Source organism: Neisseria weaveri (assembly GCF_900638685.1).
In the GTDB taxonomy this organism is placed as follows: domain Bacteria; phylum Pseudomonadota; class Gammaproteobacteria; order Burkholderiales; family Neisseriaceae; genus Neisseria; species Neisseria weaveri.
Map to the genome: position 1 here is coordinate 1326447 of NZ_LR134533.1, position 55651 is coordinate 1382097.

At 44.8% G+C, this 55651-nt stretch carries 64 protein-coding genes, 4 tRNA genes and 3 pseudogenes (2 of these 71 only partly in view); 60 read left to right on the forward strand and 11 right to left on the reverse strand.

The window, feature by feature from the left end; genetic code table 11:
- From rsmB to def, 3 genes are all read right to left on the reverse strand, one after another.
- Window positions 1-1219, reverse strand: the 5' portion of a protein-coding gene (gene rsmB / locus EL309_RS06390) for a 16S rRNA (cytosine(967)-C(5))-methyltransferase RsmB (protein ID WP_004285120.1). It extends 41 nt beyond the left edge of the window; 1219 of the gene's 1260 nt are visible here — the first part of the coding sequence; it begins with the start codon at window positions 1217-1219; its stop codon lies off the left edge, out of view.
- Complete coding sequence (gene fmt, locus EL309_RS06395) at window positions 1216-2139, reverse strand: methionyl-tRNA formyltransferase (protein WP_004285119.1); 924 nt, start codon at window positions 2137-2139, stop codon at window positions 1216-1218. Before fmt ends, rsmB begins: the two co-directional genes overlap by 4 nt.
- 177 nt (window positions 2140-2316) lie before the next feature.
- Complete coding sequence (gene def, locus EL309_RS06400) at window positions 2317-2817, reverse strand: peptide deformylase (protein ID WP_004285118.1); 501 nt, start codon at window positions 2815-2817, stop codon at window positions 2317-2319.
- Window positions 2818-2981: 164 nt separating this feature from the next.
- Here def and EL309_RS06405 point away from each other — a divergent pair, with 164 nt between their 5' ends.
- From EL309_RS06405 to topA, 5 genes and pseudogenes are all read left to right on the forward strand, one after another.
- Entirely contained in the window at window positions 2982-4196 is a 1215-nt protein-coding gene (locus EL309_RS06405; protein ID WP_004285117.1) for a LysM peptidoglycan-binding domain-containing protein, read from the forward strand.
- Window positions 4197-4399: 203 nt separating this feature from the next.
- Window positions 4400-5317, forward strand: a pseudogene (gene dprA / locus EL309_RS06410) (DNA-processing protein DprA); the annotation flags it as partial.
- Between the two features lie 93 nt (window positions 5318-5410).
- Window positions 5411-5563: pseudogene (locus EL309_RS10850) on the forward strand (DprA-like winged helix domain-containing protein); the annotation flags it as partial.
- Window positions 5564-5577: 14 nt separating this feature from the next.
- On the forward strand, window positions 5578-6030 hold the full coding sequence (locus tag EL309_RS06415) for a DUF494 family protein (protein ID WP_004285115.1): 453 nt from the start codon (window positions 5578-5580) through the stop codon (window positions 6028-6030).
- A gap of 134 nt (window positions 6031-6164) precedes the next feature.
- Window positions 6165-8492, forward strand: coding sequence for a type I DNA topoisomerase (gene topA, locus EL309_RS06420; protein ID WP_004285114.1), 2328 nt, complete (start codon window positions 6165-6167; stop codon window positions 8490-8492).
- Between the two features lie 50 nt (window positions 8493-8542).
- On the opposite strand, the gene EL309_RS06425 is transcribed toward topA, so the two are convergent.
- From EL309_RS06425 to EL309_RS06445, 4 genes are all read right to left on the reverse strand, one after another.
- Entirely contained in the window at window positions 8543-9688 is a 1146-nt protein-coding gene (locus EL309_RS06425) for a hypothetical protein (RefSeq protein ID WP_004285113.1), read from the reverse strand.
- A gap of 70 nt (window positions 9689-9758) precedes the next feature.
- Entirely contained in the window at window positions 9759-11048 is a 1290-nt protein-coding gene (locus tag EL309_RS06435) for an ISL3-like element ISPpu12 family transposase (RefSeq protein ID WP_004283026.1), read from the reverse strand.
- Between the two features lie 21 nt (window positions 11049-11069).
- Window positions 11070-11582, reverse strand: a complete 513-nt coding sequence (lspA, locus tag EL309_RS06440; RefSeq protein ID WP_036494195.1) for a signal peptidase II — start codon at window positions 11580-11582, stop codon at window positions 11070-11072.
- A 3-nt stretch (window positions 11583-11585) separates the two neighbouring features.
- Complete coding sequence (locus EL309_RS06445; RefSeq protein ID WP_004283022.1) at window positions 11586-12482, reverse strand: cation transporter; 897 nt, start codon at window positions 12480-12482, stop codon at window positions 11586-11588.
- 95 nt (window positions 12483-12577) lie between these two features.
- Between EL309_RS06445 and cadR the strand changes: the two genes are divergently transcribed.
- A complete protein-coding gene (gene cadR / locus EL309_RS06450) occupies window positions 12578-12985 on the forward strand; it encodes a Cd(II)/Pb(II)-responsive transcriptional regulator (protein WP_004364961.1) in 408 nt (135 codons plus the stop codon).
- Window positions 12986-13066: 81 nt separating this feature from the next.
- Here the strand turns inward: cadR and EL309_RS06455 are convergent, their stop codons facing one another.
- Window positions 13067-13720 carry a hypothetical protein gene (locus tag EL309_RS06455; protein ID WP_040669954.1) on the reverse strand — a complete coding sequence of 218 codons (654 nt, stop codon included), beginning with the start codon at window positions 13718-13720 and terminating at the stop codon, window positions 13067-13069.
- A 137-nt stretch (window positions 13721-13857) separates the two neighbouring features.
- Between EL309_RS06455 and EL309_RS06460 the strand changes: the two genes are divergently transcribed.
- The 51 genes and pseudogenes from EL309_RS06460 to miaB all read left to right on the forward strand — a co-directional run bounded on the left by EL309_RS06460 (window position 13858) and on the right by miaB (window position 50065).
- Window positions 13858-14238, forward strand: a complete 381-nt coding sequence (locus EL309_RS06460; RefSeq protein WP_004284590.1) for a helix-turn-helix domain-containing protein — start codon at window positions 13858-13860, stop codon at window positions 14236-14238.
- A gap of 288 nt (window positions 14239-14526) precedes the next feature.
- The gene (rsmD, locus tag EL309_RS06465) at window positions 14527-15090 is read left to right on the forward strand and encodes a 16S rRNA (guanine(966)-N(2))-methyltransferase RsmD (RefSeq protein WP_036494566.1); all 564 of its coding nucleotides are present in this window, start codon (window positions 14527-14529) and stop codon (window positions 15088-15090) included.
- 113 nt (window positions 15091-15203) lie between these two features.
- Window positions 15204-15455 (forward strand): YfhL family 4Fe-4S dicluster ferredoxin, encoded by a 252-nt coding sequence (locus EL309_RS06470; protein WP_036494568.1) that lies wholly within the window; start codon window positions 15204-15206, stop codon window positions 15453-15455.
- A 96-nt stretch (window positions 15456-15551) separates the two neighbouring features.
- Window positions 15552-15635 (forward strand) — tRNA-Tyr (locus EL309_RS06475).
- 33 nt (window positions 15636-15668) lie between these two features.
- Window positions 15669-15742 (forward strand) — tRNA-Gly (locus tag EL309_RS06480).
- Window positions 15743-15747: 5 nt separating this feature from the next.
- Window positions 15748-15822 (forward strand) — tRNA-Thr (locus tag EL309_RS06485).
- A gap of 57 nt (window positions 15823-15879) precedes the next feature.
- The gene (gene tuf, locus EL309_RS06490) at window positions 15880-17064 is read left to right on the forward strand and encodes an elongation factor Tu (protein WP_004284587.1); all 1185 of its coding nucleotides are present in this window, start codon (window positions 15880-15882) and stop codon (window positions 17062-17064) included.
- Between the two features lie 6 nt (window positions 17065-17070).
- A tRNA-Trp gene (locus tag EL309_RS06495) sits at window positions 17071-17146 on the forward strand.
- 367 nt (window positions 17147-17513) lie between these two features.
- Window positions 17514-17708: pseudogene (gene secE / locus EL309_RS10790) on the forward strand (preprotein translocase subunit SecE); the annotation flags it as partial.
- A 2-nt stretch (window positions 17709-17710) separates the two neighbouring features.
- Entirely contained in the window at window positions 17711-18244 is a 534-nt protein-coding gene (nusG, locus tag EL309_RS06505; RefSeq protein WP_004284585.1) for a transcription termination/antitermination protein NusG, read from the forward strand.
- A 134-nt stretch (window positions 18245-18378) separates the two neighbouring features.
- Complete coding sequence (rplK, locus tag EL309_RS06510) at window positions 18379-18810, forward strand: 50S ribosomal protein L11 (RefSeq protein WP_004284584.1); 432 nt, start codon at window positions 18379-18381, stop codon at window positions 18808-18810.
- A complete protein-coding gene (gene rplA, locus EL309_RS06515; RefSeq protein ID WP_004284583.1) occupies window positions 18810-19505 on the forward strand; it encodes a 50S ribosomal protein L1 in 696 nt (231 codons plus the stop codon). The genes rplK and rplA overlap by 1 nt, the downstream gene beginning before the upstream one ends.
- A 246-nt stretch (window positions 19506-19751) precedes the next feature.
- Complete coding sequence (rplJ, locus tag EL309_RS06520; protein WP_004284581.1) at window positions 19752-20252, forward strand: 50S ribosomal protein L10; 501 nt, start codon at window positions 19752-19754, stop codon at window positions 20250-20252.
- Window positions 20253-20312: 60 nt separating this feature from the next.
- Window positions 20313-20681, forward strand: coding sequence for a 50S ribosomal protein L7/L12 (gene rplL, locus EL309_RS06525; RefSeq protein WP_004284580.1), 369 nt, complete (start codon window positions 20313-20315; stop codon window positions 20679-20681).
- Window positions 20682-20947: 266 nt separating this feature from the next.
- Window positions 20948-25126, forward strand: coding sequence for a DNA-directed RNA polymerase subunit beta (gene rpoB, locus EL309_RS06530; RefSeq protein WP_004284577.1), 4179 nt, complete (start codon window positions 20948-20950; stop codon window positions 25124-25126).
- 119 nt (window positions 25127-25245) lie between these two features.
- Window positions 25246-29424, forward strand: coding sequence for a DNA-directed RNA polymerase subunit beta' (gene rpoC / locus EL309_RS06535; protein ID WP_004284575.1), 4179 nt, complete (start codon window positions 25246-25248; stop codon window positions 29422-29424).
- Between the two features lie 227 nt (window positions 29425-29651).
- On the forward strand, window positions 29652-30023 hold the full coding sequence (rpsL, locus tag EL309_RS06540; protein ID WP_002218431.1) for a 30S ribosomal protein S12: 372 nt from the start codon (window positions 29652-29654) through the stop codon (window positions 30021-30023).
- A gap of 117 nt (window positions 30024-30140) precedes the next feature.
- On the forward strand, window positions 30141-30611 hold the full coding sequence (gene rpsG / locus EL309_RS06545) for a 30S ribosomal protein S7 (protein ID WP_036494573.1): 471 nt from the start codon (window positions 30141-30143) through the stop codon (window positions 30609-30611).
- An 18-nt stretch (window positions 30612-30629) separates the two neighbouring features.
- Complete coding sequence (fusA, locus tag EL309_RS06550) at window positions 30630-32735, forward strand: elongation factor G (RefSeq protein ID WP_004284552.1); 2106 nt, start codon at window positions 30630-30632, stop codon at window positions 32733-32735.
- A 104-nt stretch (window positions 32736-32839) separates the two neighbouring features.
- Complete coding sequence (tuf, locus tag EL309_RS06555; RefSeq protein WP_064130938.1) at window positions 32840-34024, forward strand: elongation factor Tu; 1185 nt, start codon at window positions 32840-32842, stop codon at window positions 34022-34024.
- 19 nt (window positions 34025-34043) lie between these two features.
- Entirely contained in the window at window positions 34044-34355 is a 312-nt protein-coding gene (gene rpsJ, locus EL309_RS06560; RefSeq protein ID WP_002642322.1) for a 30S ribosomal protein S10, read from the forward strand.
- A 138-nt stretch (window positions 34356-34493) separates the two neighbouring features.
- Window positions 34494-35138 (forward strand): 50S ribosomal protein L3, encoded by a 645-nt coding sequence (gene rplC / locus EL309_RS06565; RefSeq protein WP_004282550.1) that lies wholly within the window; start codon window positions 34494-34496, stop codon window positions 35136-35138.
- Window positions 35138-35758, forward strand: coding sequence for a 50S ribosomal protein L4 (gene rplD, locus EL309_RS06570; protein ID WP_004282549.1), 621 nt, complete (start codon window positions 35138-35140; stop codon window positions 35756-35758). The genes rplC and rplD overlap by 1 nt, the downstream gene beginning before the upstream one ends.
- Complete coding sequence (rplW, locus tag EL309_RS06575) at window positions 35755-36069, forward strand: 50S ribosomal protein L23 (RefSeq protein ID WP_193777265.1); 315 nt, start codon at window positions 35755-35757, stop codon at window positions 36067-36069. Before rplD ends, rplW begins: the two co-directional genes overlap by 4 nt.
- Window positions 36070-36074: 5 nt before the next feature.
- Entirely contained in the window at window positions 36075-36908 is an 834-nt protein-coding gene (gene rplB, locus EL309_RS06580) for a 50S ribosomal protein L2 (RefSeq protein WP_004282545.1), read from the forward strand.
- Between the two features lie 5 nt (window positions 36909-36913).
- Entirely contained in the window at window positions 36914-37192 is a 279-nt protein-coding gene (rpsS, locus tag EL309_RS06585; protein WP_002215422.1) for a 30S ribosomal protein S19, read from the forward strand.
- Between the two features lie 8 nt (window positions 37193-37200).
- A complete protein-coding gene (rplV, locus tag EL309_RS06590) occupies window positions 37201-37530 on the forward strand; it encodes a 50S ribosomal protein L22 (RefSeq protein WP_004282477.1) in 330 nt (109 codons plus the stop codon).
- 10 nt (window positions 37531-37540) lie between these two features.
- On the forward strand, window positions 37541-38239 hold the full coding sequence (rpsC, locus tag EL309_RS06595; RefSeq protein WP_004282476.1) for a 30S ribosomal protein S3: 699 nt from the start codon (window positions 37541-37543) through the stop codon (window positions 38237-38239).
- On the forward strand, window positions 38223-38639 hold the full coding sequence (gene rplP / locus EL309_RS06600; protein WP_004282475.1) for a 50S ribosomal protein L16: 417 nt from the start codon (window positions 38223-38225) through the stop codon (window positions 38637-38639). Before rpsC ends, rplP begins: the two co-directional genes overlap by 17 nt.
- Window positions 38639-38830, forward strand: a complete 192-nt coding sequence (gene rpmC / locus EL309_RS06605; RefSeq protein WP_004282474.1) for a 50S ribosomal protein L29 — start codon at window positions 38639-38641, stop codon at window positions 38828-38830. The genes rplP and rpmC overlap by 1 nt, the downstream gene beginning before the upstream one ends.
- On the forward strand, window positions 38830-39093 hold the full coding sequence (rpsQ, locus tag EL309_RS06610) for a 30S ribosomal protein S17 (RefSeq protein ID WP_004282472.1): 264 nt from the start codon (window positions 38830-38832) through the stop codon (window positions 39091-39093). The genes rpmC and rpsQ overlap by 1 nt, the downstream gene beginning before the upstream one ends.
- A 228-nt stretch (window positions 39094-39321) precedes the next feature.
- Complete coding sequence (gene rplN, locus EL309_RS06615; RefSeq protein WP_004282471.1) at window positions 39322-39690, forward strand: 50S ribosomal protein L14; 369 nt, start codon at window positions 39322-39324, stop codon at window positions 39688-39690.
- Between the two features lie 10 nt (window positions 39691-39700).
- Window positions 39701-40024, forward strand: coding sequence for a 50S ribosomal protein L24 (gene rplX / locus EL309_RS06620; RefSeq protein WP_004282469.1), 324 nt, complete (start codon window positions 39701-39703; stop codon window positions 40022-40024).
- Between the two features lie 9 nt (window positions 40025-40033).
- On the forward strand, window positions 40034-40573 hold the full coding sequence (gene rplE, locus EL309_RS06625; protein ID WP_004282467.1) for a 50S ribosomal protein L5: 540 nt from the start codon (window positions 40034-40036) through the stop codon (window positions 40571-40573).
- 2 nt (window positions 40574-40575) lie between these two features.
- Complete coding sequence (gene rpsN / locus EL309_RS06630; RefSeq protein WP_004282466.1) at window positions 40576-40881, forward strand: 30S ribosomal protein S14; 306 nt, start codon at window positions 40576-40578, stop codon at window positions 40879-40881.
- Window positions 40882-40895: 14 nt separating this feature from the next.
- A complete protein-coding gene (rpsH, locus tag EL309_RS06635; protein ID WP_004282465.1) occupies window positions 40896-41288 on the forward strand; it encodes a 30S ribosomal protein S8 in 393 nt (130 codons plus the stop codon).
- A gap of 16 nt (window positions 41289-41304) precedes the next feature.
- Window positions 41305-41838: a 50S ribosomal protein L6 gene (gene rplF, locus EL309_RS06640; protein ID WP_004282463.1), complete on the forward strand. Its 534-nt coding sequence runs from the start codon at window positions 41305-41307 to the stop codon at window positions 41836-41838.
- A 13-nt stretch (window positions 41839-41851) separates the two neighbouring features.
- On the forward strand, window positions 41852-42205 hold the full coding sequence (rplR, locus tag EL309_RS06645) for a 50S ribosomal protein L18 (RefSeq protein ID WP_004282462.1): 354 nt from the start codon (window positions 41852-41854) through the stop codon (window positions 42203-42205).
- 23 nt (window positions 42206-42228) lie between these two features.
- Window positions 42229-42747 carry a 30S ribosomal protein S5 gene (gene rpsE / locus EL309_RS06650; RefSeq protein WP_004282460.1) on the forward strand — a complete coding sequence of 173 codons (519 nt, stop codon included), beginning with the start codon at window positions 42229-42231 and terminating at the stop codon, window positions 42745-42747.
- Complete coding sequence (gene rpmD / locus EL309_RS06655) at window positions 42740-42925, forward strand: 50S ribosomal protein L30 (RefSeq protein ID WP_004282459.1); 186 nt, start codon at window positions 42740-42742, stop codon at window positions 42923-42925. The genes rpsE and rpmD overlap by 8 nt, the downstream gene beginning before the upstream one ends.
- 1 nt (window position 42926) lies before the next feature.
- Window positions 42927-43361 (forward strand): 50S ribosomal protein L15, encoded by a 435-nt coding sequence (gene rplO, locus EL309_RS06660; protein WP_004282457.1) that lies wholly within the window; start codon window positions 42927-42929, stop codon window positions 43359-43361.
- A 12-nt stretch (window positions 43362-43373) separates the two neighbouring features.
- Window positions 43374-44687 carry a preprotein translocase subunit SecY gene (secY, locus tag EL309_RS06665; protein ID WP_004282455.1) on the forward strand — a complete coding sequence of 438 codons (1314 nt, stop codon included), beginning with the start codon at window positions 43374-43376 and terminating at the stop codon, window positions 44685-44687.
- 5 nt (window positions 44688-44692) lie between these two features.
- On the forward strand, window positions 44693-44911 hold the full coding sequence (gene infA, locus EL309_RS06670; RefSeq protein ID WP_003684714.1) for a translation initiation factor IF-1: 219 nt from the start codon (window positions 44693-44695) through the stop codon (window positions 44909-44911).
- 17 nt (window positions 44912-44928) lie between these two features.
- Entirely contained in the window at window positions 44929-45042 is a 114-nt protein-coding gene (gene rpmJ / locus EL309_RS06675) for a 50S ribosomal protein L36 (protein WP_003697674.1), read from the forward strand.
- Between the two features lie 59 nt (window positions 45043-45101).
- Window positions 45102-45464 carry a 30S ribosomal protein S13 gene (gene rpsM, locus EL309_RS06680; protein WP_004282445.1) on the forward strand — a complete coding sequence of 121 codons (363 nt, stop codon included), beginning with the start codon at window positions 45102-45104 and terminating at the stop codon, window positions 45462-45464.
- Between the two features lie 19 nt (window positions 45465-45483).
- Window positions 45484-45879 carry a 30S ribosomal protein S11 gene (rpsK, locus tag EL309_RS06685; protein WP_004282444.1) on the forward strand — a complete coding sequence of 132 codons (396 nt, stop codon included), beginning with the start codon at window positions 45484-45486 and terminating at the stop codon, window positions 45877-45879.
- An 18-nt stretch (window positions 45880-45897) separates the two neighbouring features.
- The gene (gene rpsD / locus EL309_RS06690) at window positions 45898-46518 is read left to right on the forward strand and encodes a 30S ribosomal protein S4 (RefSeq protein ID WP_004282443.1); all 621 of its coding nucleotides are present in this window, start codon (window positions 45898-45900) and stop codon (window positions 46516-46518) included.
- Window positions 46519-46543: 25 nt separating this feature from the next.
- Window positions 46544-47530 carry a DNA-directed RNA polymerase subunit alpha gene (locus EL309_RS06695; RefSeq protein ID WP_004282441.1) on the forward strand — a complete coding sequence of 329 codons (987 nt, stop codon included), beginning with the start codon at window positions 46544-46546 and terminating at the stop codon, window positions 47528-47530.
- Window positions 47531-47554: 24 nt separating this feature from the next.
- Window positions 47555-47932, forward strand: coding sequence for a 50S ribosomal protein L17 (gene rplQ, locus EL309_RS06700; protein ID WP_004282439.1), 378 nt, complete (start codon window positions 47555-47557; stop codon window positions 47930-47932).
- A gap of 414 nt (window positions 47933-48346) precedes the next feature.
- Window positions 48347-48715, forward strand: a complete 369-nt coding sequence (locus tag EL309_RS06705) for a hypothetical protein (RefSeq protein ID WP_004282438.1) — start codon at window positions 48347-48349, stop codon at window positions 48713-48715.
- 30 nt (window positions 48716-48745) lie between these two features.
- Window positions 48746-50065, forward strand: a complete 1320-nt coding sequence (gene miaB / locus EL309_RS06710; protein ID WP_040669417.1) for a tRNA (N6-isopentenyl adenosine(37)-C2)-methylthiotransferase MiaB — start codon at window positions 48746-48748, stop codon at window positions 50063-50065.
- A gap of 198 nt (window positions 50066-50263) precedes the next feature.
- On the opposite strand, the gene proC is transcribed toward miaB, so the two are convergent.
- Both proC and EL309_RS06720 read right to left on the reverse strand, forming a co-directional pair.
- Window positions 50264-51064: a pyrroline-5-carboxylate reductase gene (gene proC, locus EL309_RS06715; protein WP_004282436.1), complete on the reverse strand. Its 801-nt coding sequence runs from the start codon at window positions 51062-51064 to the stop codon at window positions 50264-50266.
- Window positions 51065-51153: 89 nt separating this feature from the next.
- Window positions 51154-51855, reverse strand: a complete 702-nt coding sequence (locus EL309_RS06720; RefSeq protein WP_004282435.1) for a YggS family pyridoxal phosphate-dependent enzyme — start codon at window positions 51853-51855, stop codon at window positions 51154-51156.
- A gap of 277 nt (window positions 51856-52132) precedes the next feature.
- On the opposite strand from EL309_RS06720, the gene EL309_RS06725 reads away from it, so the two are divergent.
- From EL309_RS06725 to rarD, 3 genes are all read left to right on the forward strand, one after another.
- Window positions 52133-53173 (forward strand): type IV pilus twitching motility protein PilT, encoded by a 1041-nt coding sequence (locus tag EL309_RS06725; protein ID WP_036494432.1) that lies wholly within the window; start codon window positions 52133-52135, stop codon window positions 53171-53173.
- Between the two features lie 40 nt (window positions 53174-53213).
- Window positions 53214-54440, forward strand: coding sequence for a PilT/PilU family type 4a pilus ATPase (locus EL309_RS06730; RefSeq protein WP_004282432.1), 1227 nt, complete (start codon window positions 53214-53216; stop codon window positions 54438-54440).
- Between the two features lie 67 nt (window positions 54441-54507).
- Complete coding sequence (rarD, locus tag EL309_RS06735; protein WP_004282431.1) at window positions 54508-55476, forward strand: EamA family transporter RarD; 969 nt, start codon at window positions 54508-54510, stop codon at window positions 55474-55476.
- A gap of 124 nt (window positions 55477-55600) precedes the next feature.
- On the opposite strand, the gene ruvC is transcribed toward rarD, so the two are convergent.
- Window positions 55601-55651, reverse strand: the final stretch of a protein-coding gene (gene ruvC, locus EL309_RS06740; RefSeq protein ID WP_004282430.1) for a crossover junction endodeoxyribonuclease RuvC. The gene runs 492 nt beyond the window's last position; the window shows 51 of its 543 coding nt (coding positions 493-543); its start codon lies off the right edge, out of view; its stop codon occupies window positions 55601-55603.

Consider the following 55651-nt stretch of genomic DNA (forward strand, 5'->3'; position numbering starts at 1 on the left):
GTTTGTTGGGTAATAAGACATGTGATGAGATCAGCTCGGCATCATCATGTCGGTTTAAAAATTTTTGTAATTGCTGTTCGTTTTCTTCAACAAAAATGGAACAGGTCGCCAACAGCATTTTGCCGTTTTCCGTCAGGGTTTGCCAAAGCGTGTCGAGCAGGGCTTCCTGCTGACGGGCGGTTTTGGCGGCATCTCCCGGACGCCGCAGCCATTTGATGTCGGGATTGCGGCGGACGACGCCGGAGGCGGTGCAGGGTACGTCGGCCAGAATGACATCGAAATTTTGCTTATCATACCATGCGTTTAAGTCTTGTGCGTCTGCGCACTTGAGTGAGGCTGTCTGAAATTTCAAGCGTTCCAGATTGCTTTGTACGCGTTGCAGTCGGACGGGGTCGATATCCAGCGCGGTCACGTGGCAGTCGGCAAGCTCCAGCAAATGCCCGGTTTTTCCACCGGGTGCGGCGCAGGCATCAAGAATGCGGTCGCCGTTTTGGGGATTGATGAGATAGCCGGCTTGTTGTGCGCCGAAATCTTGTACGGATACGAGGCCGTCTGAAAAACCGGGCAGTTGGCCGACAGGTACGGCTTCTTCAAGCATGACTGCATAATCGTCCAAAGCTTTGGCGTTGATGCCGTGCTCTGCGAGTATGCTTAAATATTGCTCGGCATTGCTGCGGCGGCGGTTGACGCGTAATGTCATCGGCGGGCGGTCTTGCAGTGCGGCGGCAATATTGTGCCAATGTTTGGGGTAGTGGTTTTTCAGATAGTCGATCCACCACTCCGGCAGATTGTATTTGGCAACATTATTGTGTTTGCAGGCGGTGTTGAGTTTGTCTTTTTCGCGCAGAAACCGGCGCAGAATCGCATTGGCGAAGGAGCGGTATTGTCCTTTGCCGATTTTCCCGATGGCTTCGACGGCTTCGTTGACGACGGCGTGCGGTGCATTGCGGGTATGGTTCAGCTGGTAGAGTGCCGCCAACAGCAGGCTTTCCAACTGGGGATTGTCGATGGGTTTGTTTAACATTTTGCCGAGCATGAAGCGCAGGCTGCCGCCGTGGCGTTGGCAGCCGTAGGCAATGTCTTGCAAGGCGCCGCTTTCTTGGGGAGTCAAATCAGGGTGTTTGCTGCGGATGTCGGTTAAAACGTCTTGCAGGTTTTGGCCGGCAGCAACGGCGGCGATGCTTTGTGCAGCCAGTTTTTGGGCAAGTGCCATACTCATAACAATGTGCCTTTTTCAATGGTTCGGCCTGCCGCAAAGGCTTCGATGGACATGCGTTTGCTGCCGGCGGGTTGCAGTTCGGTAATATTTAGTGCTTTTTCGCCACAGGCAACGGTGAGGCCGTCTGAAGAACAGGATAAAACGGTTCCGGGTTTGCCGCTTTGGTCAATGACTGCGGCACGCCAGATTTTCATGGGTTTGCCTTGATATTCTACCCAAGCGGCCGGAACAGGATTGAAAGCCCGGATTTTTCTTTCGATGGTTTCGGCATTTTCCTGCCAGTTGATTCGGGCTTCTTCTTTGTTCAGTTTTTGGGCGTAGGTCACGCCGTTTTCGGGTTGGGGTGTGCGGTTCAGACGGCCTGTTGTTTGCAGTTGTTGTAAATCGGCAACAATGGCTTGTGCGCCAAGTTGTGCCAAGGCATCGTGAACTTCGTTTGCGGTATCGCTGCTTTTGATGGCGTAGCGGTGTTCGCTGACCACATCTCCGGTATCGAGCCCGACATCCATTTGCATAATGCATACGCCGGTTTCTTTGTCGCCCGCTTCAATGGCCCGCTGTATCGGCGCGGCACCGCGCCAGCGCGGTAAAAGCGAGGCGTGGATATTCAGGCAGCCGTGGGCGGGAATGTTTAAGACGGCCTCGGGAAGAATCAGGCCGTAGGCGGCAACGACCATAACGTCGGCATTTTGTGCGCTCAGCAGGTTTTGCGCTTCTTCGTTGCGCAGACTTTGCGGTTGGGCAACAGTCAGCCCTAATTCGAGTGCAGCCTGTTTGACCGGGCTGGCTTGCAGCTGCATACCGCGTCCTTTGGGACGGTCGGGTTGGGTTAACACGAGAGGGATGTCGAAGCCGGCAGCGGCAATGGCTTTCAGTGCCAGGGCGGCAAAGTCGGGAGTTCCTGCAAAGATGACTTTCATGTTCGGGTCTTTCGTGGCTGTGTTTTTTCAGACGGCCTTAGGTTGTTTTGCCGGGAAAGTTTCAGCCTGCACGCGGCAGGCTGGGAAAGGAAATCTGTCGGGCCTGGGTTGTTTTGAGTATGAGGCCGTCTGAAAAATGGTTGTGAGAGAAAGCGGCGTGCCGTATATCCGGCAGAATCAGAGCTGCTTCGCCCGTTTTTTCAATTTGGTTTTGATGCGGTTTTGTTTAAGCTGTGAAAGGTGTTCGACAAATACTTTACCCATTAAATGATCCAATTCGTGTTGGATACAGATGGCTAACAGGCCGTCTGCTTCCAAAGTGAATTTTTGTCCTTTTTCATCAAGTGCTTCCACGATGACGTGCTCGGCACGGGTAACGGTGTCGTAAATACCCGGCACGGACAGGCAGCCTTCTTCATAGGTAGTTTCACCGTCTTTGTGGGTGATAATCGGATTGATGAATACGCGCGGTTCGTTGCGCTCTTCGCTCAAGTCCATCACGACAACGCGCTCGTGGACGTCAACCTGCGTTGCGGCCAGGCCGATACCGTTGGCCTCGTACATGGTTTCAAACATATCGGCCACCAAAGTGCGGATGCGGTCGTCGATTTCGGCCACCGGTTTGGCAACAATATGCAGACGTTCGTCCGGATATTTCAGAATATTTAATAAAGCCATAATTTTAGGGATGATTCCAATAAGTAACAGTGTATTTTTGCGCTATGATATCAGTAATATTCAGTGATAAAATAACGGATGTTCGAATTTTAGTACATACGGGGCGTTTCGGCCTATTGTTATTATTAATTGATGATAAAGTAAATTGATTTCAAGGGGAGTGCATGAAAAAACGTATTATAACTTTGCTTGTGGGTATGGGCTTGGCGGTTTCTGCCCATGTGTCGGCGGAAAATCTGCAGCTCAGACATGACGCGCCTGTCCGCTACCAAGTAAAACGGGGCGATACGCTGTGGGGGATTTCCGGCAAGTTTTTGAAAAACCCTTGGCAGTGGAGCAAGCTTTGGGGAGCTAACCGCGATGCGGTACGCAATCCGCATTTGATTTATCCCGGTCAAACGTTGGTGCTGAGCTATGTAAACGGCCAACCGCGTTTGGGGTTCGATACCGGTTCGGTTACCGGCGACGGTATTCCTGTGGAGCGTTTGAGTCCGAGAATTCATGAAATGTCCGGCGGCTACGGTATCAAAACCATTAATGTGAATCTGTACCGGATGTTTATGCAGCACCCTCAGGTCATTCCGCAGGAGGAAAGCCGGGTGGCACCGCGCTTGGTTTCCGGTCCGGACAACCGTTTGCTGTATAGCCGTGGCGAGCGTGTATATGCGTACGGTGTGAAAGAGCCGGGACGCTATTTGGTTTACCGTATCCGTAAAGATATTACAGACCCGCAAACACATAAATTTTTAGGTCAGGAAGTGGTATTCAGCGGTATCGTCAGCACGCTGCCTTATCAAGACAGCGCGCTGGAATCTCGCAGCGAACAAGACGCAGGCTATTTGAAAGACGGCCAATATTACACCCGCCTGCATCCGTTGTTGAAAGTGCCGACAGAATCGGCGCAGCCTATGATGGTGGAAGAGGCTGTATCTGAAATCCGCAAAGGGGACTTGCTGCTGAAAATGAGCGATGATATTCAGAATTTCCAAATTATGCCTCATGCTCCGGAGCAAGCGGTTGATGCGGCAGTGGTGTCGATTTTTGACGGTGTGAGCGAGTCTGGCCAGTTCCAAACGGTTACTTTGAATAAAGGCGAGGCTGACGGAGTGGATAAAGGTACGGTATTGAGCCTGTATAAACGCAGCCGCCAAACCAAAGTGGAATTGGAAAATCAAGGTAAAGGCCGCCGCAGTGTGGTGAAATATATTTCAATACCTGCTGAGGAAGTCGGCTTGGCAATGGTTTACCGAACCAATGAAAATCTCTCGTCTGCCATCATTTTGGAAAGCAAAACCAATATCAATATCGGAGATTTGGTTTCCAATCCCGGTCGTGATTTGGAAAATATGCAGAACGATTTACGTCATGTTAAAAATTAGCCGGTGAAACAACCTTAAACCAAGGTTTCGTCTCTTTATTGATGATCGGTATCGGTGTTATTGCCGGAAAAGACGCATTCATGTAAGAAGAATGCGTCTTTTTTTATTACATTTAATTAAATAGTCATTTAACTGACTAATACATATGTGATAAAGTTTGGCCATCTGAAAAATACGGGGCATTCCGTGATAAAAGGGGAAAAATGGACGAAGTGGAACGTTATGCCTGGATACAGCTGGCTTTAACACCTTATATCGGTGCGGAAAGCTTTTTGATGTTGTTGAAGCGTTATGGTACGGCAGTTCGAGCGTTAGCCGCACCTGCCGATGAGGTGCGCGAATTGATTTACCATAAGCAGGCAGCGGAATCTTGGCGGGGCAACGACACTAAGGCTAAGGAAGCGGCTGAAGCGGCTATGCTGTGGGAAAAACAGCCGGGATGCCGTTTGATGTTGTTGGGTGATGAGGATTACCCGATGATGTTGACGGAGGGGATTACGCCTCCGCCTCTATTGTTTGTACGGGGTCATGCTGCATTGCTGCAAAATCCTTCGGTTGCCGTGGTAGGTAGCCGGCATGCCACGCCGCAGGCTATGCGTATTGCCCGGGATTTCGGCAGGGCAATGGCGGAACAGGGGATTGCCGTTGTTTCCGGAATGGCTGCCGGTATCGATACGGCGGCTCATGAAGGTGCGTTGCAGGGCAAAGGCGGTACGGTAGCGGTTTGGGGCACCGGTATCGACAGGATTTATCCGCAGTCCAATAAGAATCTTGCGTATCAAATTGCCGAGCAGGGTGTCATCATTAGTGAGTTTCCATTGGGTACGCGCCCGTTGGCAGGGAATTTTCCCCGCCGTAACCGTTTGATTGCTGCTTTATCGAAGGCAACCTTGGTTGTGGAAGCGGCGGTTGAGTCCGGCTCTCTGATTACGGCCAAGCTGGCAGCCGAAATGGGCAGGGAAGTGATGGCAGTGCCGGGTTCGATTGATAACCCGCATAGTAAAGGTTGTCACAAACTGATTAAAGAAGGTGCGAAATTAGTAGAATGTTTGGAGGATATTGTGCAAGAGTGTCCTCAACTGTTGCAAAAATCCCCAATGCCGTCATATCCTATAAATAAGACGCATAAAATTGCCGGAGAAAGCGTCGACGGTAACAGCAAGGCTGAAAATTCGGCTGCAGAACTGTTTGAACAAACCCAGTCTAACCCTTTGTTGGCTGCAATGGGGTACAATCCCGTGCATCCCGACAATCTGGCCCAGCAGCTTGGAATGGCGGCGGCAGATGTGCACGCTCAGTTGCTGGAGTGGGAGTTGGATGGGGTGGTTGCCGCAATGCCCGGCGGCCGTTATCAGAGAATTCAGTAAGTTAAGGAAACAACATGGCAGAGGTTATCGCCTTTTTAATCGAACATTTCGGAGATTTTGATGCCTGCCCTTCACCCGGTGATTTAGGCTATCTGTTGGAAGAAATGGGATTCGGCGAGGTTGAAATCGGCAATGTATTGATGCTGATGGACGTGTTGTTCGGAAAAGAGTCGTTTTCGGCTAATGCGGAAACCGATTCATTACGTGTTTACAGTGCGGAAGAATTGGATGTATTGCCTCAGGAAGTATTGGGGCTGATCCATTTTCTGGAAAAGGCCGGTGCGGTTAACGGCAATCAGCGTGAATTGATTGTCCATGCTTTGCTGCATATGCCGCCTGAAGATATAAATGTAGATATGGCAAAGGTTTTGACTTTGCTGGTGTTGTGGGCGCAAAAATCAGAACTGCCCGTTTTGGTAGGCGACGAATTGATGATGGCACTTTATGGAAAAACCCAAATGCATTAAAACAAACTGAATAGAAATAACAACATTTCCGTAATGTTGAAAACAAGATAATAAATTTTCAGACGGCCTTTTGAAACAAGTGGCCGTCTGAAATTATAAACGTAACATTATTTCTTGATTAGGGAACCTTAATCATGGCGAAAAATTTATTAATTGTGGAGTCGCCCTCCAAAGCCAAAACCTTAAAAAAATATCTCGGAAGCGAGTTTGAAATCCTCGCTTCCTACGGTCATGTGCGCGATTTGGTGCCCAAAACCGGTGCGGTAGACCCCGACAATAACTTTGTCATGAAATACCAAATGGTCAGCCGCAATGCCAAGCACGTCGATGCCATTGTTGCCGCCGCCAAAGAAGCCGAAAACCTCTATCTGGCAACCGACCCGGATAGGGAAGGCGAAGCCATCTCTTGGCACTTGCAGGAAATCCTCAAATCCAAACGCGGCCTCAAAAACATCAAACCGCAGCGCGTCGTGTTTCACGAAATCACCAAAAACGCCGTGCTCGATGCCATTGCCCATCCGCGCGAAATCGAAATCGATCTGGTCGATGCCCAACAGGCACGCCGTGCGTTGGACTATCTGGTCGGCTTCAACCTTTCCCCCTTGCTGTGGAAAAAAATCCGCCGCGGCTTGAGCGCAGGCCGCGTACAAAGCCCCGCCTTGCGTCTGATTTGCGAACGCGAAAACGAAATCCGTGCATTTGAAGCACAAGAATACTGGTCGGTACATCTCGACAGCCACAAAGGCCGCAGCAAATTTACCGCCAAACTCGTGCAGTGGAACGGCGAAAAGCTGGAGCAATTCTCCCTGCCCAACGAAGCCGCACAACAGGCCGTCTTAACAGGCTTAGCCGAGCAAGAAGCCCAAGTTGCCGCCATCGAAAAGAAAAAACGCAGCCGCAATCCCGCCGCACCGTTCACCACCTCCACCATGCAGCAAGACGCCGTGCGCAAACTCGGCATGACCACCGACCGCACCATGCGCACCGCCCAGCAACTGTACGAAGGTATCGACGTAGGGCAAGGTGCCATCGGTTTGATTACCTATATGCGTACCGACAGCGTAACCCTCTCTGTCGAAGCGCTGACCGAAATCCGCCACTACATCGAAAACAAAATCGGCAAAGACTACCTGCCTTCCGCCGCCAAACACTACAAAACCAAGTCGAAAAACGCGCAGGAAGCCCACGAAGCCATCCGCCCGACTTCCGTGTACCGCACGCCCGAAAGCGTGAAGCCCTTCCTGACTGCCGACCAATTCAAGCTCTATCAAATGATCTGGCAGCGCACCGTAGCCTGCCAAATGAACCCTGCCAAATTCGACCAAACCACCGTCGATATCGCCGTGGGCAACGGCGTTTTCCGCGTAACCGGCCAAGTGCAAACCTTCGCAGGCTTCCTGAGCGTGTATGAAGAAGGCACCGACGACAACGACGAAGACGAAGACAACAAAAAACTGCCCGAAATGAAAGAAGGTGAAAAACTGCCCGTCGACAATATCTACGGCGAGCAGCACTTCACCACCCCGCCGCCGCGCTTCAACGAAGCAACACTGGTGAAAGCACTCGAAGAATTCGGCATCGGCCGTCCCTCCACCTACGCCAGCATCATTTCCACCCTGAAAGAGCGCGAATACGTAACGCTGGAGCAAAAACGCTTCATGCCCACCGACACCGGCGACATCGTCAACAAATTCCTGACCGAACATTTCGCCCAATACGTCGATTACCACTTCACCGCCAAACTGGAAGACCAGCTCGACGAAATCGCCACCGGCAAACGCCAGTGGATTCCCGTGATGGACAAATTCTGGAAAGGATTCCACAAACAGGTTGAAGAAAAAGAAGGCATCGAACGCGCCAAATTCACCACCGAAGAGCTGGACGAAATCTGCCCGAAATGCGGCAACCACAAACTGCAAATCAAATTCGGCAGAATGGGCCGCTTCGTCGCCTGCGCAGGCTACCCCGAATGCAGCTACACCCGCAACGTCAACGAAACCGCCGAGCAGGCCGCCGAGCGCATCGCCAAAGAAGCCGCCGAACAAGCCGAACTCGAAGGCCGCGAATGCCCCAAATGCGGCGGCGGACTGGTTTACAAATACAGCCGCACCGGCAGCAAATTCATCGGCTGCGCCAACTATCCGAAGTGCAAATACATCGAACCTTTGGAAAAACCCAAAGACACCGGCGTAGAATGCCCGCAATGTAAAAAAGGCCATCTGGTCGAGCGCAAATCACGCTACGGCAAACTGTTTTACAGTTGCAGCACCTACCCCGACTGCAACTACGCCACGTGGAACCCGCCGATCGCCGAAACCTGCCCGAAATGCCAATGGCCGGTGTTGACCATCAAAACCACCAAACGCTGGGGCGTAGAAAAAGTCTGCCCGCAGAAAGAATGCGGCTGGAAAGAACAAATAGAACCGCCTGCTCCTAAAGGTAGTAAAGAAGCGGAAGAGTAAACAAGAGGCCGTCTGAAAAATTTTCAGACGGCCTTTTAATATACAAAAATTTAATCAGTAGATTCTTCAGAGCTACTATTTAAATTTTCTTCTAAAATACTTTCAATTTCATCAGATAACTGGCTGTTCGAAGGCAAATCTTGTATAGAAATTCTGGGACGTTTCCTTACTTCATTTTCAATAATAGGTTCAATTAATGAAGTAGCAAATTTTTCTCGAGAGTCTGCTGCAAACATATCTCTCAAAATATCTATTGATAATTTTTCTTGCAACGAATTTAAAACATTATCTGCTTCTTTTTGATTCAGTAGGTAGTCTTTGGCGAGTTGTACGAAAACTTTACCCAATACTTCTTGCATTTTCTTGGCATCGTCTTCTACAAATTTATCTAACAGCATGGATGATGCTTTATTAGCTGCCACACCTCCCCCTAATGAACCTAAAACACCTCCAATAATACCGCCTGCAGCTGTTCCTATAATAGGGATAGCACTACCCAATGCTGCTCCGGCTGCAGCACCCCCCATCCATCCTGCCGTTCCTCCTGCAACTCCAGTAGCAGTGTTGGTTACATTTTTTAAAACCTGTGCACCTGAAACTCGTCCTTGAAACATACGGTAAAAATCTACTGATGATAATACGCCAACGGTAATGGTACCTGTAACGATATTTCCTCTTAACAATTTACTTGCACTATTTAGTGCTGCTGCTCCATAAATAGGCTTGCTACCTATGAGTAGCGTATTTGCAAGTGCGGCAGCTGTTTTAGAACCCATTTGCTTAACAACCCAGTCAGTAGCTGGGCGTAAAGATTGCATAATCCCCGTTCTACCTATTTGTGCGGAGGCAATACTGCTTACCCAAGCAAGACCACCCACTTTCAAACCTGAATAACAGGCATTTTTTAAAGCAATATCAAAATCTTCACCAGACCAAACAGATGTAGCAAAAGAAATAACAGCAGAAATACCCATTGCAGTACCGGCTACGCGGACACCGTTTACAGCATCGAAAGTCAAGCTTTCTACCGTGCCGAACCGGGCAATATTTTTGGCTTGTGCGTATGTGTAAGGACTCTGTTTAATAGTTTCATCTGCCAGTTTTTCAGCTTGTTTTCTAATTTCTTCTTGTGTGCCATCAATGCCGAATTGTTCGGGACTTTTCTCCACTCTGTGAGCAAAGGATTTTTTTTGCATCTAGATAAAAATGGGTATACGGATTTAATGGTTGATGGGGCACCTTCACCCCATCAATCTGATACCACCCTCAGATGGTTGATAGATCGACTCCGTAGTTGAGTTCCTCTGCGAAGTCCGGCAGTCCGTAACCGATGGTTTTCTTGTAGAAAGGAGAGACCTTCGCAGTCGGTGCCTTCTTCTTGTGCTTCGTGGTGTAGAGCATTCGTGCCCGCATCACCTCGAAGGAGTAACCGCGCCCTTCACGGTTCTTGTCCTTGGCCAGTCGGTTGATGGACTCCGTGTAAGCGTTGGTGACGGGCATGTCCGTCTCGAAGTAGGTCATGGTCTCTTCGCGCCAGTTTCCCACTGCCCTGACCAGATCGCTCCAGACTTCCTTTTGGCCCTTCGGGATGGTGGCTATCCACTCGTCCAGGGCGGCTTCTGCCTGGAGCCGTGTGGTGGCGTCCCAGATGCCGTAGAAGCGCTCCTTGTGCTCGTAGGCGGCCAGCAGTTGCGGGAACGCGCCTGTCCAGGTCTCCATGATGAGGCGCTCCCGGTCTGAGACTTCGTGAGCGCGTTTCAGCAGGATTTTCCGGTCTCCCTTGAGAGTCCGGCTCTGGGACGGTTTCAGCTCCTTTCTGAGGCCCTTGCGCACTCTCTCTAGGGCATCGTTGACCATGCGCACCACATGGAACTTATCGACCACGATACGGGCCTGGGGCAGCACAGCCTTGACCGCTGCCCGGTAGGGGTTCCACATGTCCATGCTGACGATCTCGACCTTCTGCCGGTCTTTCAGCTTCATCAGGTAGTTGGTCACCACGTCCTGGCGGCGGGTGGCCAGCAGGTCGAGCAGGGTTCGCTCCTCAATGTTGGTCAGAATGCAGCGGTAGCGCTTGTTCAGGTATAGCTCGTCAATGCCCAGGATGCGGGGCGTCTCGAAGCGGTGCCAGCGCCCCAGGAACTCGGCGCGGGCGTTGAAGATGTCGCGCACCGTCTTCTCGTCCAGGCCGGTCTGTGCCGCCACAAAGGTGTAGGGGTGGTTGAAGGATTCCTTCTCCACGTACTCATGCAGCCGCAGTGTCATACGGAATCCGTCCACCATCTCCGGTAGCTGGGGCCTGAATGTTGTCTTGCAGGCCCGGCAGGTGTATCGGCGGCGGACCACCCAGAGAGTGACCCGTTTGCCGTGGATGGGCAGATCACGATAGGGAACGTCACGCTTGCCGAACCGTACGAACTCACCCTGCACGCCGCATTCCTCGCAGGCGATGGGATCGGGCACGTCCACCTGGAAGTGCATTTCGTCGTCGGTTGATTTGCAGCCCAGTACTTGGTATTGCGGCAGGTGAAGGATGTTGTCGGGAAGTTCGGTCATGGTGTTGTATAGGCGTAGGTGTCAGTCAGATCCATCCGACTCGGCATTGGTGTTTACTTTTTTACCCAACAAGCTGCTGGAAACGAAAAGTAAGGCACCGAGGACAATTGCAATATCAGCCAGGTTGAAGGCCGGCCAATGCCAGTCTCGCCAATAGAAATCAAAGGAATCCACAACATAGCCGCGAAAGACCCGGTCAATCAGGTTACCCATGGCGCCACCGAGGATAAGACTGTAAGCGATGGCTTCTCCTTTATGACGATTTTCAAGGATCAGCTTGATCAGAAAAATCGAGACCACTACCGTGATTCCGATAAAAAAGTAGCGCTGCCAGCCTCCACCATTCGCAAAAAGACTGAATACGGCACCGGTGTTCCATAGGTGCACCCAGTTAAAGAACGGGGTCACCGAAACATACTCGCCATAGGCCATTGATTGCTGCACCAGCCACTTTACAGCCTGATCAGACGCTGCCAGCAGGCCCGATATGGACAATAGGGCATACGGCGAGAGCTTTTTGCCAATAATGAGCATTATTTAACCCTTCAACGCCAAAATGCGTCTGGCACCGTTAAGTACAATGCCCCCCGCGATGGTGCCGATAATCAGATCCGGATAATTGGAACCGGTCCACGCGACCAGGGCGCCGGCGGTGATGACCCCCAGGTTGATCACCACGTCGTTGGCCGAGAATATCCAGCTTGCCTTCATGTGCGCCCCACCTTCCCGATGTTTGGATATGAGCAGCAGACAACTGGTATTGGCAATCAATGCGACGAATGCGATAGCCATCATCACCAGCGATTCAGGCTCACTACCGAATACAAAGCGTCTCACCACCTCTACGAGCACGCCCACAGCCAAGATCAGTTGCAGTACACCAGCAAGATGCGCGGCACGTACCTGCATTTTCACGCTATGTCCAACCGCATAAAGGGCAAGCCCGTACACCGCCGCATCGGCAAAATTGTCCAGGGATTCTCCAATCAGGCCGGTGGACCGGGCGATCAGACCGGCAGTCATTTCCACCACGAACAGAAGTGCATTGATGCCGAGCAACCAGCGCAGGGTCCCGGATTCTTGCTTAGCAGAAGCTGCCGAAAACTCGGCGGCCTTGATGGTCTCCGGATTTGCAGCGACGGTTTCCTGAAGCGAGGCGCCTAGCCCCAAGGTCTTCAGTTTCGAGGTGACGGGCTCGACCTCGCCGTCATGCACGACCTTCAGCCGGCGGTTCGACAAGTCGAAGGACAGCGCCCGAACCTCCTCAAAGCCGTTCAGGGCTAGGCGAATCATTCGCTCTTCTGATGGACAGTCCATCTTCGGCACGGCATAAACACTGACCCATTTCCCTAGCGCCTCGGAGGAGGCCTGTATATCGGTATCCGCTGCGGACATTGCATCACCGCCACAGGCGCCACCACAGGATTTGCTCATGATACGACTCCACTTGAACAATGTTGTGGTACCATTTTAAACTATAAAGCTACTATAAGGTCAATAGAGTAAAGAATCCGTTGGGGAGGAGGCTGATGCGCATTGGTCAGTTGGCGCAGTTGGTAGGGGTCGAAACACAGACGATCCGCTTCTATGAACAGCAGGGCTTGTTGCCGCCGCCTGATCGGCAGGACAACGGTTACCGTGTCTATACCGAGAAGCATGGTGAGGGGCTGGCCTTCATCCGTCGCTGCAGAATCCTAGGCCTGTCACTGGCTGAGATTCACGAACTACAGAGCTATCAGGATGACCCTCATCAGCCTTGTACCGCCGTCAACGCCTTGCTCGATGATCACATCTCTCATGTGCGGTCGCAGATAACCGCTCTGCAAGCGCTTGAGAAACAACTCGTTTCACTGAGAGCGAGTTGCAACGATGACCGGGAAGTTGAGGCGTGTGGGGTTCTTGCTGGAATTAGCGAAGGAAACATGCACCAGCAGTAGGTGAAGCATCAACCAGATAATCCGATGAGATGCCGGTCTGTCTCACTCTCATGCAAAGGTAAGATCAACCATTTAATCCGCTTACCCATAAAAATCTTTAGGCACTTCGATTTGCATAGGCTTGCCGTTACTGTCCCAATAACGGAAGTTTCCGTCATCAAAACATTCGCTGATACATTTTCCCCCGCCATTGCAAAATTTTGTTTGAATATATTGGCCATCAACAAATCGGTCTGCACCGTTTTTAGCGTTATCAGTACCTACTAACTTTGAGTCTTTACCCGAAAGTACATCATGTAAATGATTGGCTTTTTCTGCGGCAAACCCATGTCCGCGCACACCGTTCATCACCACATTATCAGCAATGTTTTCTGCGGAAGCCAGGTTTCCTGCTATTGTCCCTGGAATTTCTTGATTCTGAAGGTTTGGGTTCTGCAATTGTGTATATGCAAAAGGGCTTTTTTTGATGGTTTCATTCGCTAATTTTTCAGCTTGTTTTTTAATTTCTTCTTCTGTCCCTCCAATACCAAACTGTTCGGGGGTTCTTTCTACCATTTGGATAAAGGATTGTTTTACATCCAAGTAAAAGTCTTCAGGTACTTCGATTGGCATGGGCTTGATAACTTCATTGTCAGCCATGCTTGTTACTGTATTTTCCTGGGTTTCTTGATTTCGGCCTTCTGGGCTTTGAAGTTCTTGTTGTTTACTGAAGGAAGAAAGGCTATTATTTTCCACATTGACTCCTAATTTGCTGATTAAAAATTATTGTTGAAAAGTTAGGTAATTTTAGGTTAAAAGATTATCGACAAACCAGCTATTTAAAGTTTAAAATTCAACTTTAAAATCCAATTTCTAATCAAAAGGTTCAATCAATGGAAACCCACGAAAAAATCCGCTTGATGCGTGAGCTGCATAAGTGGTCGCAGGAAGATGTGGCGGAAAAATTGAAAATGTCGGCGGGCGGTTATGCCAAGATTGAGCGGGGCGAGACGCAATTGAGCATTCCGCGCTTGGAGCAGCTGGCGGCAATTTTTAATGTGGATATGTGGGATTTGATCCAATCAGGAAAAGGCGGGTTGGTGTTGCAGATCAATGAAGGAGATAGCGAAGGAGATATTTCGCTTTATGCTTCAAACGATACTGCCGCGAAAATCGAAATGTTGAAATTGGAACTCAAACACGCCCGTGAACTTTTATCTCAGAAAGACAAGGAAATCGAATTGTTGCGGAGATTCGCACAGCAGCAAGGGTAAGAGAATGAGTAGACAGAGGCCGTCTGAAAAATTTTCAGACGGCCTCCATATTTAAGGCAACGATTTCAACAGTCCAGGTGTTTATAATGCAGCTGGAATTAAGTTTTAAAAACTGCACTGTTATTTGAGACGAGTAAATTCAAAACTTGATATATCCCTAATAGTTTACTCATTAGCTGCCTGAAGTATTCAGTATTTTTATTAATTAAATAGAATAAGCTATAATTCATTTGAGTATAGTAATTAAAGGCCGTCTGAAATTTTCAGACGGCCTATTTGTGGATAAATATGATAAAGCAAAACAGTAAACATACCAATCAGGTCCGTATTATAGGTGGATCATGCAGAGGCAGAAAGTTGCTGTTTGTTTCTGCCGATGGTTTGCGCCCTACGCCGGATATGGTCAGGGAAAAGTTGTTTAATTGGTTAGGACAAGATTTAACGGGTAGTACGGTATTGGATTTGTTTGGCGGTAGTGGAGCGCTGGGCTTGGAAGCGGCTTCTCGTAATGCGTCTGAAATTGTATTGGTGGATAATCATAAGCAAACTGTCCAGTGTTTGAAAAAGAATGCAGAGTTATTGGGGCTGGAAAAGATAAAGGTTATTCATTCAGACGGCCTTCTCTTTTTAAAAGGCAATACGAAAAAATTTAATGTTATTTTCTTAGATCCGCCTTTTCAATGGCAAAACTGGAATCAGCTGTTTCTTGTGCTGAAGCCAAGTGTTGTCGATGGGACTTGGGTTTATGTGGAGGCGGGAACCATGCCTGAGTTTCCCGAGTGGTTGGAATGCATTAAAAAAGGGAAGTCCGGAAAGAGTAATTTTAGTCTTTTGAAAGTTGTAAGTGATTGAATATTAGATTAAAGTGAAAATCATTTCTAATGTTTTGAAATAGATAGAAAAAAACAGTTGTGCTATAATCCGCCCCCATCGGTTTTGATAATTTATATTTAGAAGGAAATAAAATGTCGCTCTTTATTACAGATGAGTGCATTAACTGTGATGTATGCGAACCTGAATGCCCTAATGATGCTATTTATCAGGGTGATGAGATTTATGAAATCAACCCGAGCTTGTGTACGCAGTGTGTGGGACATTATGATGAACCGCAGTGCCAGCAGGTGTGTCCTGTTGACTGTATTTTAATTGATGAAGAAAATCCGGAAACTCAAGAAGAACTGCAGGCGAAATACGAAAAAATAATTTCTGAAAAATAATTTCTGAATATTCATGTTGTTATAAATATTATTGCTTGTATCGAGAAAAAATAGTTGACATGATTGGGGATGCTCAATAAAATTGCATTCTCTTTTGGAGGGATTCCCGAGCGGCCAAAGGGGGCAGACTGTAAATCTGTTGCGAAAGCTTCGAAGGTTCGAATCCTTCTCCCTCCACCAAATATTCTTACTTGGAGCAAATTCAGTAAGTATGCGGGTGTAGCTCAATGGTAGAGCAGAAGCCTTCCAAGCTTACGGTGAGGGTTCGATTCCCTTCACCCGCTCCAATTAAGCCCATGTAGCTCAGGGGTAGAGCACTCCCTTGGTAAGGGAGAGGTCGGCAGTTCAATTCTGCCCATGGGCACCATCAGTTTTAATTAACCCCGTACTTTTATATATAAAGCTTAGGAATAGGAAGATTGCCATGGCTAAAGAGAAATTCGAGCGGAGTAAGCCGCACGTAAACGTTGGCACCATCGGTCACGTTGACCATGGTAAAACCACTTTGACTGCTGCATTGACGACCATTTTGGCTAAGAAATTTGGTGGTGCTGCAAAAGCCTACGACCAAATTGATAACGCTCCGGAAGAAAAAGCGCGCGGTATTACCATTAATACTTCTCACGTAGAATACGAAACCGAAACCCGTCACTATGCGCACGTAGACTGTCCGGGTCACGCCGACTACGTAAAAAACATGATTACCGGTGCCGCTCAAATGGACGGTGCCATCTTGGTATGTTCTGCTGCTGACGGTCCTATGCCGCAAACCCGTGAGCACATCCTGTTGGCTCGTCAAGTAGGTGTACCCTACATCATCGTATTCATGAACAAATGCGATATGGTTGATGATGCAGAGCTGCTGGAATTGGTAGAAATGGAAATCCGTGATCTGCTGAGCAGCTACGATTTCCCTGGCGATGATTGTCCAATCGTGCAAGGTTCTGCATTGAAAGCTTTGGAAGGTGATGCCGCTTACGAAGAAAAAATCTTTGAATTAGCTGCTGCATTGGATAGCTATATTCCAACACCTGAGCGTGCTGTTGATAAACCATTCCTGTTGCCGATTGAAGATGTATTCTCAATTTCAGGTCGTGGTACAGTAGTAACTGGTCGTGTAGAGCGCGGTATTATTCACGTAGGCGATGAAATTGAAATTGTAGGTTTGAAAGAAACCCAAAAAACTACTTGTACCGGCGTTGAAATGTTCCGTAAATTGCTGGATGAAGGTCAGGCTGGTGATAACGTAGGCGTATTGTTGCGTGGTACCAAACGTGAAGACGTTGAGCGTGGTCAAGTATTGGCTAAGCCTGGTACTATTACTCCGCATACCAAATTCAAAGCAGAGGTTTATGTTTTGAGTAAGGAAGAAGGCGGTCGTCATACTCCGTTCTTCGCTAACTATCGTCCGCAATTCTATTTCCGTACTACAGACGTTACCGGTGCTGTGACTTTAGAAGAAGGTGTGGAAATGGTAATGCCTGGTGAGAACGTTGCGATTACTGTTGAGCTGATTGCTCCGATTGCGATGGAAGAAGGCTTGCGTTTTGCGATTCGTGAAGGTGGCCGTACTGTAGGTGCTGGTGTTGTATCTTCAGTAATTGCTTAATTTTAGAGGCCAGTAGCTCAATTGGTAGAGTATCGGTCTCCAAAACCGAGGGTTGGGGGTTCGAGACCCTCCTGGCCTGCCAAATTAAAAAATTAACCGGCCTAGTGCCGGTTAATTTTTTATGCTTTATATGTGCTATATCATATCCATATGTAGTTTATGTTTGATTAATGTGTGGTACATATAAATAAAGTTTTTAATTCAGCAATAAACAGTAGTGAATGCTTATTGTTTATGTGGATGGATGAAGAATGATAGAGCAACTGTCTCATGATTCTAAAAAATCTTCTCGATTTTTTGAAGTAGCTAAATTTTTGCTTGCTTGTGTTTTTGTTGTTTCGGGTATTTGGGGTTTTTATTATTTAGTAGATTCACCTAGTTATGTTAGAGTTTTATTGCCGTTTGCCGGGATATTGCTTGCATTGGTAATTGTTTTTTATTGGTGCGAGTCTGGCAAGAAGTTTCTTCGTTACATTAGAGATTCTTATACAGAATTTAAAAAAGTTGTATGGTTGCCAAGAAATGATGCAATGCGTATGACAGGATTCGTCATTGTATTTGTAGCTATTTTGTCAGTATTCATTTATTTGGCGGATAGTGCGGTTTCATGGTTGTTTTTTGATATCTTGCTGAAAAGGGGATAATAATGTCAAAAAGGTGGTATGTTGTACAGGCTTATTCCGGCTTTGAAAAAAATGTTCAAAAAACATTAAAAGAGCGGATCGCACGTGAGTCGATGGAAGATTATTTTGGTCAGATTTTAGTGCCAGTTGAAGAGGTTGTTGAAATTAAAAATGGCCGAAAAACTATTAGTGAACGTAAATTTTACCCTGGCTATGTGTTGGTAGAAATGGAAATGACCGATGACTCTTGGCATTTGGTTAAGAGTACGCCTAGAGTGTCAGGGTTTATTGGCGGGACATCTAATCGGCCTATGCCTATTTCCCAGCGTGAAGTTGAAGGTATTTTGCAGCAAGTTAAAATGGGTGTAGAGAAGCCTAAACCTAAAATAGAATTTGAAATAGGGCAGCAGGTTCGTGTTAATGAAGGACCATTTGCAGATTTTAATGGTATTGTGGATGAAGTAAATTACGAGCGCAATAAATTGCGTGTATCTGTTCAAATTTTCGGACGTGAAACACCTGTTGAGCTTGAATTTAATCAAGTGGAAAAAATTTAAATAAATTTATTTGACTTGTAAATAATATTAAATTATATGCTTTACTTGAAATTATTTTTGTAATCTGTATAATTTATCGTTTGTTTGGGGAGCGGAGAAATTCTGCGTTGTACCCGTTTTTTAGGAGCTTTAAAGTGGCAAAAAAAATTGTCGGCTATATTAAACTGCAGATTCCTGCAGGTAAGGCCAATCCATCCCCCCCTGTTGGTCCTGCTTTAGGTCAACGTGGTTTGAATATTATGGAGTTTTGTAAAGCATTTAATGCTGCAACTCAAGGTATGGAGCCCGGATTGCCAATTCCGGTTGTTATTACAGCATTTGCGGATAAATCATTTACGTTTGTAATGAAAACGCCGCCAGCTTCTATTTTGCTGAAAAAAGCAGCTGGTTTGCAAAAAGGTAGTTCTAATCCTTTAACTAATAAAGTAGGCAAGGTAACTCGTGCCCAATTAGAAGAGATTGCTACTACTAAACAGCCTGATTTAACGGCGGCTGACTTGGATGCTGCAGTTCGTACTATTGCTGGTTCTGCTCGCTCAATGGGCTTGGATGTGGAGGGTGTATAATGGCTAAAGTTTCTAAACGTTTGAAAGCTTTGCGTGCATCTGTTGAAGCAAACAAGTTGTATTCAATTGATGAAGCGATTGCATTGGTAAAAAAATCTGCTACTGCAAAATTTGATGAGTCTGTAGACGTCTCTTTTAATTTAGGTGTTGATCCTCGTAAATCGGATCAAGTAATTCGCGGTTCAGTGGTATTGCCAAAGGGTACCGGTAAAACAACACGTGTTGCGGTTTTTACTCAAGGTGCTAATGCAGAAGCAGCTAAAGCTGCTGGTGCGGATATTGTTGGTTTTGAAGACTTGGCAGAGGAAGTTAAAAAAGGTAATTTAGATTTTGATGTTGTAATTGCTTCTCCTGATGCTATGCGTATTGTTGGTCAATTAGGTACTATTTTAGGGCCGCGCGGTTTAATGCCTAACCCTAAAGTAGGTACTGTTACTCCAAACGTTGCTGAAGCTGTTAAGAATGCTAAAGCAGGCCAAGTTCAATATCGTACAGATAAAGCAGGTATTGTTCATGCAACAATCGGTCGTGCTTCTTTTGCTGAAGCTGACTTAAAAGAAAACTTCAATGCATTGTTAGATGCTATTGTTAAGGCTAAGCCAGCAGCAGCAAAAGGTCAATATTTGAAGAAGGTTGCGGTTAGCAGTACTATGGGTCTAGGTGTTCGAGTAGATACTTCTAGCGTAAACAACTAAGACTAGTATTTCAAGCGGCCTAAATTTAATAAATAGAGTCGTTTGTTATGGGCTACTTAATTACAGGTAATTATTAAGTAGATGTCCAAGACCGTAGGGATCTTTTTAAGATTTAATTACAAAACCCTACGCAGACGGTAGTCCTTAAAATTCATGTCAAGCAATTCTTGCTCTGTGTCTTTTAGGTTGCCGCGCTGGTGGAATATATGTTTATATATTCTAAATTTTAACAGTGGGAGGTAGACCTTGAGTCTCAATATTGAAACCAAGAAAGTAGCCGTTGAAGAGATTGGTGCTGCGATTGCAAATGCTCAAACTTTGGTGGTTGCTGAATATCGCGGTATCAGTGTTGCCAGCATGACTGAACTTCGTGCTAATGCACGCAAAGAAGGTGTATATTTGCGTGTGTTAAAAAATACATTAGCACGTCGTGCAGTAGAAGGTACTTCATTTGCCAAGTTGGCTGACCATATGGTAGGTCCTTTGGTTTATGCTGCATCTGAAGATCCTGTTGCTGCCGCAAAGGTACTGCATCAATTCGCAAAAAAAGATGACAAAATCGTCGTGAAAGCAGGTTCTTATAATGGTGATGTTTTAGATGTTTCAGCTGTTGCTGAATTGGCTTCTATTCCTAGCCGTGAAGAGCTGTTGTCTAAGTTGCTGTTTGTTATGCAAGCACCTGTTTCAGGTATGGCTCGCGCATTGGCTGCTTTGTCAGAGAAAAAAGCAGGCGAAGAGGCTGCGTAAATTCGATTTTGTTTTATTTAATAAATTTTTCTTACATACAATATTTGGAGTTTAAATAGCATGGCTATTACTAAAGAAGACATTTTGGAAGCTGTTGGTTCTTTAACCGTTATGGAATTGAATGACTTGGTTAAAGCTTTTGAAGAGAAATTTGGCGTGTCTGCAGCAGCAGTTGCTGTAGCTGGTCCTGCAGCAGCAGCAGAAAGCGCTGCTGAGAAAACCGAGTTTGATGTGATTTTAGCATCTGCTGGTGATCAAAAAGTTGGTGTAATTAAAGTTGTTCGTGCTATTACTGGTTTAGGCTTAAAAGAAGCTAAAGACATGGTTGATGGCGCTCCTAAAACTCTTAAAGAAGGTGTTTCAAAAGCTGAAGCTGAAGATATCCAAAAACAATTGGAAGAAGCTGGCGCTAAAGTTGAGATCAAATAATTGGAAATTATTCCATCAAGGCTGGCAGTTTTCTGCCAGCCTTATTTTTCATTTGAAAGTGAATAGGCAATAATATTTACATTTATTTGCATTGTTTATTGAAAATAAATGTAAATATTGTTATTGAAAAATTAGTGGAAAGTGTATTTGGAGCTAATAATACACGTAATACTAATAGATTTTTTATGTTTATTTCTATTTTCTAATTATAAATATATTTTATTTACAATTACTGTATTTAGAGAGTTCCATTCTTAGGAGTTTCAATGAATTATTCTTTTACTGAGAAAAAACGGATTCGTAAGAGCTTTGCAAAGCGTGAAAACGTATTAGAGGTTCCATTTTTGCTGGCTACCCAATTGGATTCATATGCCAAGTTTTTGCAATTAGATAAGCCATTTGATCAAAGAACAGATGATGGTTTACAAGCTGCATTTAATTCTATATTCCCCATCGTTAGTCAAAATGGTCATGCTCGTTTAGAGTTTGTGCATTACACTTTGGGTGAGCCATTATTTGACATTCCCGAGTGTCAACTACGTGGTATTACTTATGCAGCTCCTTTACGTGCACGTATTCGCTTAGTCATCTTGGACAAAGAGTCTTCAAAAGCAGTTGTGAAAGAAGTTCGTGAAAATGAAGTTTATATGGGTGAGATTCCATTGATGACTCCAAGTGGTTCGTTTGTTATTAATGGAACAGAGCGCGTCATTGTTTCTCAATTGCATCGCTCTCCCGGTGTGTTTTTTGAGCATGACCGTGGAAAAACACATTCTTCAGGAAAATTGTTATTTTCTGCACGTATTATTCCTTATCGTGGTTCTTGGTTAGATTTTGAATTCGACCCTAAAGACCTGCTTTACTTCCGTATTGACCGACGTAGAAAAATGCCTGTAACAATTTTATTGAAGGCATTGGGTTATGATAATGAGCAGATTTTAGAAACTTTCTATGATAAAGAAGCTTATTATTTATCTAAGAATGGCATTCAAATTGCTGTAGATCCTGAGCGTCTTAAAGGTGAAACATTAAAATCAGACATTATTGATAATAACGGTGAAGTTTTAGTTCCAAAAGGGAAAGCTGTTAATGCAAGACATATTCAGCTTATTCAAAAATCTGGTATTACTCGTTTATCAATTGAGCCGGAAGTGTTGTTAGGAAAAGTTCTGGCTAATGATGTTATTGCGCCTGATACTGGTGAAGTATTGGCTATAGCTAATGAAGAAATTACAGAAGAGCTTTTGGCAAAGCTCGATATTCATGGTATTCAAGAGATTCAAACTCTGTATATTAATGAATTGAACCAAGGTGGTTATATTTCTAATACTTTGCGTACTGATGAAACTTTAGATCAGCAAGCTGCACGTGTATCAATATATCGAATGATGCGTCCGGGTGAGCCTCCTACTGAAGAAGCTGTTGAGTCATTATTCAGTCGTTTATTTTTTAATGAAGACAGCTATGATTTATCTCGCGTTGGTCGAATGAAATTCAATACCCGCACATATGAGCAAAAGTTATCGGAGCGTCAGAAGAAAACTTGGTACGGTCGCTTGCTTGGTGAGACATTTGCTGATGCAGCCAATAAAGGCGGTAATGTTTTAAGTATAGAAGATATTGTTGTTTCAATTGCTACCTTAGTTGAATTACGTAATCATAATGATGGTGTTGATGATATTGATCATTTGGGTAACCGTCGAGTTCGTTCAGTTGGTGAGTTGACAGAAAACCAATTCCGCAGTGGTTTGGCGCGTGTGGAGAGAGCAGTAAAAGAGCGTTTGAATCAAGCGGAATCTGAAAACTTGATGCCAACCGATTTGATTAATGCCAAGCCGGTTTCTGCCGCAATTAAAGAGTTTTTCGGTTCCAGCCAGTTGAGCCAATTTATGGATCAGACCAACCCGCTGTCGGAAATTACCCACAAGCGTCGTGTGTCTGCTTTAGGTCCAGGTGGTTTGACACGTGAACGTGCAGGCTTTGAAGTGCGCGACGTACATCCGACTCACTATGGTCGTGTTTGCCCGATTGAAACACCTGAGGGTCCGAACATTGGTTTGATTAACTCATTGTCTGTTTACGCACGCACCAACGAATACGGTTTCTTGGAAACTCCATACCGCCGTGTGGTGGATGGTAAAGTAACCGATGAAATCGATTATTTGTCTGCTATCGAAGAAGGTCGCTATGTGATTGCACAGGCAAACGCCGAATTGGATTCAGACGGCTGCTTGACCGGTGACTTGATTACCTGTCGTGAAAAGGGCGAAACCATCATGGCTACTGCCGACCGTGTGCAATACATGGACGTAGCGACTGGCCAAGTGGTTTCTGTGGCCGCATCACTGATTCCTTTCTTGGAGCATGACGATGCGAACCGTGCCTTGATGGGTGCCAACATGCAACGTCAAGCAGTGCCTTGTTTGCGTCCTGAAAAACCGATGGTAGGTACCGGCATTGAGCGCTCGGTAGCTGTTGACTCTGCTACTGCAATCGTTGCCCGTCGCGGTGGTGTTGTGGAATATGTAGATGCCAACCGTATCGTTGTTCGCGTGCACGATGATGAAGCGACAGCCGGTGAAGTGGGTGTGGATATTTACAACTTGGTGAAATTTACCCGCTCAAACCAATCAACCAATATTAACCAACGTCCTGTGGTAAAAGCCGGTGATGTGCTGCAACGCGGCGACGTAGTGGCCGATGGCGCTTCTACCGATTTAGGCGAATTGGCCTTGGGTCAAAACATGACCATCGCTTTCATGCCGTGGAACGGTTACAACTACGAAGACTCGATTCTGATTTCTGAAAAAGTGGCAGCCGATGACCGGTACACTTCTATCCATATCGAAGAATTGAATGTGGTGGCGCGTGATACCAAATTGGGCGCGGAAGACATTACCCGCGATATCCCGAACTTATCCGAGCGCATGCAAAACCGTTTGGACGAATCCGGTATCGTTTATATCGGTGCGGAAGTTGAAGCCGGTGATGTTTTGGTAGGTAAAGTAACGCCTAAAGGCGAAACCCAACTGACACCGGAAGAAAAACTGCTGCGTGCCATTTTCGGTGAAAAAGCGTCGGACGTGAAAGACACTTCATTGCGTATGCCTACCGGCATGAGCGGTACCGTAATCGACGTACAGGTATTTACCCGCGAAGGTATTCAACGCGATAAACGTGCACAATCGATTATTGATTCAGAGCTGAAACGCTACCGCCAAGATTTGGGTGACCAGTTGCGTATTTTTGATAACGACGCATTCAGCCGTATCGAGCGCATGATTGTCGGTCAAAAAGCCAATGGCGGCCCGATGAAGTTGGCTAAAGGCAGCGAAATTACTGCCGAATATCTGGCATCTTTGCCGAGCAAGCACGATTGGTTCGATATCCGTTTGGCCGATGAATCGTTGGCTAAGCAAATGGAGCTGATCAAAGTCAGCTTGCAACAAAAACGCGAAGAAGCCGACGCCTTGTATGAAGTGAAGAAGAAAAAACTGACACAAGGTGATGAACTGCAGCCGGGCGTTCAGAAGATGGTAAAAGTATTTATCGCCATCAAACGCCGCCTGCAAGCCGGTGACAAAATGGCCGGTCGCCACGGTAACAAAGGTGTGGTATCGCGCATTCTGCCGGTGGAAGATATGCCTTATATGGCAGACGGCCGCCCCGTCGATATCGTTCTGAACCCGCTGGGTGTGCCGTCCCGTATGAATATCGGACAAATTCTTGAGGTTCACTTGGGCTGGGCAGCAAAAGGTATTGGTGAGCGCATCGACCGCATGTTGGCCGAGCAGCGTAAAGTAGGCGAAATCCGTGAGTTCCTGAATAAACTCTATAACAACAGCGGTAAGCAGGAGAATCTGGACGAGCTGAGCGATGAAGAAATTTTAGCTTTGGCTGAGAATCTGAAACGCGGAGCCACATTCGCCTCGCCGGTATTCGACGGTGCTAAAGAATCTGAAATCCGAGCCATGTTAGATTTGGCATATCCGAGTGAAGATCCTGAAGTTCAAAAATTAGGTTTTAATGACACCAAGACTCAAATTACTTTATATGATGGTCGTTCAGGTGAAGCATTTGATCGTCGTGTAACGGTTGGTGTGATGCATTATTTGAAACTGCATCACTTGGTTGACGAGAAAATGCATGCCCGTTCAACAGGCCCGTATAGTTTGGTAACGCAACAGCCTTTGGGTGGTAAAGCCCAATTCGGTGGCCAGCGTTTCGGTGAGATGGAGGTGTGGGCATTAGAAGCTTATGGTGCTGCTTATACGCTGCAAGAGATGTTGACGGTTAAATCTGACGATGTAAATGGCCGTACGAAGATGTATGAAAATATCGTTAAAGGCGAACATAAGATCGATGCCGGTATGCCTGAATCCTTTAATGTATTGGTTAAAGAGATTCGTTCTTTAGGTCTGGATATTGATTTAGAACGTTACTAAGAGAATATCGGAATTGTTTTTCAGACGGCTTCTGAGTACGGCGAGATATCGTGTATATTTTCAGAGTTACAGAGTTAATGCAAGGCCGTCTGAAAATAATCGTTCCATAAGGAGCAAAAATGAATTTATCAAACTTATTTAATCCGTTGCAAACTGCCAGTATGGAAGAAGAGTTCGATGCAATTAAAATTGGTATTGCATCTCCGGAAACCATCCGTTCATGGTCTTATGGTGAAGTGAAAAAGCCGGAAACCATCAACTACCGTACTTTCAAGCCGGAGCGTGACGGTTTGTTCTGTGCCAAGATTTTTGGCCCTGTAAAAGACTACGAATGTTTGTGCGGTAAATACAAACGCTTGAAATTCAAAGGTGTAACCTGTGAAAAATGTGGCGTAGAAGTTACCTTGTCTAAAGTACGTCGCGAGCGTATGGGCCATATCGAATTGGCCGCACCTGTTGCCCATATTTGGTTCCTAAAATCGCTGCCGTCCCGCTTGGGTATGGTTTTGGATATGACTTTGCGCGACATCGAACGCGTGTTGTATTTCGAAGCCTATGTAGTTACCGACCCGGGTATGACGCCATTGCAACGCCGCCAATTGCTGACCGAAGATGACTATTTTAATAAGCTGGATGAGTATGGCGATGACTTTGATGCCAAGATGGGTGCCGAAGGTATTCGTGAGTTGTTGCGTACTTTGAATATCGCTTCTGAAGTTGAAATATTGCGTCAAGAGTTGGAATCTACCGGCTCAGACACCAAAATCAAAAAAATTGCCAAACGCTTGAAAGTATTGGAAGCCTTCCAACGCTCGGGTATGAAGCTCGAATGGATGATTATGGATGTGTTGCCGGTGTTGCCGCCTGATTTACGTCCGTTGGTACCTCTGGACGGTGGCCGTTTCGCAACTTCCGATCTGAATGATTTGTACCGCCGCGTGATCAACCGTAACAACCGTTTGAAACGTTTATTGGAATTGCATGCGCCGGATATTATCGTACGTAACGAAAAACGTATGTTGCAAGAAGCCGTAGATTCGCTGCTAGATAACGGCCGTCGCGGTAAAGCCATGACCGGTGCTAACAAACGTCCACTGAAATCATTGGCCGATATGATTAAAGGTAAAGGCGGCCGCTTCCGTCAAAACCTGTTGGGTAAACGTGTGGACTATTCAGGTCGTTCCGTGATTACCGTAGGTCCTTACCTGCGTCTGCATCAGTGCGGTTTGCCGAAGAAAATGGCTTTGGAATTGTTCAAACCATTTATTTTCCACAAGCTGGAAAAACAAGGTTTGGCATCTACCATTAAAGCAGCTAAAAAATTAGTAGAACAAGAAGTGCCGGAAGTATGGGACATTTTGGAAGAGGTGATCCGCGAACATCCGATCATGTTGAACCGTGCGCCGACTCTGCACCGTTTGGGTATCCAGGCGTTTGAGCCTATCCTGATTGAAGGTAAAGCTATTCAGCTGCATCCGCTGGTTTGTGCTGCGTTCAACGCCGACTTTGACGGTGACCAAATGGCCGTACACGTTCCGTTGAGCTTGGAAGCACAAATGGAAGCTCGCACTTTGATGTTGGCCTCCAACAACGTACTGTCTCCTGCCAACGGCGAACCGATTATCGTGCCGTCGCAAGATATTGTATTGGGTCTGTATTACATGACCCGGGATAAAATTAACGGTAAAGGCGAAGGTAGTTTGTTTGCAGATGTTAAAGAGGTGCATCGTGCTTACCATACTAAGCAGGTTGAGCTTGGTACAAAAATTACTGTCCGTGTTCGAGAATGGATTAAAAATAGTGATGGAGAGTTTGAATCGGTTGTTAATCGTTATGAGACAACAGTCGGTCGTGCTTTATTGAGTGAGATTCTTCCTAAAGGCCTGCCGTTTGAGTATGTTAATAAAGCATTGAAGAAAAAAGAAATTTCTAAGCTTATTAATGCTTCGTTCCGCTTATGTGGTTTGCGTGAAACGGTTATTTTTGCAGACCATTTGATGTATACCGGTTTTGCTTATGCGGCTAAAGGCGGGATCTCAATCTGTGTTGATGATATGGAGATTCCGAAAGAAAAAGCCAAATTGTTAGCTGAGGCGCAAAACGAAGTAAAAGAAATTGAAAAACAATATCGCGATGGTTTGGTAACAAACGGCGAGCGTTACAACAAAGTGGTGGATATTTGGGGTCGTGCCGGCGATAAAATCGCTAAAGCAATGATGGACAATCTTTCCAAACAAAAAGTCATTGATCGCGAAGGTAACGAAGTAGACCAAGAATCTTTCAACTCCATTTACATGATGGCCGATTCGGGTGCCCGTGGTTCGGCAGCCCAGATTAAACAGCTTTCCGGTATGCGTGGCTTGATGGCCAAGCCGGATGGTTCGATTATTGAAACGCCAATTACTTCAAACTTCCGCGAAGGCTTGACTGTATTGCAATATTTTATTGCGACCCACGGCGCGCGTAAGGGTTTGGCGGATACCGCATTGAAAACGGCAAACTCAGGTTACTTGACCCGCCGTTTGGTGGACGTTACCCAAGACTTGGTAGTGGTAGAAGACGATTGCGGTACGACTGACGGTTTTGTCATGAAAGCCGTGGTGCAGGGTGGTGATGTTATTGAAGCCTTACGTGATCGAATTTTAGGTCGTGTAACAGCTTCTGATGTTGTAGATCCATCCAGCGGAGAAACTCTGGTAGAGGCTGGAACTTTGTTGACAGAACGATTGTTGGATTTAATTGATAAATCTGGGGTAGATGAGGTAAAAGTTCGTACGCCTATTACTTGTAAAACACGTTATGGTTTGTGTGCCCATTGCTATGGTCGCGATTTGGCGCGAGGTAAATTGGTTAACGCAGGTGAAGCTGTGGGTGTGATCGCTGCGCAATCCATTGGTGAACCCGGTACGCAGTTGACTATGCGTACCTTCCATATTGGTGGTGCTGCCTCTGGTTCTGTTGCTGATTCTAAAATTGAAGCCAAGTCAAACGGTACCGCCCGATTTAATAGCCAAATGCGCTATGTTGCCAATAATAAGGGCGAGTTAGTAGTTATTGGACGTTCGTGCGAGTTGGTGGTTCATGATGAAATTGGCCGTGAGCGTGAACGTCATAAAGTGCCTTATGGTGCCACTTTATTGGTACAAGATGGATCTGGGGTTAAAGCAGGTGAAACACTGGCTACATGGGATCCTCATACACGCCCAATGATTACTGAATATGCTGGACGTGTGCGTTTTGAAAATGTAGAAGAAGGTGTTACCGTTGCCAAGCAGACGGATGATGTAACTGGTATGTCTAACTTGGTTGTGATTGATGGTCGCCGTAGATCTGCTTCTAGCTCTAAACTGTTACGACCGACTATTAAGCTGTTAGATGAAAATGGTTTGGAAGTGTGTATACCTGGTACAAATACTGCAGTTTCTATGGCATTCCCTGTTGGGGCAGTAATTACTGTTAGGGAAGGGCAAGAAGTTGGTAAAGGTGATGTCTTGGCGCGTATTCCGCAAGCGTCTTCCAAAACCCGTGATATTACCGGTGGTTTGCCGCGTGTAGCCGAGCTGTTTGAAGCCCGCGTGCCTAAAGATGCAGGTATGTTGGCCGAAGTAACCGGCACAGTGTCTTTTGGTAAAGAAACCAAAGGCAAACAACGCCTGATTATTACCGATGTGGACGGCGTGGCTTATGAAACACTGATTTCCAAAGAGAAACAGATTCTTGTTCACGACGGCCAAGTGGTAAACCGTGGTGAAACCATTGTAGATGGTGCAGTTGACCCGCACGATATTCTGCGTTTGCAAGGTATCGAAGCGTTGGCTCGCTACATCGTACAAGAGGTACAAGAGGTTTACCGCCTGCAAGGTGTGAAGATTTCCGACAAGCACATCGAAGTTATTATTCGCCAAATGCTGCGCCGGGTAAGTATTGTTGATGCAGGAGAAACAGGCTTTATTACTGGTGAGCAAGTAGAGCGTGGTGATGTAATGCTGGCTAATGAAAAAGCTATTGAAGAAGATAAAGAACCGGCGCGCTATGAAAATGTGTTATTGGGTATTACTAAAGCGTCATTATCTACCGATAGCTTCATTTCAGCTGCATCATTCCAGGAAACAACTCGTGTATTGACTGAAGCTGCAATTATGGGTAAGCAAGATGAATTGCGAGGCTTGAAAGAAAACGTAATTGTGGGCCGATTAATTCCAGCAGGTACTGGTTTAACCTATCATCGGAGCCGTCGCCGTCAATGGCAAGAGCATCATGAGGCAGAAATTGTCGAGCATATGGATGAGAATCAATAAGGTAAATTTATAGCAATTTTTTAAATAAAACTGCCATATTTGTAATTACAAATATGGCAGTTTTATTATTTTTTTAGATTGATAAGTTAAAGCCAATGATGGTCAAAATGTTACAAAACAAAAACTTCCTACATAAACTAACTTGACTCTATTGTTGCATAAATACTATAATTCGTCTCTTGCCGGCGTGGTGTCGGTAAGTATTTAACTCAACAGGATGAGAAAATATGCCTACTATTAATCAATTGGTACGCAAAGGTCGTCAAAAGCCTGTGTACGTAAATAAAGTGCCTGCGCTAGAGGCTTGTCCTCAAAAGCGTGGTGTATGTACTCGTGTATACACTACTACTCCTAAAAAACCTAACTCGGCTTTGCGTAAAGTGTGTAAAGTTCGTTTGACTAATGGTTTTGAAGTAATCTCATATATTGGTGGTGAAGGCCATAACTTGCAAGAACACAGTGTAGTATTGATTCGCGGTGGTCGTGTAAAAGACTTGCCAGGTGTTCGTTATCACACTGTTCGTGGTTCTTTAGATACTGCGGGTGTTAAAGATCGTAAGCAAGCCCGCTCTAAATATGGTGCTAAGCGTCCTAAATAATAATTGGGATTTAACCAGGCACGTCGGTCACCTATGTTAAAAATGGCCGAGTAAGTGAGTACTTAATTAAGTATTCATGGGAATTTTCCCAGCTGAATAGATTAAAAGGAAATTAAAATGCCAAGACGTAGAGAAGTCCCTAAGCGCGATGTATTGCCAGATCCAAAGTTTGGTAGCGTTGAGCTGACTAAATTCATGAATGTGTTGATGATTGATGGTAAAAAATCAGTTGCGGAGCGTATTGTTTATGGTGCTCTGGCGCAAATTGAAAAGAAAACTGGAAAAGTTGCCATCGAAGTTTTTAATGAAGCTATTGCTAATGCTAAGCCTATCGTTGAGGTGAAAAGCCGTCGTGTAGGTGGTGCAAACTATCAAGTTCCTGTTGAGGTTCGTCCTTCTCGTCGCTTGGCTTTGGCAATGCGTTGGGTGCGTGATGCAGCGCGTAAACGTGGTGAAAAATCAATGGATCTGCGTTTAGCGGGTGAATTGATTGATGCTTCTGAAGGTCGCGGTGGTGCTTTGAAAAAACGTGAAGAAGTGCATCGTATGGCTGAAGCAAATAAAGCATTCTCTCACTTCCGTTTCTAATTTTGAAAGGCTAATCAAATGGCTCGTAAGACTCCAATCAGCCTGTACCGCAATATTGGTATTTCTGCTCATATTGATGCGGGTAAAACAACTACAACCGAACGTATTTTATTTTATACTGGTTTGACTCATAAACTAGGTGAAGTGCATGATGGTGCTGCAACAACCGACTATATGGAGCAAGAGCAAGAGCGTGGTATTACTATTACTTCTGCTGCCGTAACTTCATATTGGTCTGGTATGGCTAAACAGTTTCCGGAGCACCGCTTTAACATTATCGACACTCCGGGACACGTTGACTTTACGGTAGAAGTAGAGCGTTCAATGCGTGTTTTGGATGGTGCTGTAATGGTTTACTGCGCTGTGGGTGGTGTGCAGCCGCAATCTGAAACTGTGTGGCGTCAAGCTAACAAGTATCAAGTACCGCGCTTGGCATTTGTTAATAAGATGGATCGTCAAGGCGCAAACTTTTTCCGTGTAGTGGAGCAAATGAGAACTCGTTTGCGTGCCAATCCTGTGCCTATTGTAATTCCAGTGGGAGCTGAAGATAATTTTGAAGGTGTTGTTGATCTTCTTGAAATGAAATCCATTATTTGGAATGAGGCGGATAAAGGTACCACTTTTGAATATGGTGATATTCCTGCTGATTTGGTAGCTACAGCTGAAGAGTGGCGTGCTAATATGGTTGAGGCTGCGGCAGAAGCTAGTGAAGAGTTAATGGACAAGTATCTGGAAGACGGTGGCTTGACCAAGGAAGAAATCATTGGTGCTTTGCGTCAGCGTACATTGGCAGGTGAAATTCAGCCAATGCTTTGTGGTTCGGCCTTTAAAAATAAAGGTGTTCAACGTATGTTGGATGCTGTTGTTGAGTTATTGCCGGCTCCTACTGACATTCCACCTGTTCAGGGTGTTCATCCGTCCAGTGATGAAGCAGATCAGCGTGAAGCGAGTGACGACGCTCCATTCTCTGCACTTGCATTTAAGATGCTCAATGATAAATATGTTGGTAATTTAACATTTATTCGTGTTTATTCTGGCGTAGTTAAATCTGGCGATACGGTGTTGAACTCTGTTAAAGGTACTCGTGAACGTATAGGTCGTTTGGTACAAATGACTGCTGCTGATCGTACTGAAATTGAAGAGGTTCGTGCAGGTGATATTGCTGCTGCAATTGGTTTGAAAGATGTAACGACTGGCGAGACTTTGTGTGCAGATAATGCTCCAATTATTTTGGAGCGTATGGAGTTTCCTGAGCCGGTGATTCATGTTGCTGTTGAGCCAAAAACAAAAGCAGACCAAGAAAAAATGGGTATTGCTTTGAATCGACTGGCCAAAGAGGATCCTTCATTCCGAGTACGTACAGATGAAGAGTCTGGTCAAACAATTATTTCCGGTATGGGTGAATTGCATTTGGAAATTATTGTAGACAGAATGAAGCGTGAATTTAGTGTTGATGCAAATATCGGCGCACCTCAAGTAGCTTATCGTGAGACTATCCGGAAGGAAGTTGAAGCTGAATATAAGCATGCAAAACAATCTGGTGGTAAAGGTCAGTATGGTCACGTTGTGATTAAAATGGAACCTATGGAGCCAGGTGGTGCAGGTTACGAATTTATTGATGAAATTAAAGGTGGTGTGATTCCTCGTGAGTTTATCCCATCTGTTGATAAAGGCATTCGTGACACTTTGCCGAATGGTGTAGTTGCAGGCTTTCCAGTGGTTGATGTGCGAGTTCGCTTGGTATTTGGTTCTTCCCACGATGTTGATTCGTCTCAACTGGCATTTGAATTGGCTGCATCACAAGCATTTAAAGAGGGTATGCGTAAAGCATCTCCAGCTCTTTTAGAGCCGATTATGGCTGTTGAAGTTGAAACTCCTGAAGAATACATGGGCGATGTAATGGGTGATTTAAATCGTCGTCGTGGTATTGTATTAGGTATGGATGACGATGGTATCGGTGGTAAGAAAGTTCGAGCTGAAGTGCCTTTGGCAGAAATGTTTGGCTATTCCACTGACTTGCGATCTGCAACACAAGGTCGTGCTACATACTCTATGGAGTTTAAGAAATATGCAGAAGCACCTGCACACGTTGCAGCGGCTGTAACGGAAGCTCGTAAAGGCTGATAGTTAAATTCATATTTTGAGGCCGTCTGAAAAAATTCTAAGCATTATCTTTTTTAGACGGCTATTGTTCTTTAATTGATCTTTATGTAAAAAGGAATTAGCTCATGGCTAAAGAGAAATTCGAGCGGAGCAAGCCGCACGTAAACGTTGGCACCATCGGTCACGTTGACCATGGTAAAACCACTTTGACTGCTGCATTGACCACTATTTTGGCTGAAAAATTCGGTGGTCAGGCTAAAGGTTACGATCAAATCGACAATGCCCCGGAAGAAAAAGCCCGCGGTATTACCATTAATACTTCTCACGTAGAATACGAAACCGAAACCCGTCATTACGCTCACGTAGACTGTCCGGGTCACGCCGACTACGTTAAAAACATGATTACCGGTGCTGCCCAAATGGACGGCGCTATTTTGGTATGTTCTGCTGCTGACGGTCCTATGCCGCAAACCCGTGAGCACATCCTGTTAGCTCGTCAAGTAGGTGTACCCTACATCATCGTATTCATGAACAAATGCGATATGGTTGATGATGCAGAGCTGCTGGAATTGGTAGAAATGGAAATCCGTGATCTGCTGAGCAGCTACGACTTCCCTGGTGATGATTGCCCGATCGTTCAAGGTTCTGCTTTGCGTGCCTTGGAAGGTGACGAAGCTTACAAAGAAAAAATCTTTGAATTGGCTGCTGCTTTGGACAGCTACATCCCGACTCCTGAGCGCGCAGTTGACAAACCTTTCCTGTTGCCGATTGAAGACGTATTCTCTATTTCAGGCCGCGGTACCGTAGTAACCGGTCGTGTAGAGCGCGGTATCATCAACGTAGGTGACGAGATTGAAATCGTAGGTCTGAAAGAGACTCAAAAAACCACTTGTACCGGTGTTGAGATGTTCCGCAAGTTGCTGGATCAAGGTCAGGCCGGTGATAACGTTGGCGTACTGTTGCGCGGTACCAAACGTGAAGACGTTGAGCGTGGTCAAGTATTGGCTAAACCCGGCTCTATTACTCCGCACACCAAGTTTAAAGCTGAAGTGTACGTATTGAGCAAAGAAGAGGGTGGTCGTCATACTCCGTTCTTCGCTAACTACCGTCCTCAATTCTATTTCCGTACTACCGACGTTACCGGTGCGGTAACTTTGGAAGAAGGCGTTGAGATGGTAATGCCTGGTGAGAATGTGACCATTACTGTAGAATTGATCGCTCCGATTGCTATGGAAGAAGGTTTGCGTTTTGCGATTCGCGAAGGCGGCCGTACTGTAGGTGCTGGCGTAGTATCTTCTATCATCGCTTAATTGGAAGGATATAGATCAAATGGCAAATCAAAAAATCCGTATCCGTTTAAAAGCTTACGACTACAGTTTGATTGATCGTTCTGCTCAAGAAATCGTTGAAACTGCTAAGCGTACCGGTGCTGTTGTAAAAGGCCCGATCCCATTGCCTACAAAAATTGAACGCTTCAATATTTTGCGTTCTCCCCATGTGAATAAAACTTCACGTGAGCAATTGGAGATTCGTACGCATTTGCGTTTGATGGATATTGTCGATTGGACTGATAAAACTACAGATGCCTTGATGAAATTGGATTTACCTGCTGGGGTCGATGTAGAAATTAAGGTACAGTAACTATATATGAAAAATATTCTCTTGATTTGATAAGAGAAAATATTGTATAGTAATGGACTTGGAAATTTTCCAAGTCCATTTTTTTGTGAAATATGGTTGGTCAATCGAAACCAACCCCTTGTTTATAAGGAAAAAATCATGACTTTAGGTCTGGTTGGACGCAAGGTGGGCATGACTCGCGTGTTTAATGAGCAGGGTGTTTCTGTTCCTGTAACCGTGTTGGATATGTCTGCTAATCGCGTTGCACAGGTAAAATCCAAAGATACAGACGGCTATATTGCTGTTCAAGTTGCCTTTGGTAATAAGAAAGCTAATCGTGTGAATAAAGCAGAAGCGGGACATTTTGCTAAAGCGGGTATTGAAGCTGGTTCTGGTTTGATTGAATTTTCTTTGTCTGAAGATAAGTTAGGCGAACTAAAGGCTGGTGATGTAATTACTGTTGCAATGTTTGAAGTGGGTCAGTTGGTAGATGTGACAGGTACTTCTAAAGGTAAAGGCTTCTCTGGTACTATTAAACGTCACAATTTTGGGGCGCAGCGTACGTCTCATGGTAATTCACGTTCTCATCGAGTTCCTGGTTCAATTGGACAGGCGCAAGACCCAGGTAGAGTTTTTCCTGGTAAGCGTATGGCAGGTCAGTATGGCAATACTAAGGCCACAGTTCAATGTTTAGAAGTAATGCGTGTTGATGTTGAACGTCAATTGATGTTGGTAAAAGGTGCTGTTCCTGGTGCTGTCAATGCAGACGTTGTGGTTCGTCCTAGTGTGAAGGTGGGTGCATAATGGAATTGAAAGTAATTGACTATAAAGGCCAGATTTCTGGTGGCTTGTCTGTTTCTGATGCACTGTTTGCTCGCGAATATAATGAAGCATTGGTGCATCAGTTGGTAACTGCTTTTTTGGCTAATGCCCGTTCTGGTAATCGTGCTCAAAAAACTCGTGCAGAAGTTAATCATTCAACTAAAAAGCCTTGGCGTCAGAAGGGTACTGGTCGTGCTCGTTCGGGTATGACTTCTTCTCCTTTGTGGCGTAGTGGTGGTAGAGCTTTTCCTAATAAGCCAAATGAAAACTTTACTCAAAAAGTAAATCGTAAAATGTATCGTGCTGGTATGGCTGCTATTTTGTCTCAATTGGTGCGTGATGAACGATTGTTTGTAATTGAAAGTTTGGTTGCTGAGACCCCGAAAACAAAAGCTTTTGCTGAGCAAGTAAAAAATCTTGGTATGGATCAGGTTTTATTTGTTACTAAGCAATTGGATGAAAACGTTTATTTGGCATCGCGTAATTTACCTAACGTATTGGTTTTAGAAGCTCAGTTGGCTGATCCATATAGCCTATTGCGTTACAAAAAGGTAGTAATTACTAAAGATGCTGTTGCGCAATTAGAGGAGCAATGGGTATGAATCAACAACGTTTAATGAAGGTTATTTTGGCGCCTATTGTTTCTGAAAAAAGTAATTTGTTGGCAGAGTTACGTAATCAAATGGCATTTAAAGTTTTGCCAAATGCTAATAAAACTGAAATCAAGGCTGCGGTTGAGCTTTTGTTTGGTGTTCAAGTCGCATCAGTTACGACGGTTACTGTTAAGGGTAAGGTAAAACGATTTGGTCGTACTTTAGGTCGTCGTAGTGATGTTAAGAAAGCATATGTAACTCTAGTTGCTGGTCAAGAAATTGATATTGATGCCGCTGCAGCAGCTGCAGATAAGGAATAAGTGAAATGGCTATTGTGAAAATGAAGCCTACTTCTGCTGGCCGTCGTGGGATGGTGCGTGTAGTGGTAGAGGGCTTACATAAAGGTGCTCCATATGCTCCTTTATTAGAAAAGAAAAATTCTACTGCTGGCCGTAATAATAATGGTCACATTACTACTCGTCATAAGGGTGGAGGTCATAAGCATCATTATCGTTTAATTGACTTTAAGCGAAATAAAGATGGTATTCCGGCTAAAGTTGAGCGTATTGAGTATGATCCAAATCGTACGGCATTTATTGCTCTGTTGTGTTATGCGGATGGTGAGCGTCGCTATATTATTGCTCCTCGTGGTGTTCAAATTGGAGCAACTTTAGTTTCTGGTGCAGAGGCTGCTATTAAAACAGGTAATACTTTACCGATTCGTAATATACCTGTTGGTACGACTATTCACTGTATTGAAATGAAACCTGGTAAAGGTGCTCAAATCGCACGCTCTGCCGGTGCGTCTGCAGTCTTATTGGCTAAAGAAGGTATTTATGCACAGGTTCGCTTGCGTTCAGGTGAGGTTCGAAAAATACATATTGATTGTCGAGCCACTATCGGAGAGGTAGGCAATGAAGAACAAAGCCTTAAGAAAATTGGTAAAGCAGGTGCTAATCGTTGGAGAGGGATTCGTCCAACAGTTCGCGGTGTAGTCATGAACCCTGTTGATCATCCTCATGGTGGTGGCGAGGGACGTACTGGTGAGGCACGTGAGCCAGTTAGTCCATGGGGTACCCCTTCTAAAGGTTATCGCACTCGTAATAATAAACGCACGGATAATATGATTGTTCGTCGTCGTTACTCTAATAAAGGTTAATTGATATGGCTCGTTCATTAAAAAAAGGCCCATATGTAGACCTGCATTTGCTCAAGAAAGTAGATGCTGCTCGCGCAAGCAACGATAAAAGACCTATTAAAACTTGGTCGCGTCGTTCCACTATCTTGCCAGATTTTATTGGTCTGACAATTGCAGTTCATAATGGTCGTACTCACGTTCCTGTTTTTATCAGTGATAATATGGTTGGTCATAAATTGGGTGAATTCTCATTGACTCGTACTTTCAAAGGCCATTTGGCTGATAAAAAAGCTAAAAAGAAATAAGGTGAACTATGAGAGTAAGTGCACAACATAAAAACGCTCGTATTTCTGCACAAAAAGCACGCTTAGTTGCAGATATGATTCGTGGTAAAAATGTAGCTCAAGCTTTAAGTATTTTGACATTTAGTCCAAAAAAAGGTGCTGAGTTAATCAAGAAAGTTTTGGAATCAGCTATTGCGAATGCAGAGCATAATAATGGCGCTGATATTGATGAATTAAAAGTAGTGACTATTTTTGTGGATAAAGGACCTAGTCTGAAACGATTCCAAGCACGAGCTAAAGGGCGTGGTAATCGTATTGAAAAACAAACTTGTCATATTAATGTAACAGTAGGTAACTGAAGGAAAAGCTATGGGACAAAAAATTAACCCTACAGGCTTTCGCCTGGCGGTAACTAAAGACTGGTCATCTAAATGGTTTGCCAAAAGTAACGAGTTTTCTACCGTTTTGAAGCAAGATATTGATGTTCGAGAGTATTTAAGAAAGCGTTTAGCTAATGCTTCTGTTGGTCGAGTTGTTATTGAGCGTCCAGCCAAATCTGCTCGTATTACTATTCACTCTGCTAGACCTGGAGTTGTAATTGGTAAAAAAGGTGAAGATATCGAAATTTTGAAACGCGATTTGCAAGCTTTAATGGGTGTACCTGTTCATGTAAATATTGAAGAAATACGTAAACCTGAACTGGATGCTCAAATTATTGCTGATGGAATTGCACAGCAATTGGAAAAACGTGTTCAATTTCGTCGTGCTATGAAACGTGCTATGCAAAATGCTATGCGTGTTGGCGCTAAAGGCATTAAGATCATGACTTCAGGTCGTTTGAATGGTGCTGATATTGCACGCAGTGAGTGGTATAGAGAAGGCCGTGTGCCATTGCATACTCTGCGAGCAAATGTGGATTACGCAACTAGCGAAGCGCATACTACATACGGTGTGTTAGGTTTGAAAGTTTGGGTTTATACAGATGAAAGCTCTGATAAAGGTGCTAAGTTAAAACCTGAACAAGAAAAAAAACAAAGAAAGGGTTCTCGTCATGTTGCAGCCAACTAGACTGAAATACCGCAAACAGCATAAAGGTCGTAATACAGGTATTGCTACGCGTGGTAATAAAGTAAGTTTTGGTGAGTTTGGTTTAAAGGCCGTTGGTCGTGGTCGTTTAACTGCTCGTCAAATTGAAGCTGCGCGTCGTACAATGACTCGACACATTAAACGTGGTGGTCGAATTTGGATTCGAGTATTTCCAGATAAGCCAATTACTGCAAAACCAGCGGAAGTCCGTATGGGTGGGGGTAAGGGTTCTCCTGAATACTACGTAGCTGAAATTCAGCCTGGTAAAATGCTTTATGAAATGGATGGTGTGCCAGAGTCTTTGGCGCGAGAGGCCTTTGAATTGGCTTCAGCAAAATTGCCAATTCCAACAACATTTGTAGTTAGACAGGTAGGTCAATAATGAAGGCTAGTGAATTAAAGGGCAAATCTGTTGAGCAATTAAATGCTGATTTACTTGATTTGTTAAAAGTTCAATTCGGTTTACGTATGCAAAATGCAAGTGGTCAACTGGGTAAGCCAAGTGAATTGAAAAAAGTTCGTCGTGATATTGCTCGTATTAAAACCATTCTAACTGAAAAAGGTGCTAAATAATGAGCGAAGTTAAAAATATTCGTACTTTACAGGGTAAAGTCGTTAGTAATAAGATGGACAAAACAGTTACTGTTTTAGTTGAGCGGAAAGTTAAGCATCCTTTATATGGTAAAATTATTCGCCGTTCGACTAAGATTCATGCGCATGATGAGCAAAATCAATATAATATTGGTGATGTGGTTGTGATTTCAGAATCTCGTCCGGTGTCAAAGACTAAATCTTGGGTTGTCACAGAATTGGTTGAGAAAGTAAGAGCTGTATAATAATTATTACAGTTTATTCTTAAAACAGAAGCGAAGTGTTGCTGGAATAATTTTTTTCCTGTAAACTTCGTTTCTTACTTTCTACTTTCTTGTAGAAGTATTCTTCCCTTCGGGGCCCAAGACTGGTTTACTAGAACCTCAAATTGGTTTCATTGGTACTGTTAAGTTCAATATTTAATTGTATTCTTGAAAGTGGTAAATTAAGTTGGTTTATTTAAAGGTAATAAAATGATTCAAATGCAGACCATCTTAGATGTTGCTGATAACTCTGGTGCGCGTCGTGTTATGTGCATTAAGGTTTTGGGCGGATCTAAACGTCGCTATGCTTCAGTTGGCGATATTATTAAAGTTGCAGTTAAAGATGCTGCGCCACGTGGCCGTGTCAAGAAAGGTGACGTGTATAGTGCAGTAGTTGTTCGTACCGCAAAAGGTGTTCGTCGTCCTGATGGAGCCTTGATTAAATTTGATAACAATGCTGCTGTTTTGTTAAATAATAAATTGGAACCCCTTGGTACTCGTATTTTTGGGCCGGTAACTCGTGAACTAAGAACAGAGCGCTTTATGAAAATCGTTTCATTGGCTCCTGAAGTTCTATAAGGATTGCACTATGAATAAGATTATTAAAGGTGATCAGGTACTTGTAATTGCTGGTAAAGACAAAGGCAAAAAAGGTCAAGTTGTTCGCGTAATGGGGGATAAAGTTGTTGTTGAGGGTGTTAATGTTGTAAAGCGCCATCAAAAACCTAATCCTATTCGCGGAGTTGAGGGTGGTATTGTGACGAAGAATATGCCTTTAAATATTTCTAATGTTGCAATTTTTAATCCAGAAACAAATAAAGCAGATCGTATCGGTATTAAACTAGTTGAAGAAGAAGGAAAGGTTAAAAGAGTTCGTGTCTTTAAGTCAACTGGTTCGGCTGTTGGTGCGTAAGGAGTAAATATGGCACGTTTAAGAGATTTTTATAACAGCACGGTTGTTCCTGAATTGATGAAGCAATTTAACTACAAATCAATTATGGAAGTCCCCCGTATTGAAAAAATTACTTTGAATATGGGTGTTGGTGAAGCAGTTGCTGACAAAAAGGTTATGGAGCATGCTGTTGCTGATCTAGAGAAAATATCAGGTCAGAAACCTGTAGTAACTGTTGCTCGTAAGTCTATAGCGGGTTTTAAAATTCGTGATAATTACCCTGTTGGATGTAAAGTAACATTGCGCCGTAACCAGATGTTTGAGTTTCTAGATCGCTTGATTACGATTGCTTTGCCGCGAGTTAGAGATTTTCGTGGTGTAAGTGGCAAGTCATTTGATGGTCGTGGAAATTATAATATGGGTGTTAAAGAGCAGATTATTTTTCCTGAGATTGAATACGATAAAATAGATGCTCTACGTGGTTTAAATATTACCATTACTACCACAGCAAAAACTGATGAAGAGGCTAAGGCCTTGTTATCTATGTTTAAATTTCCATTTAAGGGATAATTATGGCTAAAAAAGCACTTATTAATCGTGAAGCTAAACGTGCTGCATTGGCTAAAAAGTATGCTGCGAAACGTGAAGCAATTTTTGCTATTATTAATGATTCGAATGCTACTGATGAACAGCGTTTTGAAGCACGCTTGAGGTTTCAGGCTATTCCTCGTAATGCAGCTCCTGTTCGTCAACGTCGTCGTTGCGCTTTGACTGGTCGTCCTCGTGGTACATTCCGTAAGTTTGGTTTGGGCCGAATTAAAATCCGTGAAATCGCAATGCGTGGCGAAATTCCGGGTGTTGTTAAAGCTAGCTGGTAATAGAGGGTTATAAAATGAGTATGCATGATCCTATTTCCGATATGTTGACCCGTATTCGTAATGCTCAGCGAGCTAATAAAGTTGCGGTGTCTATGCCTTCCTCAAAACTAAAATGTGCTATTGCGAATGTTTTAAAAGAAGAAGGTTATATTGAGGATTTTATTGTAAGTACAGATGAAAAACCTGTACTAAATATTCAACTGAAATATTATGCGGGTCGTCCGGTAATTGAACAGATTAAGCGTGTTTCACGTCCTGGATTGCGTGTATATAAAGGAGCAACAAATATTCCTACTGTAATGAATGGATTAGGTGTTGCGATTATTAGTACTTCTAAAGGCGTAATGACTGACCGTAAAGCTCGATTGGAGGGTGTTGGTGGTGAGTTGTTGTGTTTTGTTGCATAGTGCAGGAGATATTTAAATGTCACGTGTAGCTAAAAATCCAGTGACTGTTCCTGCTGGTGTTGAAGTGAAATTTGGAACAGATAATTTGACAGTCAAAGGTAAAAATGGTGAGTTGTCGCTTCCTTTGTCTACTGATGTAAATGTCGAATTAATTGACGGCTCTTTAACTTTTTCGGCTGCTAATGATAGTAAGCACGCTAATGCAATGTCTGGTACTATCCGTGCCCTTGTAAATAATATGGTTAAAGGCGTTAGTGAGGGTTTTGAGAAAAAATTACAGCTTATTGGTGTTGGTTATAGAGCCCAAGCTCAAGGAAATATTTTAAATTTGTCTCTAGGCTTTTCTCATCCGATTGTTTATGAAATGCCTGTTGGTGTGTCAGTGCAAACGCCATCTCAAACTGAGATTGTGTTAGCTGGTGCAAATAAGCAAGTTATTGGTCAAGTTGCTGCAGAGATTCGCGCATTTCGCTCTCCAGAGCCTTATAAAGGTAAGGGTGTTCGTTATGTTGGTGAAGTTGTGGTAATGAAAGAAACCAAGAAAAAATAATTGAGGCTTAGTAATGAATAAACATATAACCAGACTCCGTCGTGCACGCAAAACTCGTGCACGAATTGCGGACTTAAAAGTGATTAGATTGTGCGTATTCCGTACAAATAATCATATTTATGCGCAGGTAATTAGTGCTGAAGGTGATAGAGTACTTGCTCAGGCATCAACTTTAGAAGCGGAAGTGCGCACAATGTTGAAATCAGGTAGTAATGTTGAAGCTGCTACCTTGATTGGTAAGCGCATAGCAGAAAAAGCTAAAGCAGTCGGTGTTGAGCGTGTTGCTTTTGATCGTTCGGGTTTTCAATACCATGGTCGTGTAAAAGCTTTGGCTGAAGCTGCGAGAGAAAATGGATTGAGCTTCTAGGGATAGGTATTGGAGTCTTTAATATGGCAAAACATGAAATTGAAGAACGTGGCGACGGCTTAATTGAAAAAATGGTTGCTGTTAACCGTGTAACGAAAGTTGTAAAAGGTGGTCGTATTATGGCCTTTTCAGCGTTGACTGTTGTCGGTGATGGTGATGGTCGTATTGGTATGGGTAAAGGTAAGTCTAAAGAAGTACCTGTGGCCGTACAGAAAGCAATGGATCAGGCACGTCGTTCCATGATTAAAGTGCCATTGAAAAATGGAACAATTCATCATGAAGTAATTGGTCGTCATGGTGCAACACGAGTATTTATGCAACCTGCTAAAGAGGGTAGCGGTGTAAAAGCTGGTGGTCCAATGCGCTTAGTTTTTGATGCTATGGGTGTCCATAACATCTCTGCTAAAGTTCACGGTTCAACCAATCCGTATAATATCGTAAGAGCCACATTGGACGGTTTGTCTAAGTTATACACACCTGCTGATATTGCTGCTAAACGTGGTTTAACTGTAGATGAAATTTTAGGAATTAACCATGACTGAGCAAAAGAAAATTAAGATAACTTTGATTAAAAGTTTAATTGGTACTATTGCATCACATCGTGCTTGTGCACGTGGTTTGGGTTTGCGTCATAGAGAGCATACGGTTGAGGTGCTAGATACCCCAGAAAATCGTGGTATGATCAACAAGATCAGCTACCTTTTAAAAGTGGAGTCTTAAGATGTTCTTAAATACAATTAAACCAGCTGAAGGAGCTACTCATTCAGCTCGCCGAGTTGGTCGTGGTATTGGTAGTGGTTTGGGTAAGACTTGTGGTAGGGGGCATAAAGGACAGAAGAGTCGTGCAGGTGGCTTTCATAAGGTAGGTTTTGAAGGTGGTCAAATGCCCTTACAGCGTCGTTTACCTAAACGAGGCTTTAAGTCTTTAACTTCTTTAGTTAACGCTGAAGTTCGTTTGAGTGAATTGGCATTAGTTGCAGTTGATGTTATTGATATTTTGGCATTAAAGCAAGCCGGGTTAATTTCTGCTAATGCATCAAATGTAAAAGTGATTGCTTCTGGTGAACTTGATAAAGCGGTTACTTTAAAAGGTGTTAAGGTAACTAAAGGTGCAAAAGCTGCCATCGAATCTGCTGGTGGTAAAGTAGAAGAATAAGGTTTTATTTAAGTGGCTACTCAACAATCTTTATCAGGTTTGGCAAAATTTGGCGACTTAAAGAGTCGAGTATTATTTTTGCTAGGTGCGTTAATCGTTTTTCGAATTGGTGCTCATATTCCTGTACCAGGTGTGGATGCAGCTGCTCTTGCTAAACTTTATGAAAGCGCAGGAGGGGGCGTTTTGGGAATGTTAAATATGTTCTCAGGCGGTTCTCTTGAGCGCTTCAGTATTTTTGCTATTGGTATCATGCCATATATTTCTGCTTCAATTATTGTGCAATTGGCATCAGAAATATTTCCTTCGTTGAAGTTATTAAAAAAAGAAGGGGAGGCTGGTCGCAAGATAATTACAAAATATACTCGTTATGGTACTGTTTTATTAGCACTTTTGCAGAGTTTTGGTGTTGCAACTTTTGTTTTTCAACAAGGTGTAGTAGTAACGTCGCAGTTTGAGTTTTATGTATCTACGATTGTTTGTTTGGTGACCGGTACGATGTTTTTAATGTGGCTGGGAGAGCAGATTACTGAACGTGGTATTGGTAATGGGATTTCATTAATTATTACTGCAGGTATTGTTTCAGGAGTTCCTTCTGGTATTGTTCAATTGTGGACTTTAACTAGACAGGGTTCAATAAGTATGTTAATGGCTGTTTCTATAGTAATTGGCGTATTTATATTGATTTATGCAGTAGTTTTTTTTGAAAGTGCACAGAGAAAAATCCCGGTGCATTATGCTAAACGTCAAATTGGTAATCGTATTGCTCAAGGCCAAAATACTCATATGCCATTTAAATTGAATATGGCTGGTGTAATCCCACCTATTTTTGCTTCAAGTATTATACTTTTTCCTTCTACAATTTTTAGTTGGTTTGGTTCGACTTCAACTGATAGTTTGTTAGGGCAAATAGCTGCTTTACTGCAGCATGGCCAACCTATTTATATATTGTTATTTTCTTCAGCTATTATCTTTTTCTGTTATTTTTATACAGCATTGGTGTTTAGTCCAAAAGAGATGGCTGAAAATTTGAAGAAAAGTGGTGCATTTGTGCCTGGGATTAGGCCTGGAGTACAGACTGCAAAATATTTAGAAACAGTAGTGCTACGATTAACTTTTTTTGGCGCATTGTATATTACAATAATATGCTTGATTCCTGAGTTTTTAACAACGGCATTAAACATTCCCTTTTATTTAGGAGGGACATCTTTGTTGATTCTTGTTGTGGTAACTATGGATTTCAGTACTCAAATTGCCTCGTACAGAATGACGCAACAATATGAGCATCTGATGAAGCGCGCTGATATGAGATCATTATCACGTAAATAAGAATTATGGCTAAAGAAGATACCATACAAATGCAAGGTGAGATCTTGGAAACCTTACCTAATGCGACTTTTAAAGTTAAGCTTGAAAATGACCATGTTGTATTGGGTCATATATCTGGAAAGATGAGAATGCATTATATTCGTATTTCTCCAGGTGACAAAGTAACTGTAGAGCTTACACCTTATGATTTAACCCGTGCTCGTATTGTATTCCGAGCAAGATAATTAATGAAAGGAAAGACATGCGTGTACAACCTTCAGTGAAGAAAATTTGCCGTAACTGTAAGATTATTCGTCGTAATCGTGTAGTTCGTGTAATTTGTACCGATCCACGCCATAAACAACGTCAAGGCTAATTTGGCTTGTCTGTTTTTTTATGGTATAGTGACAAACTTTTGCCCTTAAAGGAAAAAATATGGCTCGTATCGCAGGGGTAAATATCCCTAATAACGCCCATATCGTAATTGGCTTGCAAGCTATTTATGGTATTGGCGCTACTCGCGCTAAGTTGATTTGTGAAGCTGCAAACATAGTGGCTAGTACAAAAGTTAAAGATTTAGACGAGACTCAACTTGAAGCTTTGCGTGAGCAAGTGGCTAAGTATGAAGTAGAAGGTGATTTGCGCCGTGAAGTAACCATGAGCATCAAACGATTGATGGATATGGGCTGCTATCGTGGCTTCCGTCATCGTCGTGGTTTACCATGTCGTGGTCAACGTACGCGTACTAATGCGCGTACACGTAAAGGTCCACGTAAAGCAATTGCTGGTAAAAAATAATTTTGTAAGGAATTAATTAATGGCTAAAGCAAACACAGCTTCGCGTGTACGTAAAAAAGTACGTAAAACCGTTAGCGAAGGTATTGTTCATGTTCATGCGTCTTTTAACAATACCATCATTACTATTACCGACCGCCAAGGCAATGCGTTATCTTGGGCTACCTCTGGTGGTGCTGGTTTTAAAGGTTCACGTAAAAGTACACCATTTGCAGCTCAGGTAGCTGCAGAAGCAGCTGGTAAAGTTGCCCAAGAGTATGGCGTTAAAAATTTAGAAGTTCGTATTAAAGGTCCTGGTCCGGGTCGTGAATCTTCTATTCGTGCGCTCAACGCTCTTGGTTTCAAAATTACTAGCATTACTGACGTTACTCCGTTGCCTCATAACGGCTGTCGTCCGCCTAAGAAACGTCGTATTTAATATTGGAGTGATTGAGATATGGCACGTTATATCGGCCCTAAATGTAAATTAGCACGCCGCGAAGGCACGGATTTGTTTTTAAAAAGCGCTCGTCGCTCTTTGGAATCCAAATGTAAGATGGATTCTGCTCCTGGTCAGCATGGTGCTAAAAAGCCTCGCTTGTCTGATTATGGCTTGCAATTGCGTGAAAAGCAAAAAATCCGTCGTATTTATGGCGTTTTAGAGCGTCAATTCCGCCGTTATTTTGCAGAGGCTTCCCGTCGTAAAGGTTCTACTGGTGAGCTGCTTTTGCAATTGTTAGAATCTCGTTTGGATAATGTTGTTTACCGTATGGGTTTTGGCTCTACTCGTGCTGAAGCGCGTCAGCTGGTTTCTCATAAAGCCATTACTGTAAACGGTCAAGTAGTTAACATCCCGTCTTTCCAAGTTAAGGCAGGTGATGTAGTTGCAGTTCGTGAAAAAGCGAAGAAGCAGGTTCGTATTCAAGAAGCACTAGGATTGGCAGCACAAATCGGTATGCCTAGCTGGGTTTCTGTTGATGCTCCAAAAATGGAAGGTGTATTTAAAAATATGCCTGATCGTTCAGAGTTGTCTGGCGATATTAATGAACAGCTGGTGGTTGAGTTCTACTCTAAATAATGCTAGCTAAGTGAGGGACAGTTAAATGCAAAATAGCACTTCCGAATTTTTGAAACCCCGTCAAATTGATGTTGATACTTTGTCCACTACACGTGCCAAAGTGTCTATGCAGCCATTTGAGCGTGGTTTCGGCCATACCTTAGGTAATGCTTTGCGTCGTATCTTACTGTCATCCATGAATGGTTTTGCTCCGACTGAAGTTGTGATTTCAGGCGTTTTGCACGAATACTCTACTGTTGATGGAGTTCAAGAGGATGTGGTTGACATTCTCTTGAATCTCAAAGGTGTGGTATTTAAATTACATGGACGTAGCCAAGTCCAGTTAACTTTGAAAAAATCTGGTTCTGGTCCTGTAGTTGCCGGTGATATTGAATTGCCGCACGATGTTGAGATTATCAACCCAGATCACTTGATTTGCCATTTATCTGATAATGGTCAAATTGAGATGGAAATTAAGGTAGAGCAAGGCCGTGGTTATCAATCTGTTTCTGGTCGTCGTGCGTTGCGCGATGAAAATAAACAAATTGGTGCAATTCAATTGGATGCGAGCTTTTCGCCCATTAGCCGTGTTAGCTTTGAAGTTGAACCTGCACGTGTTGAGCAGCGTACCGATTTAGACCGTTTGGTTTTGGATATTGAAACAGACGGTTCTATTGATCCTGAAGAGGCTGTTCGCAGTGCAGCACGTATCTTAATTGACCAAATGTCTATTTTTGCAGACTTAAAAGGAACACCGGTTGAGGAGGTGGAAGAAAAAGCGCCTCCAATCGATCCTATTTTATTGCGCCCAGTAGATGATTTGGAATTAACCGTACGTTCAGCTAATTGCTTAAAAGCTGAAGATATTTATTATATTGGTGATTTGATCCAACGCACCGAAACCGAGTTGTTAAAAACGCCAAATTTAGGTCGCAAATCTTTGAATGAAATCAAAGAAGTTTTGGCATCTAAAGGTTTGACGTTGGGATCAAAACTAGAAGCTTGGCCACCTGTGGGTTTGGAAAAGCCTTAAGTTTGAATATTAAAGGATAATGACATGCGTCATCGTAATGGCAATCGTAAATTAAACCGCACTAGCAGTCATCGCGCTGCGATGCTGCGCAATATGGCAAATTCTTTGCTGACTCATGAAACTATTGTAACTACTTTGCCTAAAGCTAAAGAGTTGCGTCGTGTAGTTGAGCCGTTGATCACTTTAGGTAAAAAGCCTTCTTTGGCTAACCGTCGTTTGGCTTTCAGCCGTACTCGCGATCGTGATGTAGTGGTTAAATTATTTGACGATTTAGGTGTTCGCTTTGCAAGTCGCAATGGTGGTTATGTTCGTATTTTGAAATACGGATTCCGTAAAGGCGATAATGCTCCTTTGGCATTGGTTGAGTTGGTTGATCGTGTTCCTGAGGCCAGCGCTGAATAAGCTTAATTGACACTCAATTGCAGATGTCGTAAAACCAGCCTAAAATGGCTGGTTTTCTTTTATGTTTTTGATTTGTTTAGGTATAATGCTGCTTTTGTGATTTATAAAAATTAATTATTCCAAAAGATTATTTTGATTAAGTAAGAAAAATGAGCTAATGGTTAGTTTGACTTATTATCTTATACTTCGATCGATTTTTTTGTACCAGTATTTTGGCTTTTATTTTAAAGCATTAGTGCCAAAAGATTTACAAGGATCCTGATAAGCTGAAATGCTTGAATATCAGATTGAGTAAATGTAAATCAAGCTAAGTGTTGAGTTTATGTCAGAATTACAATTTAATTTGTAATGATTGCAAAATCTAAATTGATAAAATATTTGAATATGAATGTTTAAATAAAAAAGGGGGGAATAATGAAGTCTAAAGGTCTGCTGTTTATCTTGCTGTTGGGTTTTTCTGTATTTTCTTGGGCTCAGAGAATGGTTCCTGCGGATATGTCTGTTGGTAAATTAAAAAGCGTGCAAGGATCCCAGTTGGTTCTTGGTAACAATACGTTGGGATTTACGGAAGTCATTACTTTAGGCCTGGTGAATAATGATGCTCTTTTGGAGATGAGTCCCGCTTTGAGAGTTCGTGATGAACGAAACCGTTTCATTGTGAGTGGTAAATTAGGTGCAAATATTGGAAAGCATATTGCGGTGCGGGTTCGCAATAATCAAGTTGATGAGATTTGGATTTTAACTGAAGCGGAATATGCGAAATTTATGCAGCATAAGAAGTAAGTTTCAAGTTTTGAATTGGATGTTGATTTTATGAAAAAAGTCTTTATTCGTACTTTTGGTTGTCAGATGAATGAGTACGATTCTGAAAAAATGTTGTCTGTGCTTGCAGAAGATGATGAGTTGGTGCAGGTCGGTGAGGCTGAAGAAGCAGATATTATTTTATTCAATACCTGTTCTGTGCGTGAAAAAGCCCAAGAGAAAGTATTTTCGGATTTGGGACGTGTAAAATCGTTAAAAGCCAAGAATCCGAATTTGATTATCGGTGTGGGCGGTTGCGTGGCTTCGCAAGAAGGTGAAGAAATCGTTAAGCGTGCTCCGTTTGTTGATGTAGTGTTTGGCCCGCAAACTTTGCATCGTTTGCCGAAACTGATTGATGAGAAAAAAGAAACGGGTCGTTCTCAAGTTGATATTTCGTTCCCTGAGATTGAAAAGTTTGACCACCTTCCTCCGGCGAGAGTTGAAGGCGGTTCCGCTTTCGTGTCGATTATGGAAGGATGTTCTAAGTATTGCAGTTTTTGTGTTGTTCCTTATACCCGTGGCGAAGAGTTTTCACGTCCTTTGAATGATGTTTTGACGGAAATTGCGAACCTGGCACAACAGGGTGTGAAAGAGATTAATTTGTTGGGACAGAACGTGAATGCCTATCGTGGCGAAATGGAAGACGGTGAGATTTGCGACTTCGCCATGTTGCTGCGTATTGTGCATGAAATTCCGGGTATTGAGCGTATGCGTTTTACGACCAGTCATCCGAGAGAGTTTAGTGACCGCATTATTGAGTGTTATCGTGATTTGCCAAAGTTGGTTTCACATTTGCATTTGCCGATTCAAAGCGGATCAGACCGCGTGCTGTCTGCAATGAAACGCGGTTATACTGCTTTGGAATATAAATCGATTATCCGCAAGCTTCGTGCTATTCGTCCCGATTTGTGTTTGAGTTCGGATTTTATTGTCGGTTTTCCGGGAGAGACCGAGCAAGAGTTTGAGCAGACTTTGAAACTGGTAAAAGATATCGCGTTCGATTTGAGTTTTGTATTTATTTACAGTCCACGTCCCGGCACGCCTGCGGCGAATTTGCCGGACGATACGCCGCAAGAAGAAAAAGTCCGTCGTTTGGAGGCGTTGAACGAAGTTATCGAAGCGGAAACCGCGCGTATCAATCAAAGTATGTTGGGAACGGTGCAACGCTGCCTAGTGGAAGGTGTGTCCAAGAAAGACCCTGACCAATTGCAAGGCCGTACCGCAAACAACCGTGTAGTGAATTTTACAGGCAGCGTTGATTTGATTAACCAGATGGTAGATATCAAAATTACCGAAGCATTTACTTTCTCGCTGCGTGGAGAGTTGGTGTAATCTGAAGCTTTTTGAATATGGAGGCCGTCTGAAAAAACGCTGTTTTCAGACGGCTTCATCGTATCTTGATGTTGGATATGCCGTTTCAGTTTCATACTTATTTGATTCCGATGAACCTGTAATCGTTAAAGGCCGTCTGAAAATTCAGACGGCCTGACGTAAACGGATAGTATGGAAATAGCCGATTAAACCGATAGCTCACGGGTTTTGGCTGTATTCGTCGGCTAACGCTTGGGAGCGTTGAACACAGGCTTCAACGCCTTGTCGGATGGTTTCGGCTAAGCGGTTTTGTTCGAAGCTTTGTAGTGCGGCATAGGTTGTACCGCCTTTGGAAGTGACTTGCTGTTGTAGCGTGGAAAACGGTTCGCCGCTCTGTTCGGCGAGCATGACGGCACCTTTGAATGTTGCTAAGGTCAGCTGTTTCGCGGCATCGGGCGTAAATCCCTGCTGTTCGGCAGCGGCGGATAAGGCATTCATTAGGTAGAAAATATAGGCAGGGCCGCTGCCGCTGATGCCGGTAATCGCGTGGATATCGTTTTCGGTTTGCAGCCAAACAGTTTGGCCGACAGCCTGCATAATTTGTTCGGCTTGCTGTTTGTCGGATTCGGTGATGTTGGCTTCGGCAAATAAACCCGATATGCCTAGGCCGATTTGCGACGGAGTGTTGGGCATGGTTCGGATAATGCGCCGCGTGCCGCCCAGATACCGGCTTAAGGTGTCTATGCTTAAGCCTGCGGCAACGGACAGAATCAGTGCGCCGTTGGTTTGGATAGGCGCGCAGGCGGCTTTCATGTCTTGAGGCTTAACTGCCAGAATCAAAACATCATTTTTGGTCAGTGCCGGCAAGGTTTCGGAAACGGTAACGCTTAAAGTTCGGGCTAATTTTTCGCGTTTTTCCACGCTGCGGTTGGCGATGTGGATGTTATGGTTGCCTTGTTTGATCAGGCCCTGTGCAATGGCAGTGGCCATATTGCCGCCGCCGAGAAAGTAGATGGTCATATTTGTCCTTTGATTGTCGGCATGGGAGGCCGTCTGAAAAAATCCGGTTGGATACGGTTGATGGGGTATACAGATATTGTTTGCTGTGTTTATGTTGATTGGGCGTATTGGCGGTTGCCGAAAATGGCGCTGCCGATACGCACGTGGGTGGCACCGTTGCGGATGGCGGTTTCCATATCCGACGACATGCCCATCGACAAAACATCTGCTGCAATACCGGCTTGGTTAAGCTCTGCCAACAGATTGCGCATGGTTTGGAATTGTCGGTTTAACTCGGTTTCGCTGCAGTCTGCTTTGGCAACGCACATCAAGCCGCGCAGGGCCAGCTTGGGCAGTTTGATGAGTTCGCGGGCGAGCGGCAGGACATCTTCAGGCGCAATGCCGTGTTTGTTTGGCTCTTGTGCAATGTTCACCTCGATGCAGATTTGCAGCGGCGGCATATGGGTTGGGCGTTGGTGGCTGAGACGTTCGGCAATTTTCAGACGGCTTACGGTATGCACCCAGTGGGCGCGTTCGGCAACGTATTTGGTTTTGTTGGATTGGATATCGCCGATAATATGCCAAACAATATCGGGGCAGTCGGCCAGTTCGTCGGTTTTGGCATACCATTCCTGGATGTAGTTTTCGCCGAAATCGCGCTGGCCGCAGCGGTAAACCGTTCGGATGTCTTCGGCCGGGAAAGTTTTGCTGACGGCAATCAGGGAGGCGGCGTTTTCGGCGCGGTCGGATTGCAGACAGACGGTGCGGATTCGGCTGAGAACGTTTTGAAGGTTGTTGTGCAGAAAATCCATAATTTATCCGTATGAACAGGCAAAGTGTTGTATCGGGTCGGCTTGATTTTTCATGCCGTCTGAAAATAATTGCGTTTTATTTGGTTTGAACTGTTATTATTATTTACAATTGTTAAATCAGCGAAAACAGGCAGATTGGGTTTTATTGTACGGCAAGGGGGCGTCTGCCGGTTTGTGCCGACGGTAAGTTTATCTGCCGTATAAGGGATTTTACGGTATTTGCCGGAATTGCTGTATTTGTTTGAAAAAAATTATCGATAATAAAAGAAAGCGCATTATGCAGATTACTGATTTACTCGCGTTTGGCGTAAAAAACAAAGCGTCCGACCTTCATTTGAGTTCTGGATTGTCGCCGATGATCCGTGTGCACGGCGATATCCGCCGCATTAATTTGCCGGAAATGAGCAGCGAAGAAGTGGGGCATATGATTACATCGGTGATGAACGATCACCAACGCAAACTCTTCCAGCAGAATCTGGAAGTGGACTTTTCTTTCGAGTTGCCCAATGTGGCACGTTTCCGTGTGAACGCATTTATGTCGTTCCGCGGCCCGACAGCGGTTTTCCGTACCGTACCCAGCCATGTTTTGACGCTGGAAGATTTAAAAGCACCGCGTATTTTTCAAAAAATCGCCGACAGCCCGCGCGGCTTGGTGTTGGTTACCGGCCCGACCGGTTCGGGTAAATCGACCACTCTGGCGGCGATGATCAACTATATCAACGATACCCAACCCAGCCACATCCTGACCATCGAAGACCCGATTGAGTTTGTGCATCAAAGTAAAAAAGCCTTGATCAACCAACGCGAACTGCACGAGCATACCCACAGTTTTGCCGCCGCTCTGCGTTCGGCGCTGCGTGAAGACCCGGATGTAATTCTGATTGGTGAGATGAGGGATCCCGAAACCATCGGCTTGGCATTAACGGCGGCGGAAACCGGCCACTTGGTGTTCGGTACGCTGCATACGACGGGCGCGGCCAAAACCATCGACCGTATCGTAGACGTATTCCCGGCAGGGGAAAAAGAGATGGTACGTTCGATGTTGTCGGAAAGTTTGCGTGCGGTGATTTCGCAAACGCTGCTGAAAACGCGCGACGGCAACGGCCGCGTGGCGGCGCATGAGATTTTGATTTCAACGCCGGCGGTGCGCAACCTGATCCGCGAAAACAAAATTGCCCAAATCGGTTCGGCCTTGCAGACCGGTCAGGCACACGGCATGCAGACTTTGGATCAGGCTTTGCAAAACCTGCTGCGTCAAGGCGCGATTACGCCGGAAGTGGCGCGCAGTAAAGCCCAATATTCCGATACGGTATTCTAAGGCCGTCTGAAAATTTCAATAAAGATAAAGGCTTGTCGATATGAGTGATACAAACACATTACACAGTTTGCTCAGCGAAATGGTGCAGGTATATGCCGAAAAAAACAAAGCGCATATTCCGACGCCTGCGGAGTTGGGTTCGCACATGCACCCGATTCTCGACCGCATGTGTGCCGATGCCGAGCAGCGCAATGCTTCCGATATTTTTATCAGCGCCGGTTATCCGCCTGCGTTGAAAGTCAACGGCGTATTGACTCCGATTCCGCACAAGGCGCTGACCGGTGCGGATACGGCGGCGATTGCGCAATCGACCATGAACGAACAGCAGATGGCGATGTTTAACAGCAATCTGGAGTTGAATTATTCGGTGCAGTCGCGCAGCAATACGCGTTACCGCGTGAATGCGTACCGCGAACAGGGACGTGTCGGTTTGGTTTTGCGTAAAATCAATCAAAACATTCCCACTATCGAAGAATTGGGTTTGCCGGAAAGCTTGAAAGAGTTGGCTGTGAAACCGCGCGGACTGCTGGCGTTGGTCGGCGCGACCGGTTCGGGTAAGTCGACCACAATGGCTTCGATGTTGGATTACCGCAATAACAAGGTGCCGGGCCATATCATTACCATTGAAGATCCGATTGAGTTCCTTTATAAACCGCGCCGCTGCATTATTACCCAGCGCGAAATCGGTATTGATACGCCGAATTGGCAAATGGCGGTGCAGAATGCCATGCGTCAGGCGCCGGATGTGGTGTGTATCGGTGAAGTCCGCAATGCGGAAAGCATGGAATATGCCATGCAATTGGCGCAAACGGGTCACTTGTGCGTGTTTACCCTGCATGCCAACAACGCCGCTCAGGCGGTCGAGCGGATTTTGAACTTCTATCCCGAAGAACGGCACGAACAGGTCTTGGTAGATTTGGCGTTGAATTTGAACGGTATCGTGGCTCAGCGTTTGATTGCGAAAAAATTCCGTGCGCAGCGTATGGCGATTGTGGACTTGCTGCTGAATACGCCGGCTATGCAGGACTTGATTTTCAAAGGTGATCTGATGCATCTCAAAGATTTGATGGCACGTTCGCGTGATCAGGGTATGCAGACGTTTGACCAGCATTTGTTCGATCTCTATGTTTCCGAGCAGGTGGAATACGAAGAAGCGTTGCGTCATGCCGATTCGGCCAACGATTTGCGCCTGCGTATCCAGCTGAAAGAGGAAGGCGGCGAGCCTGAACGGCTGTATGAACGGATCAGTGATTTGAATCTGATGTAATTTGTCTTCATGACAGGAGGCCGTCTGAAAATTACCGTATTTTTTCAGACGGCCTGTTTATTTTGAAATGGTGAATGCCGGTTTGGAATATCGAACGGGCAGATGGGTGATGATGGTGGAACGGATATCTGACGGTGCGGGCGAAGCAAAAAAAGGGTTGTGGTATGCCTTCGGCTGCTATGCGATTTGGGGATTGTTTCCGCTGTATTGGTATCCGTTGGCCGGTTCGGCTTTGGGCGCGGATCAACTGTTGGCGCAGCGTGTCGTGTGGTCGGCGGTGTTTTCCGTATTGCTGGCGGTCGGGTTCGGTCAATGGCCGGTGTTGCGTTCGGCAATGGGCGATAAGCGGGTGCTGCTCACTTTTTTAGCTTCCGCTGCGGCGATTTCGGTTAATTGGCTGGTGTATTTGTGGGCGATTAAGCACAATCATGTGCTGGATGCCAGTTTGGGTTATTTTATTTCGCCCTTGTTCAGCATTTGGTTGGGACGGATTTTTTTCAACGAACGGCTGAACCGGATTCAGATGGCCGCCATCAGTTTGGCTGTTGTCGGAATTTTGTGGCTGGCATTGCCGAGCGGGCGTATTCCGTGGGTGGCGTTGATATTGACTGTCAGCTTCGGGTTGTACGGTTTGCTGCGGAAAAAAGCGCCGTTGGACGTGCTGCCGGCCATGGCTCTGGAAACGCTGATGATGTTGCCGTTTGCTTTGGGTTATTTGCTGTGGTGCGGTTGGCGCGGGGAGCTGGTGTTTTCCGAGTTGCCGCCGTTGCAGATGGGGATTTTGCTGGGTTCGGGAGCGGTAACGACGATTCCGCTGCTGCTGTTCGCTGCCGGAGCCAAGCGTATTTCTTTGAGTAATCTGGGCATGATTCAGTATTTTTCGCCGACCTGTCAGTTTGTGATCGGCTTGCTGGTGTTTCAGGAAGCATTCAGTATGAGCCGCTTTATCGGTTATGTTTGGGTGTGGCTGGGCGTGGCGGTGTATTTGCTGGGAATTTGGCAGAAACAGAAAAACAGTTTTGTCCAGCGCGTTTGAGCCGTAGCAATTGTTGCGGTACTGCGCTTAATCGGTTGGGCGGCTAGGGAGGCCGTCTGAAAAAAAGGCCGTCTGAAATTTCAGACGGCCTTTTGGATATTGCGGCGGTATGTGCGGCATACGATCAGCCGTGAAAGCGTCCGCGCTTCACTTGCAGACCCCCTTGTCGGATTTG

Excerpts from the sequence above, each read along its gene's own strand:
- rplN (WP_004282471.1), top strand. The coding sequence starts at position 39,322 with ATGATTCAAATGCAGACCATCTTAGATGTTGCTGATAACTCTGGTGCG.
- EL309_RS06415 (WP_004285115.1), top strand. The coding sequence starts at position 5,578 with ATGGCAGAGGTTATCGCCTTTTTAATCGAACATTTCGGAGATTTTGAT.
- tuf (WP_064130938.1), top strand. The coding sequence starts at position 32,840 with ATGGCTAAAGAGAAATTCGAGCGGAGCAAGCCGCACGTAAACGTTGGC.
- rplB (WP_004282545.1), top strand. The coding sequence starts at position 36,075 with ATGGCTATTGTGAAAATGAAGCCTACTTCTGCTGGCCGTCGTGGGATG.
- proC (WP_004282436.1), bottom strand. The coding sequence starts at position 51,064 with ATGACCATCTACTTTCTCGGCGGCGGCAATATGGCCACTGCCATTGCA.
- rplW (WP_193777265.1), top strand. The coding sequence starts at position 35,755 with ATGAATCAACAACGTTTAATGAAGGTTATTTTGGCGCCTATTGTTTCT.
- rpsC (WP_004282476.1), top strand. The coding sequence starts at position 37,541 with ATGGGACAAAAAATTAACCCTACAGGCTTTCGCCTGGCGGTAACTAAA.
- rplV (WP_004282477.1), top strand. The coding sequence starts at position 37,201 with ATGAGAGTAAGTGCACAACATAAAAACGCTCGTATTTCTGCACAAAAA.
- cadR (WP_004364961.1), top strand. The coding sequence starts at position 12,578 with ATGCGCATTGGTCAGTTGGCGCAGTTGGTAGGGGTCGAAACACAGACG.
- rpmC (WP_004282474.1), top strand. The coding sequence starts at position 38,639 with ATGAAGGCTAGTGAATTAAAGGGCAAATCTGTTGAGCAATTAAATGCT.
- rplE (WP_004282467.1), top strand. The coding sequence starts at position 40,034 with ATGGCACGTTTAAGAGATTTTTATAACAGCACGGTTGTTCCTGAATTG.
- EL309_RS06695 (WP_004282441.1), top strand. The coding sequence starts at position 46,544 with ATGCAAAATAGCACTTCCGAATTTTTGAAACCCCGTCAAATTGATGTT.
- rplF (WP_004282463.1), top strand. The coding sequence starts at position 41,305 with ATGTCACGTGTAGCTAAAAATCCAGTGACTGTTCCTGCTGGTGTTGAA.
- EL309_RS06405 (WP_004285117.1), top strand. The coding sequence starts at position 2,982 with ATGAAAAAACGTATTATAACTTTGCTTGTGGGTATGGGCTTGGCGGTT.
- EL309_RS06470 (WP_036494568.1), top strand. The coding sequence starts at position 15,204 with ATGTCGCTCTTTATTACAGATGAGTGCATTAACTGTGATGTATGCGAA.
- EL309_RS06435 (WP_004283026.1), bottom strand. The coding sequence starts at position 11,048 with ATGACCGAACTTCCCGACAACATCCTTCACCTGCCGCAATACCAAGTA.
- rplA (WP_004284583.1), top strand. The coding sequence starts at position 18,810 with ATGGCTAAAGTTTCTAAACGTTTGAAAGCTTTGCGTGCATCTGTTGAA.
- lspA (WP_036494195.1), bottom strand. The coding sequence starts at position 11,582 with ATGCTCATTATTGGCAAAAAGCTCTCGCCGTATGCCCTATTGTCCATA.
- rpsQ (WP_004282472.1), top strand. The coding sequence starts at position 38,830 with ATGAGCGAAGTTAAAAATATTCGTACTTTACAGGGTAAAGTCGTTAGT.
- rpsE (WP_004282460.1), top strand. The coding sequence starts at position 42,229 with ATGGCAAAACATGAAATTGAAGAACGTGGCGACGGCTTAATTGAAAAA.
- miaB (WP_040669417.1), top strand. The coding sequence starts at position 48,746 with ATGAAAAAAGTCTTTATTCGTACTTTTGGTTGTCAGATGAATGAGTAC.
- rsmD (WP_036494566.1), top strand. The coding sequence starts at position 14,527 with ATGATAAAGCAAAACAGTAAACATACCAATCAGGTCCGTATTATAGGT.
- fmt (WP_004285119.1), bottom strand. The coding sequence starts at position 2,139 with ATGAAAGTCATCTTTGCAGGAACTCCCGACTTTGCCGCCCTGGCACTG.
- rplD (WP_004282549.1), top strand. The coding sequence starts at position 35,138 with ATGGAATTGAAAGTAATTGACTATAAAGGCCAGATTTCTGGTGGCTTG.
- rpmJ (WP_003697674.1), top strand. The coding sequence starts at position 44,929 with ATGCGTGTACAACCTTCAGTGAAGAAAATTTGCCGTAACTGTAAGATT.
- rpoC (WP_004284575.1), top strand. The coding sequence starts at position 25,246 with ATGAATTTATCAAACTTATTTAATCCGTTGCAAACTGCCAGTATGGAA.
- EL309_RS06730 (WP_004282432.1), top strand. The coding sequence starts at position 53,214 with ATGAGTGATACAAACACATTACACAGTTTGCTCAGCGAAATGGTGCAG.
- EL309_RS06725 (WP_036494432.1), top strand. The coding sequence starts at position 52,133 with ATGCAGATTACTGATTTACTCGCGTTTGGCGTAAAAAACAAAGCGTCC.
- rpsG (WP_036494573.1), top strand. The coding sequence starts at position 30,141 with ATGCCAAGACGTAGAGAAGTCCCTAAGCGCGATGTATTGCCAGATCCA.
- rplL (WP_004284580.1), top strand. The coding sequence starts at position 20,313 with ATGGCTATTACTAAAGAAGACATTTTGGAAGCTGTTGGTTCTTTAACC.
- EL309_RS06460 (WP_004284590.1), top strand. The coding sequence starts at position 13,858 with ATGGAAACCCACGAAAAAATCCGCTTGATGCGTGAGCTGCATAAGTGG.
- rplX (WP_004282469.1), top strand. The coding sequence starts at position 39,701 with ATGAATAAGATTATTAAAGGTGATCAGGTACTTGTAATTGCTGGTAAA.
- EL309_RS06445 (WP_004283022.1), bottom strand. The coding sequence starts at position 12,482 with ATGAGCAAATCCTGTGGTGGCGCCTGTGGCGGTGATGCAATGTCCGCA.
- EL309_RS06705 (WP_004282438.1), top strand. The coding sequence starts at position 48,347 with ATGAAGTCTAAAGGTCTGCTGTTTATCTTGCTGTTGGGTTTTTCTGTA.
- nusG (WP_004284585.1), top strand. The coding sequence starts at position 17,711 with ATGTCAAAAAGGTGGTATGTTGTACAGGCTTATTCCGGCTTTGAAAAA.
- rpsJ (WP_002642322.1), top strand. The coding sequence starts at position 34,044 with ATGGCAAATCAAAAAATCCGTATCCGTTTAAAAGCTTACGACTACAGT.
- rpmD (WP_004282459.1), top strand. The coding sequence starts at position 42,740 with ATGACTGAGCAAAAGAAAATTAAGATAACTTTGATTAAAAGTTTAATT.
- rpsL (WP_002218431.1), top strand. The coding sequence starts at position 29,652 with ATGCCTACTATTAATCAATTGGTACGCAAAGGTCGTCAAAAGCCTGTG.
- rpsH (WP_004282465.1), top strand. The coding sequence starts at position 40,896 with ATGAGTATGCATGATCCTATTTCCGATATGTTGACCCGTATTCGTAAT.
- rpsK (WP_004282444.1), top strand. The coding sequence starts at position 45,484 with ATGGCTAAAGCAAACACAGCTTCGCGTGTACGTAAAAAAGTACGTAAA.
- rplQ (WP_004282439.1), top strand. The coding sequence starts at position 47,555 with ATGCGTCATCGTAATGGCAATCGTAAATTAAACCGCACTAGCAGTCAT.
- EL309_RS06425 (WP_004285113.1), bottom strand. The coding sequence starts at position 9,688 with ATGCAAAAAAAATCCTTTGCTCACAGAGTGGAGAAAAGTCCCGAACAA.
- topA (WP_004285114.1), top strand. The coding sequence starts at position 6,165 with ATGGCGAAAAATTTATTAATTGTGGAGTCGCCCTCCAAAGCCAAAACC.
- rarD (WP_004282431.1), top strand. The coding sequence starts at position 54,508 with ATGGTGAATGCCGGTTTGGAATATCGAACGGGCAGATGGGTGATGATG.
- rpsD (WP_004282443.1), top strand. The coding sequence starts at position 45,898 with ATGGCACGTTATATCGGCCCTAAATGTAAATTAGCACGCCGCGAAGGC.
- fusA (WP_004284552.1), top strand. The coding sequence starts at position 30,630 with ATGGCTCGTAAGACTCCAATCAGCCTGTACCGCAATATTGGTATTTCT.
- rpoB (WP_004284577.1), top strand. The coding sequence starts at position 20,948 with ATGAATTATTCTTTTACTGAGAAAAAACGGATTCGTAAGAGCTTTGCA.
- tuf (WP_004284587.1), top strand. The coding sequence starts at position 15,880 with ATGGCTAAAGAGAAATTCGAGCGGAGTAAGCCGCACGTAAACGTTGGC.
- rpsN (WP_004282466.1), top strand. The coding sequence starts at position 40,576 with ATGGCTAAAAAAGCACTTATTAATCGTGAAGCTAAACGTGCTGCATTG.
- EL309_RS06720 (WP_004282435.1), bottom strand. The coding sequence starts at position 51,855 with ATGGATTTTCTGCACAACAACCTTCAAAACGTTCTCAGCCGAATCCGC.
- def (WP_004285118.1), bottom strand. The coding sequence starts at position 2,817 with ATGGCTTTATTAAATATTCTGAAATATCCGGACGAACGTCTGCATATT.
- rpsS (WP_002215422.1), top strand. The coding sequence starts at position 36,914 with ATGGCTCGTTCATTAAAAAAAGGCCCATATGTAGACCTGCATTTGCTC.
- infA (WP_003684714.1), top strand. The coding sequence starts at position 44,693 with ATGGCTAAAGAAGATACCATACAAATGCAAGGTGAGATCTTGGAAACC.
- rplR (WP_004282462.1), top strand. The coding sequence starts at position 41,852 with ATGAATAAACATATAACCAGACTCCGTCGTGCACGCAAAACTCGTGCA.
- rplP (WP_004282475.1), top strand. The coding sequence starts at position 38,223 with ATGTTGCAGCCAACTAGACTGAAATACCGCAAACAGCATAAAGGTCGT.
- rplC (WP_004282550.1), top strand. The coding sequence starts at position 34,494 with ATGACTTTAGGTCTGGTTGGACGCAAGGTGGGCATGACTCGCGTGTTT.
- rplO (WP_004282457.1), top strand. The coding sequence starts at position 42,927 with ATGTTCTTAAATACAATTAAACCAGCTGAAGGAGCTACTCATTCAGCT.
- rpsM (WP_004282445.1), top strand. The coding sequence starts at position 45,102 with ATGGCTCGTATCGCAGGGGTAAATATCCCTAATAACGCCCATATCGTA.